Annotated in this window: 39 protein-coding genes, 1 pseudogene and 1 riboswitch (1 of these 41 only partly in view); of the genes and pseudogenes, 19 read left to right on the plus strand and 21 right to left on the minus strand. The window is 68.9% G+C overall.

The features are described from left to right. Window positions 1–1010: the 3' portion of a glycosyltransferase 87 family protein gene (locus tag P3H15_RS14070; protein WP_276137792.1), read on the plus strand. The gene continues 313 nt to the left of window position 1, outside the view; 1010 of the gene's 1323 nt are visible here — the last part of the coding sequence; its start codon lies off the left edge, out of view; the stop codon is at window positions 1008–1010. Between the two features lie 13 nt (window positions 1011–1023). Here the strand turns inward: P3H15_RS14070 and P3H15_RS14075 are convergent, their stop codons facing one another. From P3H15_RS14075 to P3H15_RS14100, 6 genes are all read right to left on the minus strand, one after another. Then, entirely contained in the window at window positions 1024–1794 is a 771-nt protein-coding gene (locus tag P3H15_RS14075; protein WP_276137827.1) for a 1-acyl-sn-glycerol-3-phosphate acyltransferase, read from the minus strand. 130 nt (window positions 1795–1924) lie between these two features. Next, entirely contained in the window at window positions 1925–2938 is a 1014-nt protein-coding gene (locus P3H15_RS14080; RefSeq protein WP_276137793.1) for an ROK family protein, read from the minus strand. 52 nt (window positions 2939–2990) lie between these two features. Continuing rightward, window positions 2991–3389 (minus strand): hypothetical protein, encoded by a 399-nt coding sequence (locus P3H15_RS14085; RefSeq protein ID WP_276137794.1) that lies wholly within the window; start codon window positions 3387–3389, stop codon window positions 2991–2993. Then, window positions 3386–4627, minus strand: a complete 1242-nt coding sequence (locus P3H15_RS14090; RefSeq protein ID WP_276137828.1) for an ArsA family ATPase — start codon at window positions 4625–4627, stop codon at window positions 3386–3388. Before P3H15_RS14090 ends, P3H15_RS14085 begins: the two co-directional genes overlap by 4 nt. Next, entirely contained in the window at window positions 4624–5061 is a 438-nt protein-coding gene (locus tag P3H15_RS14095) for an SRPBCC family protein (RefSeq protein WP_072945427.1), read from the minus strand. Before P3H15_RS14095 ends, P3H15_RS14090 begins: the two co-directional genes overlap by 4 nt. A gap of 151 nt (window positions 5062–5212) precedes the next feature. After that, on the minus strand, window positions 5213–5587 hold the full coding sequence (locus P3H15_RS14100) for a polyketide cyclase / dehydrase and lipid transport (protein WP_276137795.1): 375 nt from the start codon (window positions 5585–5587) through the stop codon (window positions 5213–5215). Window positions 5588–5747: 160 nt separating this feature from the next. On the opposite strand from P3H15_RS14100, the gene P3H15_RS14105 reads away from it, so the two are divergent. Next, window positions 5748–7559: a long-chain fatty acid--CoA ligase gene (locus tag P3H15_RS14105; RefSeq protein ID WP_276137796.1), complete on the plus strand. Its 1812-nt coding sequence runs from the start codon at window positions 5748–5750 to the stop codon at window positions 7557–7559. 63 nt (window positions 7560–7622) lie between these two features. On the opposite strand, the gene P3H15_RS14110 is transcribed toward P3H15_RS14105, so the two are convergent. From P3H15_RS14110 to P3H15_RS14125, 4 genes are all read right to left on the minus strand, one after another. Further along, window positions 7623–8750, minus strand: a complete 1128-nt coding sequence (locus tag P3H15_RS14110; protein ID WP_276137797.1) for a glycosyltransferase family 4 protein — start codon at window positions 8748–8750, stop codon at window positions 7623–7625. Window positions 8751–8793: 43 nt separating this feature from the next. Beyond that, window positions 8794–10161, minus strand: coding sequence for a DUF4157 domain-containing protein (locus P3H15_RS14115; protein ID WP_276137798.1), 1368 nt, complete (start codon window positions 10159–10161; stop codon window positions 8794–8796). 49 nt (window positions 10162–10210) lie between these two features. Then, window positions 10211–11263, minus strand: a complete 1053-nt coding sequence (locus P3H15_RS14120; RefSeq protein WP_276137799.1) for a C40 family peptidase — start codon at window positions 11261–11263, stop codon at window positions 10211–10213. 380 nt (window positions 11264–11643) lie between these two features. Beyond that, the gene (locus tag P3H15_RS14125) at window positions 11644–12189 is read right to left on the minus strand and encodes an NlpC/P60 family protein (RefSeq protein WP_276137800.1); all 546 of its coding nucleotides are present in this window, start codon (window positions 12187–12189) and stop codon (window positions 11644–11646) included. A 14-nt stretch (window positions 12190–12203) separates the two neighbouring features. Beyond that, window positions 12204–12368, minus strand: a riboswitch (cyclic di-AMP (ydaO/yuaA leader). Window positions 12369–12825: 457 nt separating this feature from the next. Between P3H15_RS14125 and P3H15_RS14130 the strand changes: the two genes are divergently transcribed. Both P3H15_RS14130 and P3H15_RS14135 read left to right on the plus strand, forming a co-directional pair. After that, window positions 12826–14592: a DEDD exonuclease domain-containing protein gene (locus P3H15_RS14130; protein ID WP_276137801.1), complete on the plus strand. Its 1767-nt coding sequence runs from the start codon at window positions 12826–12828 to the stop codon at window positions 14590–14592. Further along, window positions 14589–14864, plus strand: coding sequence for an Lrp/AsnC family transcriptional regulator (locus tag P3H15_RS14135; RefSeq protein WP_005247708.1), 276 nt, complete (start codon window positions 14589–14591; stop codon window positions 14862–14864). Before P3H15_RS14130 ends, P3H15_RS14135 begins: the two co-directional genes overlap by 4 nt. Before the next feature lie 9 nt (window positions 14865–14873). On the opposite strand, the gene trpD is transcribed toward P3H15_RS14135, so the two are convergent. Both trpD and P3H15_RS14145 read right to left on the minus strand, forming a co-directional pair. Then, window positions 14874–15962: an anthranilate phosphoribosyltransferase gene (gene trpD / locus P3H15_RS14140; RefSeq protein ID WP_276137802.1), complete on the minus strand. Its 1089-nt coding sequence runs from the start codon at window positions 15960–15962 to the stop codon at window positions 14874–14876. A gap of 44 nt (window positions 15963–16006) precedes the next feature. Continuing rightward, a complete protein-coding gene (locus P3H15_RS14145) occupies window positions 16007–16480 on the minus strand; it encodes a hypothetical protein (protein WP_276137803.1) in 474 nt (157 codons plus the stop codon). A 126-nt stretch (window positions 16481–16606) separates the two neighbouring features. Here P3H15_RS14145 and P3H15_RS14150 point away from each other — a divergent pair, with 126 nt between their 5' ends. From P3H15_RS14150 to P3H15_RS14170, 5 genes are all read left to right on the plus strand, one after another. Beyond that, window positions 16607–17218, plus strand: coding sequence for a heme-copper oxidase subunit III (locus P3H15_RS14150; RefSeq protein WP_276137804.1), 612 nt, complete (start codon window positions 16607–16609; stop codon window positions 17216–17218). 64 nt (window positions 17219–17282) lie between these two features. Beyond that, window positions 17283–18134 carry a cytochrome c gene (locus P3H15_RS14155; protein WP_083395828.1) on the plus strand — a complete coding sequence of 284 codons (852 nt, stop codon included), beginning with the start codon at window positions 17283–17285 and terminating at the stop codon, window positions 18132–18134. Then, on the plus strand, window positions 18131–19273 hold the full coding sequence (locus P3H15_RS14160) for a ubiquinol-cytochrome c reductase iron-sulfur subunit (protein WP_276137805.1): 1143 nt from the start codon (window positions 18131–18133) through the stop codon (window positions 19271–19273). Before P3H15_RS14155 ends, P3H15_RS14160 begins: the two co-directional genes overlap by 4 nt. Window positions 19274–19302: 29 nt before the next feature. Beyond that, entirely contained in the window at window positions 19303–20952 is a 1650-nt protein-coding gene (locus P3H15_RS14165) for a cytochrome bc complex cytochrome b subunit (RefSeq protein ID WP_276137829.1), read from the plus strand. A gap of 582 nt (window positions 20953–21534) precedes the next feature. Next, window positions 21535–21960, plus strand: a complete 426-nt coding sequence (locus P3H15_RS14170) for a TetR family transcriptional regulator (RefSeq protein ID WP_276137806.1) — start codon at window positions 21535–21537, stop codon at window positions 21958–21960. A gap of 67 nt (window positions 21961–22027) precedes the next feature. Here P3H15_RS14170 and P3H15_RS14175 read toward each other — a convergent pair whose 3' ends face one another. Further along, window positions 22028–22444, minus strand: a complete 417-nt coding sequence (locus tag P3H15_RS14175; protein WP_276137807.1) for a cytochrome c oxidase subunit 4 — start codon at window positions 22442–22444, stop codon at window positions 22028–22030. Between the two features lie 41 nt (window positions 22445–22485). Beyond that, window positions 22486–23553, minus strand: coding sequence for a cytochrome c oxidase subunit II (locus tag P3H15_RS14180; RefSeq protein ID WP_072945455.1), 1068 nt, complete (start codon window positions 23551–23553; stop codon window positions 22486–22488). A gap of 272 nt (window positions 23554–23825) precedes the next feature. Between P3H15_RS14180 and asnB the strand changes: the two genes are divergently transcribed. After that, window positions 23826–25751 (plus strand): asparagine synthase (glutamine-hydrolyzing), encoded by a 1926-nt coding sequence (gene asnB / locus P3H15_RS14185; RefSeq protein ID WP_276137808.1) that lies wholly within the window; start codon window positions 23826–23828, stop codon window positions 25749–25751. A gap of 69 nt (window positions 25752–25820) precedes the next feature. Here asnB and P3H15_RS14190 read toward each other — a convergent pair whose 3' ends face one another. From P3H15_RS14190 to P3H15_RS14200, 3 genes are all read right to left on the minus strand, one after another. Further along, a complete protein-coding gene (locus tag P3H15_RS14190) occupies window positions 25821–26795 on the minus strand; it encodes a carbohydrate kinase family protein (protein ID WP_276137809.1) in 975 nt (324 codons plus the stop codon). A 178-nt stretch (window positions 26796–26973) separates the two neighbouring features. After that, window positions 26974–27324 carry an iron-sulfur cluster assembly accessory protein gene (locus tag P3H15_RS14195; protein ID WP_005247725.1) on the minus strand — a complete coding sequence of 117 codons (351 nt, stop codon included), beginning with the start codon at window positions 27322–27324 and terminating at the stop codon, window positions 26974–26976. A gap of 138 nt (window positions 27325–27462) precedes the next feature. After that, window positions 27463–28539, minus strand: coding sequence for a glycerate kinase (locus P3H15_RS14200; protein WP_276137810.1), 1077 nt, complete (start codon window positions 28537–28539; stop codon window positions 27463–27465). An 88-nt stretch (window positions 28540–28627) separates the two neighbouring features. Between P3H15_RS14200 and P3H15_RS14205 the strand changes: the two genes are divergently transcribed. Beyond that, window positions 28628–29284, plus strand: a complete 657-nt coding sequence (locus P3H15_RS14205) for a DUF3043 domain-containing protein (protein ID WP_276137811.1) — start codon at window positions 28628–28630, stop codon at window positions 29282–29284. Window positions 29285–29287: 3 nt separating this feature from the next. Here P3H15_RS14205 and P3H15_RS14210 read toward each other — a convergent pair whose 3' ends face one another. Further along, window positions 29288–29503 carry a hypothetical protein gene (locus P3H15_RS14210; RefSeq protein ID WP_276137812.1) on the minus strand — a complete coding sequence of 72 codons (216 nt, stop codon included), beginning with the start codon at window positions 29501–29503 and terminating at the stop codon, window positions 29288–29290. Between the two features lie 100 nt (window positions 29504–29603). Between P3H15_RS14210 and cobU the strand changes: the two genes are divergently transcribed. Genes cobU through P3H15_RS14225 form a run of 3 tightly spaced genes read left to right on the plus strand, consistent with a single transcriptional unit; the run spans window position 29604 to window position 32124 of the window. Further along, window positions 29604–30248: a bifunctional adenosylcobinamide kinase/adenosylcobinamide-phosphate guanylyltransferase gene (gene cobU / locus P3H15_RS14215; protein WP_276137813.1), complete on the plus strand. Its 645-nt coding sequence runs from the start codon at window positions 29604–29606 to the stop codon at window positions 30246–30248. Continuing rightward, window positions 30245–31381: a nicotinate-nucleotide--dimethylbenzimidazole phosphoribosyltransferase gene (cobT, locus tag P3H15_RS14220; RefSeq protein ID WP_276137814.1), complete on the plus strand. Its 1137-nt coding sequence runs from the start codon at window positions 30245–30247 to the stop codon at window positions 31379–31381. The genes cobU and cobT overlap by 4 nt, the downstream gene beginning before the upstream one ends. A 2-nt stretch (window positions 31382–31383) precedes the next feature. Beyond that, complete coding sequence (locus tag P3H15_RS14225) at window positions 31384–32124, plus strand: adenosylcobinamide-GDP ribazoletransferase (protein WP_276137815.1); 741 nt, start codon at window positions 31384–31386, stop codon at window positions 32122–32124. Between the two features lie 43 nt (window positions 32125–32167). On the opposite strand, the gene P3H15_RS14230 is transcribed toward P3H15_RS14225, so the two are convergent. After that, the gene (locus P3H15_RS14230) at window positions 32168–33271 is read right to left on the minus strand and encodes a branched-chain amino acid aminotransferase (protein ID WP_276137816.1); all 1104 of its coding nucleotides are present in this window, start codon (window positions 33269–33271) and stop codon (window positions 32168–32170) included. 63 nt (window positions 33272–33334) lie between these two features. After that, window positions 33335–34435, minus strand: coding sequence for a glycine cleavage system aminomethyltransferase GcvT (gene gcvT / locus P3H15_RS14235; RefSeq protein WP_276137817.1), 1101 nt, complete (start codon window positions 34433–34435; stop codon window positions 33335–33337). Between the two features lie 126 nt (window positions 34436–34561). Here gcvT and P3H15_RS14240 point away from each other — a divergent pair, with 126 nt between their 5' ends. After that, on the plus strand, window positions 34562–36079 hold the full coding sequence (locus P3H15_RS14240; RefSeq protein ID WP_276137818.1) for a leucyl aminopeptidase: 1518 nt from the start codon (window positions 34562–34564) through the stop codon (window positions 36077–36079). A 68-nt stretch (window positions 36080–36147) separates the two neighbouring features. Here P3H15_RS14240 and P3H15_RS14245 read toward each other — a convergent pair whose 3' ends face one another. Next, complete coding sequence (locus P3H15_RS14245) at window positions 36148–36486, minus strand: oxidoreductase (RefSeq protein ID WP_276137819.1); 339 nt, start codon at window positions 36484–36486, stop codon at window positions 36148–36150. Between the two features lie 327 nt (window positions 36487–36813). On the opposite strand from P3H15_RS14245, the gene sucB reads away from it, so the two are divergent. The 4 genes and pseudogenes from sucB to P3H15_RS14265 form a co-directional block, all read left to right on the plus strand. Further along, window positions 36814–38553: a 2-oxoglutarate dehydrogenase, E2 component, dihydrolipoamide succinyltransferase gene (sucB, locus tag P3H15_RS14250; RefSeq protein ID WP_276137820.1), complete on the plus strand. Its 1740-nt coding sequence runs from the start codon at window positions 36814–36816 to the stop codon at window positions 38551–38553. Between the two features lie 92 nt (window positions 38554–38645). Next, a complete protein-coding gene (locus P3H15_RS14255) occupies window positions 38646–39536 on the plus strand; it encodes a TIGR01777 family oxidoreductase (protein WP_276137821.1) in 891 nt (296 codons plus the stop codon). 48 nt (window positions 39537–39584) lie between these two features. Next, a complete protein-coding gene (lipB, locus tag P3H15_RS14260) occupies window positions 39585–40361 on the plus strand; it encodes a lipoyl(octanoyl) transferase LipB (protein WP_276137822.1) in 777 nt (258 codons plus the stop codon). Beyond that, window positions 40345–40523, plus strand: a pseudogene (locus tag P3H15_RS14265) (lipoyl synthase); the annotation flags it as partial. The gene lipB and the pseudogene P3H15_RS14265, both read left to right, overlap by 17 nt.

The raw sequence follows: 40523 nt of genomic DNA on the forward strand, positions 1-40523 counted from the left end.
CGGTCGTGTTCAGTCCGCTTTCGACGGTGTCGCTGGCGACGGCCGGGACCGTGGTGACGGTGTTGTCGCTGATAGCCCTGTTCGGCGTCCTCGTCGTCACACTCGACTCGCTGGGCATCGCACCACGCCGCACGCTGGTGTGGACGGCGCTCGGAGCGCTCGCGGTGGCGATGGCCCTCGAACCGGTCTCGTCGACCCTGGACTACGGGCAGATCAACATTCTGCTGATGCTGCTGGTCGCGGCGGACTGCCTGCCGAAGAAGACGCCGTGGCCCCGCGGACTGCTGATCGGCCTCGCCGCGGCGGTGAAGCTGACACCGGCCGTGTTCATCCTGTATTTCCTGGTGCGCAAAGACTTTCGCTCCGCCGTCGTCACCGCGGTCAGTTTCCTTGCGTTCAGCGCGGTGGGCGCGATCGCGACGTGGAACGATTCCGTCACCTATTGGACGCAGACGCTCTTCGATTCCGATCGGATCGGCACACCGGCGTATCCCGCGAACCAGAGCATCACCGGCGTGCTGGCCCGGCTCGGTCTGAGCGACGGGATGCGCACCCCGATCTGGCTGCTGCTGAGCGTCGCGGTTCTCGCGCTGGTGATCGTCGCAATGGTGCGGGCGCTGCGGGCCGGTGAGACGGCGCTCGCGCTGGGACTCAACGCCGTCCTCGGGTTGCTCGTCTCCCCCGTGTCCTGGTCGCATCACTGGGTGTGGTCGGTGCCGGTCGTCCTCGTGCTCGGCGTCCTCGCCTACCGACGACAGAATGTCGCCCTGGCGGTCACGGCCGTGGTCGGCGTCGTCGTCGTCAAGCTCGCCGCGCACTGGAAGCTCGGAGTGGGACGCTGGAGCGGAACCCACTGGAATCTGTGGGATCAGTTCCTGGCGGCGTCGTACGTGTGGTGGGGGCTCGCCGTTGTGCTGGTCGCGATCGTCGCGTTCCGCACCCGGCCCACGCAGCCCGACGAGGACGATCGGTCGGAGAACTCCGACGATCTGACCGTCCCCGTCGGCTGAGAGGTCGGGGCGATCAGCTCGCCCGGGTATCCGGCAGTCGCGTGACGGTGCTCGCATCGTTCGCCGGTGCCACTCCGGCCACCGGAGCCGGTGCGGAACCGTCCGCGGCGGGGGCCTTCTTCTTCAGCGTGGCCGCGTAGATGTCGACGTATTCCTGACCCGACAGCTTCATCAGCTTGTACATGACCTCGTCGGTGACGGCCCGCTCGACGAACCGGTTGCCACCCATCCCCTCGAAACGCGAGAAGTCGATGGGCTCGCCGACGCGGATGGTGACCTTTGCGGGACGCCACACGCGGGAGCCGATCGGGTTGACCTTCTCCGTTCCGATCATCGCGACCGGGATGACCTTCACACCGGACTCGAGCGCCATGCGCGCCAGACCCGTCTTGCCCTTGTACAGCCGGCCGTCGGGCGACCGGGTGCCCTCCGGGTAGATGCCGAGCAGCTTGCCCTGCGCGAGGACGCGCAAGCCGGCGTTCAAAGCGTCCTGCGCGGCGTCGGCGCCCGTCCGGTCGATCGGCACCTGGCCGACCACCGAGAAGAACCAGCGCTGGAACGCGCCCTTGAGTCCCGTCCCGGTGAAATACTCGCTCTTGGCGAGAAAAGTGATCCTCCGCGGCACTCTCAGCGGCAGGAAGAACGAATCCAGCACGGCCTGATGGTTACTCGCCAGAATGGCACCGCCCTCCGCCGGAATGTTCTCCGTACCCTCCACGGTCGGTCTGCCCAACCCCCAGAGAACCGGCCCCAAAAACACGTACTTGAAGAGCCAGTACCACATGGCGTCCCTCCCGTTCACAACCCAAGCTTCGTTCGGCTCGACTCTACTTCGGGTGGGTGAGGGTCGCTACACACGGCCGGGGGGCCCGCACAACATCACACTCTGCGGGTTTACAGCGATCGGCCGGGCGTCAACCCACCCGATCGGGCAGGACCGCCCGCGCGAGTTCCGCCGCCCCGATCATGCCCGCCGCCTCCCCCAGCTGGGTCGGCCGGATCCGGGCCAGCGGCCGGTGCCCGGCGCCCGTCGTCAGCGCCGCATAGTGCTCGCGGGCCTCGTCGATGAACAGCGCCGACGAACTCGCGACTCCGCCGGCGATGACGACGAGATCCGGGTCGTACACGTCACCGATGAGAGCCAGGCCGACCCCGAGCCACCGGGCGAAGTCCCGCATCGTCTCCAGCGCGAGCGGATCGCCGTCCTGTGCGGCGCCGGCGATCCTCCTGCCCGTGAGCACCCCGGGATCGACCGCCACCTCCCGCGCGAGGACGGTCGACGTCGCCGGATCCGCGGCCAGAAGTTCGATCGCGGTGTCGACGAGGGCCGTCCCGCTGCAATACCGCTCCCAGCAGCCGTGTTTGCCGCACGCACACGGGCGACCGCCGGGAACGACCTGGATGTGCCCGAGTTCGGGTGCGACGCCGTGGCTGCCGCGGTACAGCCGGCCATCGGCGAGGAGCGCCGCGCCGATGCCCGTGCCGATCGCGAGCATCACCACGTTCCGGCCGCCCGCCGCCGCACCGAACCGGTGCTCGGCCCAGGCCGCGGCATTCACGTCGTGCTCGAGGATCACCGGCAGACCGAGGCGCTGCCCCAGGTCCCGGCCGACGGGCGCCCCGACCCACGGCAGATGCGGCGCGAACCGCACCGTGGTGTGGTCGGGGGTGATGAACCCGGCGACCGCCAGCCCCACCGCGGCGACGTCGTGCCGCGCGGACAGTTCCCGCACCGCCCGGTCCAGGCCGTTCTCCAGGGCCGTCGCCGACGCCGGGGTCGGCGACTGGAGCGAGTCGAGCACCTCGCCGGCCGAGTCGACCACCGACGCACGGATGCTCGTTCCACCCACGTCGATGCCGATGGTCAGCGCCGAGCCGGGGGTGCGATCGCTGCCCGTGCCTGTGCTCATGAAGATGATTGTGCCCATGCCGGATCGCCGACGTGCACGAGTCCGCCGATCCGGCCGGTGGCGGGCACCGTCAGCGCTTGACGGTGACGGTGATCGGTTCGAACGCGGGGCCGCCGTCCGGTTCGGGCGTTCCGCCGCCGTCGCCCGGACCCGGTTCCGGCGCGCCGGGGCCCGAGGGGTCGTGATCGGTGTGCTCGTCGAGGATCTGCCGCAGCACGGCGATCAGCACGGACGCCTGGCCGGCGAGCAGGGTCACGAGGTCGTGCTGCTCGCCGCGGATCAGGGCCGCGAGCGCGCACACCGGGCACCACGTGCATCCCGACCACTGACCGGTGCCGGGGTCTGTTCCCGCAGCGTCCGCCGCGGCGTGCGGCGCCGCCGCGCGCTGGAGGATCGGCTCGAGACGGTCCAGGGCGGTCTCGGCCAGCGCCCGCAGCTCCGCCAGCAGCTGCGCGTGGTCGTCGTTCATACCGGCCACACCTGGGGGTCGGGCGTGAAGCGCACGACCAGATCGCTTCCGTCGAGTTCTGCGCCCGCGACGACGCACCGGCGCAGGACCGAGGCGAGGCGCACCCGGCGGCGCACCCCTTCCGCTCCCACGACCAAGTCGTCCTCCACTCGACCCAACGTGAGGGTCGACGGGTTCACGAGCGGCAGATACATCCGCATCGTGTACACAGAATCCACACCGGCCCCCGATTCCAGCCCCACCCGCACCGCAGGCGGGTTCTTCCCCAACACCGCAACCGCGTCCGTGTCGTCGGCGTACAACTCCCTGGCGATACCGCCGAGATCGGCCCACCCTACCGGCTCCGTCACCGACCGGGTGACCGAGAGGATCACCGTGGTGCCCGCGGAGGCGGTGAGCTCGGCGAGCACCCGCTGCTGCAGGGCACGCCGCCTGATCAACCATGCCACACCGGGATCGTCATGTCCTGCCGGCGAATCGAAGTGCGGCAGAAGGTTGTTCACGAGGATCGCGTCGATGCGCAGGCCGGACAGCGCGGCCACCGCGACGGTGCGCCGGGTCTCCGTCAGCACCACCCGCTCCGGTGTCGTCACCAGTCGCACAGTGGTTTTCGCGCGGTTCGCGAGCAACTCCCGGACCTTGCCGACCGCGGACACGACCTGTTCGATCAGCGACACCAGCATGACGAGGCGGGGGTCCGAACCCAGCAGCGCGGCGATCCGGCGGTGCTGCGGCCACACCCGTTCGAGGTAGTCCAGAGTCATCGCGGGAGCGGCCAATGTCCGGAGGCAATCCGCCGTGGGCGGGCAGTCGACCACGACGGCGTCGTAGTCACCCTCGGTGGCGAACCGGACGATCTCGCCCAGCCCGAGTACGTCCTGCACGCCGGGAAGCCCGGTCAGCTCCTCCGGTTCGAGCGCGGACAACTGAGCGCCGTGGTCGTGCGTGCCTGCGGCCGCGAGAACCGCTGCCAGGCTGCGGAATCTGTTCTCGAGCAACGTGAGGGTGTCGAGTTCGAGGACATCGAGGGTGTCCGTCACGGACACGACGTCACGGGCGGCGGCGATCCCGACCACGTCAGCGAGGGAATGCGCCTGGTCGAGCGAGACGAGGAGCGTCCGGTTCCCGGACTCGGCCGCCGCCTGTGCCGTCGCGGCCGCGAGCGTCGTCTTACCGACGCCCCCCTTCCCCACGAAGAACTGGACCCGCGCAGGTCCGGCACGGCCCTCGCTGCTCAGCCTTCCACCCGCTTCTTGAGTTCCTTGAGCGCGGTGTCGGTGATCGCCTTCTCCGCCTTGCGCTTGAACAGGCCGATCATCGGAATGGTGAGGTCGACGGTGAGCTCGTACGTGACGGTGGTGCCGCCGTCCGGCTCGTCCTCGAGGACGTACGAACCGAACTGGGACTTCTGGATCTCACCGGACTCGAGTTCCCAGCTGACCGACTTGCCGTCGGGCGCCCAGTCGTAACGGAGAACGTACGTGTCCTTGACCATGCCCGCGTCGAGCACGAACCGCACCCGGTCGGCGCGGCCGTTCTTTCCGGGTTCCATGACCTCGACGGACTTCGCGGCTGCCACCCACGCGGGGTACGCGTCGAAGTCGGCGATCACATCCATCACCCGGGCGGGCGGCGCCTCGATACTGATCGACCTCTTGGTCCTCTCGGGCATGGAGTGAACGCTTCCTTTCGCCTGGCCGACCCGTCGTCGATCGCGGGGCCACGCCGTTACCGGTTCCGTATGTCTGTGTGGTGCCCGACTATCACACACGATTCCGGCGCCCGGACACAATGCCGACCCCGCCGTGACGGCCGGAACGGGCTCAGGACGGCGGTTCTCCCGCTGCGCGACCGGCCTCGAGTTCCTTCTTCACCTCGAAAGACATCACCTTGCCCTCGACCCGCCTGCGACGGTTCAGGGCGGCCAGATCCGGGGCGGGCTCGCTGCGCGCCGGTTCGGCGTGGAGGAAGTAGTGCACGATCGCTCCGTCCAGCACCGGCTCGAGCCATACTTCCATCGTCCCGGTGAGGGGTCCGGCCACGGTCCAGCGGATGCCCTTTTCGACGCGGTCCTCGCGGACGGCGAGGGTGAGGTCGGGCCACCACCGGCGCCAGCGGGCAGGCGGGGCGATCGCCGCCGCGACCTGCTGCGGTGGGGCCGCGATGAACGTCTGGTCTGCGACCTGAATGCTGCTCACGGCGACAAGCTTCACATATTGCCCTCGGCGCGGTTCCGCGGTGCCCCGCGAGCAGGCCTCTGACCACCCGTGTTCGGCCAGGAGGCGGAGCCTGCGGGGGAAGGTCTAAAGTTGGCGAAGACAATCCTACTCGCCAGTATTTTCAGTGTCGGAGGTTTTCGTGCCCGAGTTCAGCGCGCCACAGTCGTTCACGATCGCGGAGGACGCGTCCGCGGTCGACTCGGTGTTCGCCCATGCCGCGGCCGCCCCGACGCTGGTCGTGTACAAGCGCAAGATCGACGGACGGTGGACCGACGTCACGGCCGCCGAGTTCGCCGCGCAGGTCACCGCGGTCGCCAAGGGACTCATCGCCATCGGCGTCCAGCAGGGCGACCGGGTGGCCCTGATGTCGGCCACCCGGTACGAGTGGCCGCTGGTCGACTTCGCGATCTGGGCGGCAGGCGGTGTCACCGTCCCGATCTACGAGACGTCCTCCGCCGAGCAGGTCCGCTGGATTCTCGAGGACTCCGCCGCGATCGACCTCGTCGTCGAGAACGAGGCACACGCCGCCACGGTCAAGGCCGTGGCCGCCGAGGCGACCGCCCTCCGCGGCGTCTACCGGATCGAGGCGTCGGAAAGCGACCGCGGCGTCGTCGAGGAACTGACCGAACGCGGCGCCGACGTTCCCGACTCCGAGGTCCGGGCACGCGTCGCCGCACTGAAGTCCGGCGATCCGGCCACCCTCATCTACACGTCCGGTACCACGGGCAGGCCCAAGGGCTGCCAGCTCACCCACGCCAACCTCATCGCCGAGTCGAAGGGCATCCTCGATTCCAGCCTCGGCACCCTGCTGAAGACGCCCGGTGTCAGCACCCTCATGTTCCTGCCGATGGCGCACGTCCTGGCGCGCGCGGTCAGCATCGCGTCGTTCGACGCCGGCGCCGCGCTCGGCCACACCAGCGACATCCCGAACCTCGTCCCGACGTTCGGCGAGTTCCGCCCCGACTTCATCCTGTCCGTGCCGCGGGTGTTCGAGAAGGTGTACAACAGCGCCCGCGCCAAGGCCCACGGCGAGGGCAACGGCAAGATCTTCGACGCCGCCGCCGAGACGGCCATCGCGTGGAGCGAGGCCCAGGACAACGGCGGCCCGGGACTGGTCCTCAAGGCCAAGCACGCGCTGTTCGACAAGCTGGTGTTCTCGAAGCTGCGGGCCGCGCTCGGCGGCAGGTGCCAGCTGGCGATCTCCGGCGGCGCCCCGCTCGGTGCCCGCCTCGGCCACTTCTTCCGCGGCATCGGCATCACCATCTACGAGGGCTACGGCCTCACCGAGACGTCCGCGGCGTTCGCGGTCAACACGATCGGCGCGCAGAAGGTCGGGTCGGTCGGCAAGCCCCTCGCAGGCAATTCCGTTCGCATCGCCGACGACGGCGAGATCCTGCTGTCGGGGCCGGTCGTCTTCGGCGGCTACTGGCGCAACGAGAACGCGACCGCCGACGCGATCGAGAACGGCTGGTTCCACACCGGCGACCTCGGTTCGGTCGACGCGGACGGCTACATCACCATCACCGGACGCAAGAAGGAGATCATCGTCACAGCGGGCGGCAAGAACGTCTCCCCCGCCCAGCTCGAGGATCACCTGCGTGCCCACCCGCTGATCAGCCAGGCCATCGTCGTCGGCGATCAGCAGCCGTTCATCGGCGCGCTCATCACCATCGACGCCGACGCACTGCCGGCGTGGAACGAGCGCAACGGCAAGCCCGCGGGCACGACGGTCGCCGATCTGCTCGCCGACGCCGACCTCACGGCCGAGATCGACGAGGCCGTCGCGGAAGCCAACAAGCTCGTGTCGCACGCGGAGGCCATCAAGAAGTTCCGGGTCCTGCCCGTGGACTTCACGGAGGAGACCGGCGAGCTCACACCGACGATGAAGCTCAAGCGCAACGTGGTGCACGACAGCTTCGCCGACGACATCGCGGCCCTCTACGCCAGATAGTGCGCCTCCGGCGCTCGTGAGTACTTCTCAACCGCCCGCGGTTGAGAAGTACTCACGGGGCGGTCACGCCAGCAGGGACTGCAGCTTGGCGGCGAGCACGTCCCACCGCCACTGCGCCTTGACCCAGTCCCGGCCGGCGGCGCCCATCGCCGCCGCCCGGTCGCGATCGGACAGCACCGCGATCACCGATCTCGCCACCTCGGCCACCGACGTGCCGTCCACGACCATCCCGGTTTCGTTCTGCCGCACCGTTTCCGGGGCGCCGCCGGACTGTCCGGCGATGACAGGGACACCGGAGGCCGACGCCTCCAGGAACACGATGCCGAGGCCCTCGACGTCGAGTCCCGCACCCCGCGTGCGGCAGGGCATCGCGAACACGTCTGCGATCGTGTGGTGCGCCGCCAACTCCGCGGACGGCACTGTTCCCGTGAACACGACGTGGTCCTCGACGCCCGCCGAGCGGGCGAGGGAGCGCAGGCGGTCCTCGTAGGGTCCGCCGCCGACGATCATGAGGACGGCGCCGTCGATGTGTTCGCGGATGTTCGGGAGCGCCCTGATAAGGATGTCCTGGCCCTTGCGCGGCACGAGCCGGGACAGGCACAGGATCGTCGGCCGGTCGCCCAGCCCGTATCGGGCCCGCAGTTCGGACCGCGCCCCGCTGTCCGGGGTGAACAGGTCGGTGTCGACTCCGGGCGGCAGGTGCTCGAGTGCCGCACCGGCGCCGAATGCGGACGCGAATCGGCCGCGGGTGTAGCGGCTGACGTACGTGACGACGTCGGTGCCGTCGCCGATCCGGCCGAGGGCTTGGCGGGCGGCCGGGAGCATCGACCAGCCGACCTCGTGTCCGTGGGTACTCGCGACCACCCGTTCCGCTCCGGCGCGGCGCAGCGTCGAACTCAGCAGTGCGAGCGGGGCCGCTGCGCCGAACCAGACGCCGGTGCAGTCGTGTTCGGCGAGCAACCTGGTGGCGCGGCGCGCGACGAACGGTGTCGGCACCATCAGGGTGGTGGGGTGACGGACGACCTGAAACGGTTGCCGCGCATCGAACTTGATGTGCGAGTCACCGCGCCAGCGCGGGGCGTAGACGACAAGGTCCTCGGCGGGCAGGTGCTTGGCGAAGGTGTGCAGGTACGACTGAATTCCACCGGGTCGCGGCGGAAAATCGTTCGTCACCAACAGGGTTCGGCGCATGTGATCACCGTAGGCGGTCGATCGCGCGGACTCCGACGCAGGGTCACCCCAGGTGAGCGCCCACCCAGCTGGTCCAGCGGTCCCGGAACTGCTCGGCGTCGACGCCGAGGACGTCGGACAGTCGTGCGTCGACCGTGTCCGGATCGGCCTCCCCCACGGCCAGTGTCCGGTACAGCTCCGTCAGCTTCGTTTCGCCGTACTGCTCCGCGACGAAGGCGTTGATCGACCACGCGGTCTCGTAGGCGACCGAGCCGCGTTCGCCGGATGCGGAGAAGTCGGTGTTCTCGGGGAATCCGGTCGGCGGGCCCTCGGCGCCCACCTGCGCGGTCAGGGCCGGCGCGATCTGCCGCGCGGCCTCACCGGTACCCCGGTAGGCGGCGTATTCTGCGTAGCCCTCCAGCACCCACATCGGTGAGCGGTCCACCGTCTCGGCGCGCGCCGCCACGTGGGTGAGTTCGTGTCGCAGGATCGCCCGCCGGGTGACCTCGGTGAGCCGGTCCGCCGACGAGGGGCTGAACACGATCCGCTGCCCGGTGACCGCGTCGGCGTCGGGGTCGACGGCGTCCGAGATGGCGACCGCGGCGATGCCACGGCCGTCGTGATCGGAACCGACGAGAGCGGTGAACTCGTCCTGCGATCCGGCGACCCACACGAGTGCGCGGCCCGCCCAGTCCGAACCCCACAGCTGGGTGGCGTTGACGACGGCGGCGGGGAGTTCCTCCGCCAGCCGGTCCACCATCGCGGCGTTCTCGGGATGTCCGAGCACCACCGACGTCCGGCCGTCGCCGGTGTCGACGCGGCGCGATACGACCGTTCCGAAGTCCCACGGGCCGCGCCACGTCCGCCGCTCGCCGTTCACGGTGGCACTGTCGCTCACGAGCGCCCAGCTGTCACCACGCCGGGCGACGACGAGCGCGATCGGTTTGCGGGTGGGGCTCTCGTCCGCCCCCGCGATCGCGTAGCGGAGTTGCACGGCAGGCGCCCACACCTCGTCGGCCCCGAGCGCGTCGACGAGACTCGACGGCACCGCCGTCTCGGGGCTCTCGGTGATCTCGTAACCCCAGTCCGAGAATTCCACCCCGGCAACGTTGCTCGCGCGGCGCGTCTCGGCGGCCAGGAAGCCCGGCGACGCCGCCCGATCCATCAGACCCGACAGCCGGGCCGTGTCGTTCGTCCGCACGGCCGACGCCCACGTGTCGAGGAGCAACTGGACGGCCGCTGCCCGCGACTCCGTGTCGGCCTGCGCGGTGCCGACCGCCCCGTCGGCGCCCCGCTCGTCGCGAGAGAACCCGGTCAGCGCGAGTACGACGACGACGGCGAGGACCAGTCCGGCCAGCGCGGCGAGCTCCCACGGGCGCGCCTGACGGCGTGAGGTCGGATCCGTTGCGGAAGACGGGTCTGATGCGGGCACGCCGGTGAGTGTATGAGCACGCCTGCGCGCCGTCGCCGGACGGTGGCCGTCAGTAGCGGCGCGCCCCGTAGAAGGGGAACTTCGCCATCGACTCGATCTTGACCGGCACACCGAACGTCGAGGCGTGGAGAATGTTGCCGTTTCCTGCGTACAGGCCGACGTGGGACGCGTCGTTGTAGAAGAGGACGACGTCGCCGGGCTGGAGTTCGTCGCGGGACACCGGGGTGCCGCCGCTGGCCTGAGCCTGACTGGACCGCGGGAGCGTCTTGCCGATCTGCTTGTACGCCCAGACGACGAGCCCGGAGCAGTCGAACTGGTCGGGCCCGGTGGCGCCCCACACGTACGGGTCGCCGATGCGGGTCATGCCTGCCTGTAGTGCGCTCGTGCCCGAGCCGGGGGTGAGGTGCGCGAGGATCGTGTCGGGGTCGAAGCCGGGTGGGAAGGGCGTCCCCGCCAGCTGGTCGCGTTCGGCGCCGGTGAGATCTCCGAACGCCTTGATCACGTCGGCGATCTGCGCCTGCAGGTCGCTCTGCTTGCGCTGCAGGTCGTCGCTGACCACCTTGGCCTGCTCGGTCGCCGCCCGCGCGGAATCCGCGGACTGCTTCGACGCCGCGGCCGCCTTGGTGGCGTCCGAGGTGGCCGACTGGAATTGCGCGACCTGATTGCGGGTGTCGTTGGAGATGGCGTCCAGAGCGGACATCTGGTCCAGGAGTTGCTGCGGTGAGTCGCTCACCATCACGGCGAACAGGCGATTGGTCCGGGCGCCCTGGTAGTTGGCGGTGGCGAGTTTGTTCACCACGGGCTGGAAGACGGCGACGCGGGCGTTGGCCTCGTCGAGCACACCTTGGTCGGCCGCGAGCCGGGCGTCCGCGTCGCGTTGGGCCGACTGCTTGGCCTCGAGATCGATCTGCGCGTTGTGGAGAGCCTCCGACGTCTGCTCGGACTGCCGGGACAGGTCACCGAGCTTCGTCAGCGCCTCGGTCGGGTTGGTGGTGACCGGGTCCGCACCCGCCGGGATCGAGGGCAGCGACACGAGCGCCGCCGACAGCGCTCCGGCTGTCAGCACGCTGCCCAGGGAGCGCTTCATCTTGTGTGAGGCCACGGAAATGCGGTTCTCCGATCGTCGATCTCCACCCGCCGGGTCGGTTGTCCGATGCGCGGCTCAGGAATTTCCCCGGCCGATGCGACCGCGGAGTGCCGAAGAGGTGGTGACCCCGCGTTGCCGCCCGGTTGGCGCGGCAAGACTTCGCAAGGTCTCGGTTAGGTTACGGAATGACATACGTGTGTGTCCACCCATGTCACGACGGGGGTGGCGGGACCACCGGGCGGGTAAACGACACGCTGTCTGCCTGGGGCGCAACGACATCGAGGGTGGGTTCGAATCGTGATTCGAACCCACCCTCGGTGGTCGTGCGAGATCCTACGAAGCTACCCCGTGCATCCCCGCCCTCGACTCGGTGGATGCCTCGCCTCGTGTCGGGATCAGTAGCGGCGTGCCCCGTCGAAAGGCATGGACGCGATGGGCGCCAACTTGACGGGCTGGCCCTCGGTGGAGGCGTGGATCACGTTGCCGTTGCCGGCGTAGATGCCCGAGTGCGAGCCGCCGTAGAAGGAGATCACGTCGCCGGGGCGGAGATCGGACTGCGACACCGGGGTACCGGCGGCCGCCTGCGCGTAACTGGTGCGCGGCAGGTTCAGTCCGGCCTGCTTGAACGCCCACTGCACCAGGCCGGAGCAGTCGAACGAGTTGGGACCTGCGGCGCCGTAGACGTACGGCGCGCCGAGCTTGGTCTGAGCGGCCTGAACGGCCTTGTCACCTGCGGTGCTGCCCGGCACGGGGGGCGCGGGCAGGTTCGGGACACCGGGGATCTGCGGGATGACGACACCCGGGATCTCGAAGGTTCCGACACCGGGAATGGTGATGGGGTCTGCGGCCGCGGGGGCCGCGGTAGCGGTGAGCGCTCCGACTGCGAGCGCGCCGGCGACGACTGCCCGTCGCACATTCCGCTTGGAAACTTGTGACGCCACGAAAGGGGTACTCCGTTTCTTCCATTCATCCGCCGACCGAGTTAGCTGACGGGTTCGGGCTGGGAAGATCAGCCCTACCCACCGGTGCGTGAGGACGTCCCGGCGGGATTCACCCCAGTAGAAACTTGGGTTCCCGGTACGACCGCTCTCGCGAGTGGCCGATTAGGCGGTGACTAGCGATGCTGCCCCGGTGTTGGGGCTGCGAGACTCCGCTAGGTCTCAGGAAGGTTACGAAATGGAATACCCCGGTGTCGACCGGAACACGCGGAAAGTGTCCGTTTGCACCGTTTCGAGGCATGCGGGCGCGCGGTACCCACATTCGGTAACGACTCGATAACAAGCGGTATGTTTCCGTTCTCTTTTCGACAGCGGGAGTGGACATTTCGCGCAGCCCCGCAACCCTCCGGGCGTGTCAGGCTCCGCGTTCCCGCTGTTCAACGGGGGTGGCGCGGACGCTGCCCGACAACCGCACCGGACCCACCGCCCTCGGTCCCCGCACCCCCGGAACCCCCGTTCGGGGTCGCGCGCCCGACCGCCGCCCCACCCGCCGCCGCGGCCCGCAAACAGGCAGTGTGATCCTCGTCTCTCCGGGCTTCCCCGGCGGGTCTGTCGGTGCCCGTCCATACGCTCTGAGCCGTGAGTGTCCCCGGTGTACCCGAACAGCTGAGATTCGACGAGCTCGACACCCCGCTGCGGGACACCACGTTCGTGGTGGTCGACCTCGAGACCACCGGAGCGCGGCCGGGCGAGGACGCCATCACCGAGATCGGCGCCGTGAAGATCCGCGGCGGCGAGGTGATCGCCGAGATGGCCACCCTCGTCGACCCGGGACGGTCCATCCCGCCGCACATCGTCGAGATCACGGGCATCACCACCGCGATGGTGATCGACGCACCGCGCATCGAGCGCGTGCTGCCCGCGTTCCTCGAGTTCGCACGCGGAGCGGTGCTCGTCGCCCACAACGCCCCCTTCGACACCGGGTTTCTCAAGGCCGCCGCCGCGGCCACCGACACCCCCTGGCCCAAGTTCACCGTGCTCTGCACGGTCAAACTGGCCCGGCGGGTACTCACCCGCGACGAGGCGCCGTCCGTGAAGCTGTCGTCGCTGGCCCGGCTGTTCGACGTCGGGACCACCCCGACCCACCGGGCCCTCGACGACGCCCGCGCCACCGTCGACGTCCTGCACGCCCTCATCGCCCGGGTCGGCAACCAGGGGGTGCACAGTCTCACCGAGCTCGTCGACTACCTTCCCGACGTCTCCTCGCACCAGCGGGCCAAACGCACGCTCGCCAGTCATCTCCCCCGTTCTCCCGGCGTCTACCTGTTCCGCGGGCCGTCCGACGAGGTCCTCTACGTCGGCACGGCGACGGATCTGCGCCGCCGGGTGCGCAATTACTTCACCGGCTCCGAGACGCGCGGCCGGATGAAGGAGATGGTCGCGCTGACCACCCGGATCGACCACGTCGAATGCGCACACGCTCTCGAGGCGGGTGTGCGCGAGCTCCGGCTGCTCGCCGCCCACACCCCGCCGTACAACCGGCGGTCCAAGTACCCGAAGCGCGGCTGGTGGATCACGCTCACCGCGGAGGCCTTCCCCCGGCTGTCGGTCGTGCGGACCCCCGCCGCCGATTCACTCGGTCCGTTCCGGTCCCGCTCGACCGCCGCCGACGTCGCCGACATCCTCGCCGAGTACTGCATTCTCCGCACCTGCACGAGCCGGATCCCGAAGGGGCGGGCGCACGGTGCGCAGTGCCCGCCTCGCGAACTCGGGCGCTGCCCCGCGTCCGTCCACGGCCGCGACACGGAGGACGCCTACCGTCCCGGTCCGGAGCTGTTCCGGCTCTTCCTGCGCGGCGCCGACGACGCGCCGCTGCACCGGATGCGCGCACGGGTGGAGGAACTGGCCGCGGGCGAGTTGTTCGAGAACGCCGCACGGCTGCGGGATCGCACCGCCGAGGTCGTCCTCGCGCTGCGCAGAATGCAGCGCCTGGCGGCGCTCACCGCCCTCGATCAACTCGTGGCCGCTCGCCCCGCCGCGACCGGCGGATGGGAGTTCGCGGTGATCCGTTCCGGGCGCCTCGCGTCCGCGGGCTGCGCCCGGCGGGGAATCCATCCGATGCCGGTGGTCGACGCGCTCGTCCTCACCGCAGAAACCGTCGTTCCCGACACGACTCCGCTTCGCGGCGCGTCCCCCGAGGAGGCCGGACTGCTCGCGCGCTGGCTCGACCAGGACGACACCCGCATCGTCAGCGCGTCCTCGGGGTGGTGTGAGCCCGCACGGGGCGCCGGATCCTGGTCCGACTGGTGCGCGCTCGCCCGCGCCGGCAGCGCGTCGACACGGGACGCCGAGACCCGACCACCCGCACCGGGTTCCGCCGGCCACCGCTTAGGCTGGCGATCATGATCAACGCCATCGTCCTGATCCACGCCGAAGCCCACCGCATCCCGGAGACCGCTCAGGCCGTCGCCGACATCGAAGGCGTCGACAAGGTCTACTCCTGCGCGGGCGACGTCGACCTCATCGCGATCGTGCGGGTCCGGGACCACGCGAAGATCGCGGAGGTCGTCACCGAGGGAATCAACAAGGTGGACGGCGTCTCGCGGACGGCGACGCACATCGCGTTCCAGTCCTATTCCAGCGCCGACGTGGAAGCGGGCTTCTCGATCGGCGAATAGGTCCGCCGGCTATTTGCTGGTGGCCAGGCCCGACGTGAGATCGGCCCACCGCCCGAGCAGCGTCGCGGCCGCTCCACTGTCGATGGACTGCGCCGCCGTCGAGAGCCCGTCCGACAGTCCCTCCTCGAGGGTGCGGCCGCCGAGACCCCGGAACGCCGCGATCGCCGCCGCGGCGTTGAGCAGAACTGCGTCGCGGACGGGTCCGGTCTCGCCCGCGAGGAGTCGCCGCGCCACCGCGGCGTTCACGTCGGCGTCGCCGCCGCGCAGTTCGTCGAGCGACACCCGTGCGATGCCGATGTCGCGGGGGTCGAACCGACGGGTGGTCACCGATCCGTCGGCGACGATGTGCACGGTCGACGTGGTCGACGTCGTCAATTCGTCCAGACCGTCGTCGCCGCGCACCACCAGCGCCGAGTTGCCGCGCTGCGCGAGCACACCGGCCACCACCGAGATCAGGCCCGGGAAGGCGCAGCCGATGAGGCCGGCCCGTGGACGGGCCGGGTTGGTGAGCGGTCCGAGCACGTTGAAGACGGTCGGGATGCCGATCTCCTTGCGGGGCGCGCCCGCGAACCGCAGCGCGGGGTGGAACACCGGCGCGAAGCAGAAGCCGATGCCGACCTCCCGCACGCAGCGGGCCACCTCGTCGGGACCGAGATTGATCTTGACGCCGAGCGCCTCGAGAACGTCCGCCCCACCACTCTTGGAGGACGCCGCCCGGTTTCCGTGTTTGACGACGCGGATGCCGGACGCCGCGACCACCAGTGACGCCATCGTGGAGATGTTCACTGTGTTCGATCGGTCACCACCGGTTCCGACGATGTCGACGACGTCGTCGTCGACGGGAACCTTGCGTGCGTGCCCGAGCATCGAGTCGGCCAGGCCGCGCAACTCCTCCGGCGTCTCGCCCTTCATCTTCAGGGCGACGCCGAATGCCGCGATCTGCGCGGACGTGGCGTTGTCGGACATGATCTCGTCCATCGCCCATTTCGCGTCGTCCACCGCGAGGTCACGTCCGTCGGTGAGCGCACCGAGGACCGACGGCCAGGTGCGTGCAGGCAGCACACCGTCGTTGGTCCCCTGAGCATTCGGGCTCTGCATCGTCGTGTCCCCTTGTACTAGTGGCGGATCCGATCCCTGGCAGCCTAGTCACCGGGCGGATCGGACTCGCGCGCCGGTTGCGTCGCGTCCCATCCGTCGACCGAGCCCCCGAGCCGCTGGGCCAGCCCGGCCATCCTCGACCGTTCCTGGGAACAGTGCAGCGCATCGAGAACCTGGACCCGCTGCAGCACGAGTTCGACCGTCGCACCGTCCTCGGCCGGGGACGCCGCCTGTCTGTCCGGATCCAGCGGCCGGTAGCCGTCCTGGGCGGCGATCGACACGGCGTCGGCCACCGAGGCCGCGGGCAACCGCAAGTGGTGCCGCAGTACCGCTTCCGCGTCGGCCTCCCACCGCGGATCCTCGGCGGCGGCACGGTCGAGCGCGGTCGAGCACGCTTCCACGTCGTCGAAACTCGAGGCGACGACCACGAGGTCGGGCCGATCCTGATCGAGAGGGGCCTGCTTCCGACTTCCGAACAGTCGCCGCAGCCACCCCGTACTGTTGTCTCCAGAGCGCATGACTCCACCCTTTCACGGTCCGCGACCAGGCTGTCAGCAGGGAGAATCGGACAAGCGGGGCGCCTCGGCGCGCCGAGGGTGGACCCGGGTAGTCGTCTCTTACGACGAAGCGTCATACTTCTGTCTGTGACGAGCGCAGTAGGGACTTCAGGATCAGCAATCACCCAACGCGTGCACTCGCTGAACCGACCTAACATGGTCAGCGTTGGCACCATCGTGTGGTTGTCAAGTGAGCTCATGTTCTTCGCAGGGCTCTTCGCCATGTACTTCGTGGCGCGAGCACAGGCGAATGGGAACTGGCCGCCGGAGCCGACCGAGCTGAATCTGTTCCTCGCCGTGCCGGTGACGCTGGTGCTGATCGCCTCGTCGTTCACCTGCCAGATGGGTGTGTTCGCGGCCGAGCGCGGCGACGTCTTCGGCCTCCGCCGGTGGTACCTCCTGACGTTGGCGATGGGCACCTTCTTCGTCCTCGGACAGGGATACGAGTACATCCACCTCATCGAAGAGGGCACTTCCATCTCGAGCAGCGTGTACGGCTCGGTGTTCTACATGACCACCGGCTTCCACGGTATGCACGTGATCGGCGGCCTCATCGCGTTCGTGTTCCTGATCGCCCGCACCAAGGTCAGCAAGTTCACGCCCGCCCAGGCCACCGCCGCCATCGTCGTCTCGTACTACTGGCACTTCGTCGACATCGTGTGGATCGGCCTGTTTGCCACGATCTATTTCATCCGTTGATCAGCTGAACGCCCCAGGCAGCCCCCTGACGTCCAGTCCGTCCCGACATACCAAAGGGATACAGATGAGTTCATCCCCCCCTCCCGCATCCGACACCACGGCGTCTGCCGCCAAGGCACGCCGCCAGCGGAAGCTCCGCAGGCGCGCCACGGGCGCCCTGGTCCTGATGATGGGACTGGTCAGCGCCGGTTTCCTCGCGTCCGCGTTGACGCCAACCCCGCAGGTGGCCACCGCCACCGATGATCAGGCAGCACTGATCCGCGAGGGCAAGCAGCTGTACGACACCTCGTGCATCACGTGCCACGGCGCGAACCTGCAGGGTGTGCAGGACCGCGGCCCCAGCCTGATCGGTGTCGGCGAGGCCGCCGTGTACTTCCAGGTGTCGTCGGGACGTATGCCCGCTTCGCGCAACGAGGCCCAGGTCGAGCGCAAGCCCGTCAAGTTCGACGCCGAGCAGACGGACGCCATCGGCGCGTACGTCCAGGCCAACGGCGGCGGCCCCACGGTCATTCGTGACGAGAACGGCGAAGTCGCCCAGTCTTCGCTCCGCGGCGGCGACATCGGACGCGGCAGCGAGCTGTTCCGCCTCAACTGCGCGTCCTGCCACAACTTCACCGGGCGCGGCGGTGCGCTCTCGTCCGGTAAGTACGCGCCGGTCCTCGACCCGGCCAACGAGCAGCAGATCTACACCGCGATGGTCACCGGCCCGCAGAACATGCCCAAGTTCTCGGACCGTCAGCTGACCCTCGAGGAGAAGAAAGACATCATCGCCTACATCAAGTCGTCGGGCGAGACGAAGCAACCCGGTGGCTACGGACTCGGTGGCATCGGTCCCGCCTCCGAGGGCTTGGCCATGTGGGTGGTCGGAATCATCGCTGTCGTCGGTGCAGCACTGTGGATCGGAGCAAGGTCATGAGCGACGCTGGCCAGCCGGGCGGCGCCACGCCAAAGAAGTACACGGATGCAGAACTCGAGAACCTGAGCCGCGACGAACTGGTCGAGCTCGGCACCAACCTCGACCACGTCGATGTCGCGTTCCGCCGGAACCGCTGGGCGGTTCCGGGAACGAAGGCCGAGAAGCGCGCCGAGCGGTCGGTCGCGTTCTGGTTCGCTCTCTCCGGCATCTCCGCGATCGCATTCATCGCGATCTACCTCTTCTGGCCCTGGGAGTACGCGGGCTCCGGCGAGGAGCACTACTCGGCTTACAGCCTGTACACGCCGCTGATCGGCTTCACCATGGGTCTGGCCATCCTCGGCCTCGGTGTCGGCGCGGTGCAGTTCACCAAGAAGTTCATCCCCGAAGAGGTGTCCATCCAGGACCGCCACGACGGTGGATCGTCCGAGGTCGATCGCAAGACGATCGTCGCGGAACTCGGCGACTCGTTCGACACGTCGACGCTGGGACGCCGCAAGCTGCTCAAGCGGACCCTGATCTTCGGCGGCGGTGCCCTCGGCATCATGTCCGTCATGCCCCTCGGTGGTCTGATCAAGAACCCGTGGGCCAAGCGCGACGACTCTCCGCTGTGGGTGTCGGGATGGACCCCCCGCTACGAGGGCGAGACCATCTACCTGCGCCGCGACACCGGTCGTCCCGAGGACGTCGTCCTGGTTCGCCCGGAAGACCTGGACGCCGGCGCCATGGAAACGGTGTTCCCCTTCCGCGAGTCCGATCGCGGCGACCACGACGCGCTGCTCGAGGCGCTGCGCGGCATCCGCAACGCGACCATGCTCATCCGCCTCCGCACGGAGGACGCGGCAAACGTCACCAAGCGCAAGGGCCAGGAGAGCTTCAACTACGGCGACTACTTCGCCTTCTCGAAGATCTGCACCCACCTCGGCTGCCCCACCTCCCTGTACGAGCAGCAGACCAACCGAATCCTCTGCCCGTGCCACCAGTCGCAGTTCGATGCGCTGACCTACGGAAAGCCGATTTTCGGTCCGGCCGCTCGTGCACTTCCGCAGTTGCCTATTACAGTGAACGAAGAGGGTTTCCTAGTCACAACGGGTGACTACATCGAAGCTCTCGGCCCGGCATTTTGGGAGCGTCGACCGTGACCGACAACAAACCGTCCAAACTGAGCGCGATGGCCGCAGGCCAGGCGGAAGCGATGGACTCGCGCTACCACCTCGCAGCGGGAATGCGGCGGCAGATCAACAAGGTCTTCCCCACCCACTGGTCGTTCCTGCTCGGCGAGATCGCGCTGTACAGCTTCGTCATTCTGCTGATCTCGGGTGTCTACCTGACCCTGTTCTTCGATCCGTCGATGGCGCACGTCGTCTACAACGGTGCGTACGAGCCCCTGCGCGGCGTCACGATGTCCCGCGCGTACGAGACCACGCTGAACATTTCGTTCGAGGTCCGCGGCGGCCTGTTCGTCCGTCAGATCCACCACTGGGCTGCGCTGATGTTCGCGGCGTCGATCGTCGTGCACCTGCTGCGCATCTTCTTCACCGGCGCCTTCCGGCGTCCGCGTGAGGCGAACTGGGTCATCGGCTGCCTGCTGCTGATCCTCGCGATGTTCGAGGGCTTCTTCGGATACACGATCCCCGACGACCTGCTGTCCGGCACGGGCCTGCGCGCCGCGTTCTCCGGCATCACGCTGAGCATCCCGATCGCGGGCACCTGGATGCACTGGCTGATCTTCGGCGGCGACTTCCCCGGCGACCTGATCATCCCGCGCCTGTACGTCGCGCACGTCCTGCTGTTCCCGGGCATCATCCTCGCGCTGATCGCCGGTCACCTCGCGCTCGTCTGGTACCAGAAGCACACGCAGTTCCCCGGCCCCGGCCGCACGGAGACCAACGTCGTCGGTGTGCGCATCCTCCCGGTGTTCGCCGTCAAGTCGGGTGCGTTCTTCGCGATCACGTTCGGTGTTCTCGCCGTCATGGGTGGCGTGCTGCAGATCAACCCGGTCTGGACCATCGGCCCCTACAACCCGGCGCAGGTGTCGGCGGGTTCGCAGCCCGACATCTACATGATGTGGACGGACGGCCTGGCCCGTCTGTGGCCGGCGTGGGACGTCTACCTGTTCAACCGCTACACCATCCCGTCGGTGTTCGCCGTCGCGTTGATCATGGGTCTGGTGTTCACGGTCCTGATCGCCTACCCGTGGATCGAGAAGCGTCTGACCAAGGACGATGCCCACCACAACCTGCTGCAGCGTCCGCGCGACGTTCCGGTGCGTACCGCGATCGGTGCGATGGCAATCGCGTTCTACGCCGTCCTGACGATCTCCTGCATCAACGACATCATCGCGTACCACCTGAGCATCTCCCTGAACGCGATGACGTGGATCGGCCGTATCGGCATGGTGCTGCTGCCTCCGATCGCCTTCTTCGTCGCCTACCGGTTCTGCCTGGGTCTCCAGCGCAGCGACCGTGAGGTCCTCGAGCACGGCATCGAGACCGGCATCATCAAGCGGATGCCGAACGGTCAGTACATCGAGATCCACCAGCCGCTCGGCCCGGTCGACGACCACGGTCACCCGATCCCGCTCGAGTACCAGGGTGCGACCGTCCCGAAGAAGATGAACAAGCTCGGTTCCGCCGGCAAGCCCGGTTCCGGCAGCCTCGTCACGGCCGACCCGGTCGAGGAGAGCCTGGCCCTCGAGCACGCCCTGCACCACGGCGAGCACGAGCAGCTCGCGATGCTGCGGGAGTACCAGGACCGTGCCCACGGCAACGGTTCGCCGACCTCCGGCAACGGATCGTCCGGCAACGGCGAGGCGCACTAGCCTCACCTCCGCAACCGACCAGAGCCCCGAACCACTTCCGGTTCGGGGCTCTGGTCGTCTATCTGGACCGTGCGCGCTCCCCTCCCCCGCGGCTGCGCACGGAACACGAGTACGACCGCCCCCGAGGCCGACCAGAAGAACGCCGCGAGAGCGGTGAACCACGGCGCTGGTCACGCAGTACACCGTGAGGGCCAGCCGCCCCCACCACTGCCTCGCCGCGACGTTCTGACCGAGCAGTGGGCCTGCCAGCACGGCGACGACCAGGGGCTGGGTGCCGTCGACCAGTGCGGTGGTGCCGGTCGAGGCACCAAGTCCGATCGCCTGGTAGACGGTCAGCAGATACCCGGTCTGCGACAGCGCGCCCACCACCACCCCATGGCGGAGCGCACGGAATCCGATTCCCCGCCACCTCCGCGTCCCCGGCACCGAGTTTGGCCCCGATGAAACCGGAACTCCAGCACACGACGAACATCACGGCGAACAACACGTTCACGACGGACCACGACCCCAGTAAACAGATCGGTTTACTTCCTGGTCACGAAGAGGACGCTCTACGACCGTTTCGGCTCGAAGGAACAGATCGTGGTCGAGTACCTCGCCGACCGGGACGAGCGGTGGCGGGCATCTCTCGCCGGCCATCTCGACACCGTCGGCGACTCACCCGAACTGCGGCTGACGGCGATCTTCGACGCGTCCCGCGAATGGACCGCGGAGAACAGCGCGAAGGGATGCAGCATGGTCAACGCACACGCGGAGATCAGTGACCCGTCACATCCGGCCTACGCGATCATCATCGGCCAGAAGCGGTGGATGCTCGACCTGTTCACCGGTGTGTGCCGGGACGCGTCGGTGCGCGATCCGGAGACACTCGCGCGCACCGTCATGCTGCTCCACGAGGGCGCCCTGGTCGCATACGGGCTGCAGGTGTTCCCCGATGCGGTGCGACTCGCGTCCGAACAGGCCGCAGCCCTCCTCGCCGCGGCGGCCGCCCGGAACCGCGAAGCCTGACGACGAAAAGCGGAGGCGCCGAACCCCAGAGGGATTCGGCGCCTCCGCCGTCACACATGTGTGTGGACTAGTGCTTCTCGGGCCCGACGTAGTACTCGAAGACGAGACCCGCAGCGGCAGCCAGCACGGCAACCACGGCGACCACCAGCATCCACGGCTGGAAGAACGCCATCGAGACGGCGACGAACGCGGCCGCGGCGGCGAGCACGATCGGCCAGTAGCTACCCGGGCTGAAGAAGCCCAGGTCGCCTGCGCCGTCCGCGATCTCCGCGTCCTCGTAGTCCTCGGGACGGGTGTCGAGGCGACGGGCGACGAACCGGAAATACGTTCCGATGATCAGCGTCAGTCCCGCCGACAGGCAGATGCCCGTCAGACCCGCCCACTCGATACCGGTTCGTGAAACGGCGGTGAAGACGCCGTAGACGATCGCGACGAGAATGAAGAATACCGTCAGGATCTCGAAGAGCTTGGCTTCGATCTTCATATCAGCACTTGTCCTTGGTCAGTGAGGTATCAGCAGCAGGTTCAGTTACCTTCGACACCGCTCGCCTGCTTGTAGCCGCGATCGGTGGTGAAGGGAGACGTCGACGTCGCGACGGGGGACTCGCCGATGGCCTGCAGAGCCTCCGCCGTGGTCAGATCCCGTCCGCCCTCGCTCGCCGGCTTGCGCAACTCGATGTACTGCGCGAACTTGTCCGGGCTCACCGCACGAACCTCGAAGTTCATCATCGCGTGGAACGTGCCGCACATCTCGGCGCAGCGCCCGACGAAGGCACCTTCCTTCTCGATCTCACTGATCTGGAAGACGTTGTCGGAGTGGTTCTCCTTGGGGTTCGGGTTCACGTCACGCTTGAACAGGAACTCCGGCACCCAGAAGGCGTGGATGACATCGGCCGAGGCCAGTTCGAACTGGATCCGCTTGCCGGTCGGCAGGACGAGGATCGGAATCTCGTTGCTCGAACCGACCGTCTCGATCTTGTCGTAGTGCAGGTAGGACAGGTCCTGAGGCGTCTTGCCGTGGATCGGCCCGGGCAGGGCGTGCTCACCCTCGCCCTCCGCCTCGGGCGCCGATGCGGACTCGACGGCGGCCTGCGCCTCCTGGTCGACACCGTCGTACAGACCGCCACCTTCACCGAGATCGATGGAGCGGTAGCCGAACTTCCAGTTCCACTGGTACGCAGTGACATCCACCACCACGTTCGGGTTGTCCTCCTTCTCGAGGACATGGTTCTGCACGACCACCGTGAAGTAGAACAGCACAGCGATGATGACGAACGGAACCGCGGTGTACGCCAGCTCCAGCGGCACGTTGTATGCCGTCTGACGCGGGAACTCGGGTGAGTCCTTCTTCTTGCGGTGGAAGATCACCGCCCAGAAGGTGAGTCCCCACACCAGCACACCCATGACGAGGGCGGCGATAACCGACCAGGTCCACAGTTCACGCATGCGGTGCGCCTGCGGGGTTACGCCCGAAGGCCACCCGAAACGAAGCACCTCGTTGTCGATTGAACAACCCGACAGCAGCAAGGCAGCAATGCCCAAAGATACTGCCAACCCTGCCCGCCGAAGGATCCGACCTTGCGCCACGTTCACGCCTTCCTGATCGCCGCAAATTCCACTAGGGCACACCCGATGGGAAGGCCCAATTACTACGCAGCGTAGACCAAAGGTGGCGGCTCTCCATCCTCGGGTCGGGCGATGTGTCGCTGTCGTTGCCGCGGCGGTGCCGGTGTTCGGGCCGCGGCGGTGCCGACGACGGCCCGAACCGGACGCGTCGGCAATCTGCGGCATACTTTCCGGCAGAGATCCCTGACCCCTCCACCTCGTGGAGCCTTCCAAGATTCTGAATTGAGGTACCGGACGCTGTGTGCGGACTGCTCGGGCTACTGACCTCTGGAGAAACCAGCGACAACGCCGTCTCACAGGTCGACCAGGCGATGCACTGCCTGCGGCACCGTGGGCCGGACGAGCACGGGACCTGGCACGACGACCACCTGGTCTTCGGGTTCAATCGGCTGTCGATCATCGACATCGAACACTCCCACCAGCCACTGCGCTGGGGTCCGGCAGAGAATCCGGAACGCTACGCGCTGACGTTCAACGGCGAGATCTACAACTACCTCGAGGTGCGGGCCGAACTCGCGGAGCAGTTCGGTGCGCAGTTCGTCACCGAGGGCGACAGCGAGGCCATCGTCGCCGCGTTCCACTACTGGGGTGAAGACGCCGTCCGTCGCCTGCGCGGCATGTTCGCGTTCGCGATCTGGGACACCGAGACACGGGAGTTGTTCATCGCCCGCGATCCGTTCGGCATCAAACCGCTGTTCCTGGCGACGGGCACCGGCGGCACCGCATTCGGTAGCGAGAAGAAGAGCCTGCTGGAACTGGCGAGCCTGATCGGCATCGGCACCGAACTCGATCCGCGTGCGGTCGAGCACTACACCGTCCTCCAGTACGTGCCGGAGCCGGAAACCCTCCACAAGCAGATCCGCCGGCTCGAGTCCGGGTGCTTCGCGCGGGTGCGGCCGGGCGAAGCACCCGTGATCACCCGCTATTTCGCACCCACGTTCCCGGTGCGTCCGTTCGCCGCCGGCACCGAGCAGGCCCGGTACCGCGAGATCGCGGAGGCGCTCGAGGACTCGGTCGCCAAGCACATGCGCGCCGACGTGACCGTCGGCTCGTTCCTGTCGGGCGGCATCGATTCGACGGCCATCGCGGCGCTCGCGATGCGCCACAACCCGAACCTGATCACGTTCACCACCGGTTTCGAGCGTGAGGGCTACTCCGAGGTCGACGTCGCGGCCGAATCCGCCGAGGCGATCGGCGCACGGCACGTGGTGAAGGTGGTCAGCCCCGCCGAGTTCGCCGCCGCCATCCCCGAGATCGTGTGGTACCTCGACGACCCGGTCGCCGACCCCGCTCTGGTTCCGCTGTGGTTCGTGGCGAAGGAGGCACGCAAGCACGTCAAGGTCGTGCTGTCCGGTGAGGGCGCCGACGAACTGTTCGGCGGCTACACCATCTACCGCGAGCCGATTTCGCTGAAGCCGTTCGAGTACCTGCCCAAGGGCCTGCGCAGGGCCGCCGGGAAGCTGTCCGAACGCATCCCCGACGGCACCCGCGGCAAGAGCCTGCTCCATCGCGGTTCGCTGACCCTGGAGGAGCGGTACTACGGCAACGCGCGCAGCTTCAACGACGCGCAGTTGCGCGCCGTCCTGCGCGACTTCCGGCCCGAGTGGACGCACCGTGACGTCACCGACCCGATCTACGCGCAGTCGCAGGGGTGGGATCCGGTGGCCCGGATGCAGCACCTGGACCTGTTCACGTGGTTGCGCGGCGACATTCTGGTCAAGGCCGACAAGATGACGATGGCCAATTCGCTCGAACTGCGGGTGCCGTTCCTGGATCCGGAGGTCTTCGACGTGGCGTCGCGGGTGCCGCTGGATCAGAAGATCACCAAGAGCACTACCAAGTACGCGCTGCGTCAGGCGCTGGAGGGGATCGTCCCCGGCCACGTGCTGCATCGGGCGAAGCTGGGCTTCCCGGTGCCGTTGCGGCACTGGCTGCGCGGCACCGAACTGTTCGACTGGGCGCACGAGCAGATCGCGACCTCGGGCACCGATCACCTGCTCGACAAGGCCGCGATCACGAAGATGCTGAACGACCACCGGGACGGCGTGTCCGATCACAGCCGTCGACTGTGGACCGTGCTGATCTTCATGGTCTGGCACGGCATCTTCGTGGAGAACCGCATCGTCCCGGAGATCGCCGAGCCGGCGTACCCGGTCTCGATCTAGGCGCTTCGCGCCCGTGAGTGGTTGACGAGTCCAGGGACTCGTCAACCACTCACGGGCGGCGGAGCCGCCTTACGGCAGAATCGCGGCGATCTCGTCCGCGGCGGTGGAGCCGTAGGCATCCGCGAGGCGCTTGACAGCCTCGTCGCGGTCGAACGTCCATTCCTGGGTTCCGGTGGTCTCCAGTACCAGCACGGCCACCAGCGACCCCAGTTGCGCGGAGCGCTCGAAGCTCAGGCCTGCGCTGTGCGCGAGGAGGAATCCGGCACGGAATCCGTCACCGACACCGGTCGGGTCGACCTTGGCCTTCTCGGGGACGACGGCGACCCGTGTGCAGTCGCCTTCGGCGTCGACGATCTCGACGCCCTTCGAGCCGAGCGTCGTGACGCGGACACCGACCTGTGCGCGGATCTCCTCTTCGGACAGTCCGGTCTTCTGCTGCAGCAATCCCCACTCGTACTCGTTCGTGAACAGGTATTTCGCGCCAGAAATCAGCGCCGCCGCCTCCTCGCCGTTCAGGCGCGCGAGTTGCTGCGACGGGTCGGCGGCGAACGGGATGTCCTGTCGGCGGCATTCCTCGGTGTGGCGGATCATCGCCTCGGGGTCGTTGGCGCCGATCAGGACCAGCTCGAGCGTGTCGGCGTCCGGTGCGATGCCGGACAGCTGGATCTCGCGGGCCTCGCTCATCGCCCCGGGATAGAACGAGGCGATCTGCGCCATGTCCTCATCCGTGGTGCACACGAAACGCGCGGTGTGCGCGGTGGTCGAGATCCGGACGGCGGTGCAGTCGACACCGTTGCCCTCGAGCCACTGGCGGTAGTCGGCGAAGTCGGCTCCGACAGCCCCCACCAGCAGCGGGGAACCACCGAGGACGCCCATGGCGTAGGCGATGTTGCCGCCCACTCCCCCGCGCCGGACTACGAGGTCGTCGACCAGGAAGCTCAACGAGATGTGGCTGAGCTGATCGGCGAGCAGTTGCTCGGCGAACCGGCCCGGAAACCGCATCAGGTGGTCGGTGGCGATGGAACCGGTTACCGCAATTGTCACGGGCGGATGCCTTTCGATGAGTTCGGTCGGGATTTCTCACCGTACCCCGGCGTACCACCATGTTCGGTCGGCAGCACGACGACTCGGGACGGCGAGGTCGGGCACGAAAAAAGTCTGACGCGGCAGCCGGTCGGCGCCGCGTCAGACTTGTCGATTCAGTTGTACTTCGTCCCGGGACTCAGTTGAAGGAGTCGCCGCAGGCGCACGAACCGGTCGCGTTGGGGTTGTCGATGGTGAAACCCTGCTTCTCGATGGTGTCGACGAAGTCGATCGAGGCACCCTCGACGTACGGCGCACTCATCCGGTCCACCGCGAGGGCGACGCCACCGAAGTCCACGATCAGGTCGCCGTCCAGGTTCCGGTCGTCGAAGAAAAGCTGGTAACGCAGTCCTGCGCAGCCGCCGGGTTGCACGGCGATACGCAGTGCGAGGTCGTCACGACCTTCCTGATCGAGCAGCGCCTTCGCCTTGGCGGACGCGGCTTCGGTCATCTTGACGCCGTGGACGGCGGTCTCGTTCTGCACAGTCATGGGCTCTCCCTGTAGTTCGTAACAAACCCGTGAACGCTTCAACGGTACTCCGCGCCCGACTTATTCCCGGGTTCCCTTCACTGCGGCAGCGTCCGCAGATCGATCCACGTCCATGGTATCCGACGTCGGGGTTTCGGGTTACTGCCGTGCGGCGGCGCCGTCCCATCCGCGGGCTGCGGCGGCGGCGAGGTCTCTCAGCTGCGCGTATGCGTCCGACATCGCGAGTTCGACCGACCCGGCGTGGTCCACCAGGGACAGTGCGTCGTCGATGCCCGCGCGGTCCAGATCGTCCGCGTCGAGGAGCACCTGCCCCGCCAGGACGAGCGTCGCGATGGCCCGCCTGCGGGCTGCGGCGGCGAGCGCGATCACGAGTTTGCCGCGCAGCGACTGCTGGTCGAGGCGACCTTCGCCGGTGATCACGAGCTGCGCGGAGGCGAGTTGCCGGTCCTGCCGGGTGCGCTGGGCGACCACGTGGGCGCCGGATTCACGGGTCCCACCGAGCGCGAGCAGCGCGGCGCCGATACCACCCGCGGCTCCGGCGCCGGCCTCGGCCGCGACGTCCCGGGCGGTCGCCCGGTGCAGTTGCCCGGCCCACGCGGTGTTCCGGTCCTCGAGGAAGGCGACGGTGCCTGGGTCGGCACCCTTCTGCGGTCCGAACACGCGGGCGGCGCCGTGCTCGCCGAGCAGCGGGTGTTCGACGTCGGTCGCGGCCACCAGTTCCACCGCGCGCAGCCGGGCGACAGCGGCGTCCGCACTGCCGAATCCTTCCGCGAGGGATTCGACGAGGCCGCGGCCGCCGTCGGTGCAGCTGCTGCCGCCGAGACCGACGACGATTCTGCGGGCTCCGGCGTCGAGGGCCGCCACCACGAGCTGCCCGACGCCCCGACTGTGCGCGTCTCGGGCGGTGCGGGGCGTCGGCGGTCCGCCGAGCAGGCCGAGCCCACAGGCCTGGGCGGATTCCAGGTAGGCGTCGGTGCCGTCGAGGAGCCAGCGGGCGGGGACGCCGACGCCGAGTGGCCCTTCCACCACCGTGGTCCGGACGGTGCCACCTGCTGCGGCGACCACGTCCACGAAGCCGGGGCCGCCGTCGGACTGCGGGGCCTCGATCAGCTGGTCGTCCGGGCGCACGGCCGACCATCCCGCCGCGATGGCGGCGGCCGCCTCGACGGCGGTCAGCGTCTCACCGAAGGAGTCCGGTGCGATCAACACTCGCATCGGCGAAGTGTATGGCGACGGGCGCGACCCGGCATTTCGATGTGAGGGCAATTTTCCACTCGGTGGCGTCTTCCCATAGTCTGGAAGGGTGAAATTGCTACGCCGCGGTGATTCGGACGATTCGGACAAGCGGGACGTCGAGGTCGCCGAGTCGTCCACGGCCCAGGAAGCGGAGTCCGTCGAGCAGGCGGGCAAGGGCCGCCCGACCCCCAAGCGGCGTGACGCCGAGTCGAAGCGTCGCGGACCGGTTGCGCCCGCACCCCTGACCGCGAAAGAGGCCCGGGCCCGCAGGAAGGCGACCCGCGGCAGCAAGGAAGAGCGCAAGATTGCCGCGGCGGAGCGACGCGCCACCGCCGCCGAGCGACGCAACCGGATGCTCGCCGGCGAGGACAAGTACCTCCTCCCCCGCGACAAGGGCCCGGTCCGCGCGTACGTCCGGGACATCGTCGACGCCCGGCGCAACCTGGTCGGCCTGTTCATGCCGCTCGCGCTCGTGCTCATCATGGCGATGTTCGTCAGCCCGGCCCTACAGGCGATCGTGACGCTCGCCATGCTCATCATGATGATGTTCATGGCCATCGAGGGTGTCTGGCTGGGCCGCAAGATCAACAATCAGGTGCGGGAACGCTTCCCGGACACCCCCGACGGCGGTTTCAAGCTCGGCTGGTACGCGTTCGTGCGGGCGTCGCAGATCCGCAAGCTGCGGGCCCCCAAGCCGCGGGTGCGGCCCGGCGACGCCATCTGACGGTCAGTTGTGTGGCGCGCGGTGCGTCTCGGCGAGCAGCCGCCCCAGTTCGGCGTCGCGGTCGTGCGACAGGTCCGCCAGGGGATCGGCGGGCCGGAAGAAGTTGTCGCGGTAGCTGTTCCGCAGCCGCGGATGGAGTGGACCCAGGTGCCGACCGGCGTATGTCACGGCCGCTTGCAGCACGAGGAGAAGTGCAACGAGGACGAGGAATTCGGTCATGGCAGAAATTCTCCGCCCGTCCACTTCCCGCCAACAGTGGCGGAATTGACGTTCTTCGTCAAAATACTGCCACGTCGGCGGGTTGGTAGCGTTTCCCTCCGTGCCCACCGCCGATCCCCGGGACCACCCGGGTCACCCGAACCAGCCCTCGCGAACGCTGGTACTCGGTGGTGCACGGTCCGGTAAATCCGCCCATGCCGAGGAACTGACCCAGGCCCTGGCCGGGGCGGGCCGGGTGCGCTACGTCGCCACCAGCCACCGCGACCCCGACGACCAGGACTGGGAGCACCGGGTCGCCGAGCACCGCGATCGGCGCCCCGACAGCTGGGTCACCGTGGAAACCGCGCACCGTCGCGACCTCGCCGATCAACTGCGTGCCCGCACCGACGCCACGGCCACCCTCGTCGACGATCTCGGCACCTGGCTCACCGTCGAACTCGACGGCGCGGCAGCCTGGGATTCGCCGCGGGGCACCATCGGGCCCCGCACGGACGACCTCGTCGCGAGCGTCCGCGACTACCGCGGGGCACTCGTGCTGGTGACCCCCGAGGTGGGGCTCGGCGTCGTCCCGGAGACCCGGTCCGGTCGCCTGTTCCGCGACGAGATCGGCGCCCTCAACGCGCGGCTCGCGCAGGTCTGCGATCGCGTGGTCCTCGTCGTGGCCGGGCTGACCATGACCCTGAAAGACGATCCCCCACGTGCGTCGTGCGGGGCAGACTCCACTCGAGCGAGAGGCCAAGCGTGACCAGCGAGTCCGTGAGCACCGACCCCGGTCGGTTCGAACCCGTCACCCCACCCGACGAAGGGATTCGCGCGCAGGCCGAGGCCCGTCAGCTTCAGCTCACCAAACCGGCCGGATCACTCGGACGTCTGGAGACGCTGGCGTGCTGGGCCGCGGCCTGCCAGGGCGTCTGCCCACCCACCCCGTTCGCACGGGCACGGGTGGTGGTGTTCGCCGGCGACCACGGCGTGGCACGGACCGGCGTCTCGGCGTATCCGCCCGAGGTGACAGCGCAGATGGTCGCCAACTTCGTCGGCGGCGGGGCGGCCGTCAACGCTCTCGCGAACCGGGCGGGCGCCAGCGTGCGCGTCGTCGACCTGTCGGTCGACGGCGACACGGATCCGTCGGTGTCCGCGTTCAAGATTCGGCGCTCGTCGGGGACGATCGACCGCGAGGACGCGCTCACACACGAAGAGACCCTGAAGGCCATCGAGGCCGGCCGATCGATCGCCGACTCCGAAATCGATTCCGGCGCAGACCTGTTGATCGCCGGCGACATGGGAATCGGCAACACCACACCGGCCACCGTGCTCATCGCCGCGCTGACGGACACCGAACCGGTCGCGGCCGTCGGCCGGGGCACCGGCGTCGACGACGCCGGCTGGATCCGGAAGACGGCGGCGATCCGCGACGCGATGCGCCGCGCCCGGCCGGTGGTCCGGGACACGGTGGCGCTCCTGCGCACGGTGTCGGGCGCCGACCTCGCCGCGATGGCCGGGTTCCTCGCGCAGGCCTCCGCCCGCAGGACGCCGGTGATCCTCGACGGCGTCGTCGTGACCGCGGCCGCGATGGTTGCGGAGGAATTGGCGCCCGGCGCCCGCGCGTGGTGGCTGGCCGGCCACCGTTCCACCGAACCGGCCCACACGATCGCGCTGAAGCATCTGCAACTCGACCCTCTCCTCGAACTCGACATGCGACTCGGCGAGGGGTCCGGTGCCGTCACCGCATTGCCGATCCTGCAGGGCGCCGTCGCGACACTCGCGGAGATGGCGACGTTCGCGGAAGCCGGGGTCAGCACCCGCGACGCCGAAGACGGCTCCGAAACCGGGACCGACTCCGGCACCGGGACCGACTCCGCCGTCGATACCGCGGGCTAACCGTGACGGGCGTGCTGCTCGCCTTCTCCTGGCTGACCGTCCTCCCCCTGCGCGGACCGGACACCGTCGACCGCGCGGCGGGAGGCCGCGCGATCCGCGCGGCGCCGGTGACGGGGATCGCGCTGGGCGCCCTGGCCGCGGGACTGCTGTGGCTGCTCGTGTCCGCCGGTCTCGACCCCGCCCTCGCCGGCCTGGTGACGGTCGGGGCGCACGCCCTCGCCACCCGCGGCATGCACGTCGACGGACTGTCCGACACCGTCGACGGGCTCGGCTGTTACGGGCCGCCGGAGCGGGCGCGGGCCGTGATGCACAGCGGTGGTGCGGGACCGTTCGGGGTGTGCGCCCTGGTGATCTGCCTGGGCGCGCAGGGGCTGGCGTTCGGATCTCTCGCCGTCGCAGGACAGTTCGCGTGTGTGGCCGTCGCCGTGGCGGCCGGGCGGGTGGCGGTCGTGTTGGCCTGCCGCCGCGGAATCCCCGCGTCCTCCACGGAAGGGTTCGGCGCGCTGGTCGCCGAAACCCAGTCGCCGTGGACCGGACTCGCCTGGACCGTGCCGCTCCTCGCGGCGGCCGCGTGGTGCACGTCGCCGTGGTGGCAGGGACCGGTCGTCGTGGCGGTCGCGATGACACTCACCGCACTGCTGGTGGCCCACTGCGTCCGGCGATTCGCCGGCCTGAACGGTGACGTGCTCGGAGCCGCGCTCGAGATCACCGTCACCGTCTCGGCGATCGGTCTCGCTTCCTGACCGACCGCCGCAACGGCTCAGCGCAGTCGACCGCCGAAACGGCTCAGCGCAGTTTGGTCATCCAGCCGTGGGTGTCGGCAAACGTTCCCCGCTGAATGCCGGTCAGCGTGTCGCGCAGGGCCATGGTGACCTCGCCGGGCTCGCCGTCGGCGATCGTGAATTCACCTTCGGCGGACTTGACCCGGCCGACGGGCGTGATGACCGCCGCCGTTCCGCACGCGAACACCTCGGTGATCTCGCCGGACTTCGTCTTGGTGCGCCATTCGTCGGTGCTGATCCGCCGCTCCTCCACCGCGAAACCGGCGTCGATCGCGAGGGTCAGCAGCGAGTTGCGGGTGATCCCCGGGAGCAGCGAACCGGACAGGGACGGCGTCACGAGGCGGGCGTCGGATCCGGATCCGAACACGAAGAAGAGGTTCATACCACCCATCTCCTCCACGTACGACCGCTCGATCGCGTCGAGCCACACCACCTGGTCGCAACCCTCGTCGGCGGCCTGCGCCTGCGCGAGGAGCGACGCCGCGTAGTTGCCGGCGAACTTGGCGGCACCAGTGCCGCCGGGTGCGGCCCGGACGTACTCCGTCGACAGCCACACGCTGACGGGCTTCACCCCCCGCGGGAAGTACGCGCCCGCGGGCGAGGCGATCAGCAGGTAGCGGTACTCGTCGGCCGGACGCACACCGAGACCGGCCTCGGTGGAGAACATGAACGGGCGCAGGTACAGCGCGTCCTCACCGCCGGCCGCGGGCACCCACTCGTGATCCAGCTCGAGCAGTTCGGTGATCGACTTGACGAACAACTCCTGCGGCAGCTCGGGCATCGCGAGACGGCGAGCCGACGTCGCGAGCCGCTCGGCGTTCGCCTCGATACGGAACGTCGAGATGCCGCCGTCCGGCTGCCGGTACGCCTTCAGACCCTCGAAGATGGCCTGTCCGTAGTGCAGGACCATCGCGGCGGGGTCGAGCTGGAGCGGCCCGTACGGCTCCACCTTCGCGTCGTGCCAGCCGAGCTCCGTGGAGTAGGTGATCGACGCCATGTGGTCGGTGAAGTACCGGCCGAATCCGGGCGCCGCCAGTATCTCTCGCCGTACCTCGTCGGAGGTGGGGGCGGGATGCGGGACGCGAACGAACTCGGTGACACCTGTCATGCTCGTGATCTTATCGAACGCCTTCCGCCGCCCCACCGCCGACAGGTCGTCCGCGACAGGTGCTTACTTGGTGTTGATCTCCACGAACGGCGGAGACACCACCTCGGCGCGCAGCGAGCGCCCCCGGACGTCCACCGAGATCTCGTCTCCGGCCGACACCCCGGACCCGGAATCGAGCAGCGCCAGCGCGATCCCGACCTTGAGCGTGGGCGAGAACGTGCCCGACGTGGTCTCGCCGATCGACTCGCCGTCGCGGAGCACGGTCTGACCGGCGCGCAGGACCCCGCGGTCCAGCGCCTTGATGCCCCACAGCCTGCGGGCCGGGCCGGACGCCTTCTCGTCGGCGAGAGTCTCCCTGCCCCAGAACTTCGGCTTCTTCCAGCCGATCGCCCAGCCGCATCGCGCCTCGAGCGGGGAGATCTCGAGCGACAACTCGTGCCCGTGCAGCGGGTACCCCATCTCGGTGCGCAACGTGTCCCGGGCGCCGAGACCGGCGACCTGGCCGCCGTGAGCGCGAACCCGCTCGACCGCCGCCCGGAACAACTTCTCGCTGTCTTCCCAGCGTGGCAGCAGCTCGAACCCGATCTCGCCGGTGTACCCGCTGCGGCAGACACGGACCGGCACGCCGTCCCAGGTGGCGTCCGTGAAAGCCATGTAGTCGATGTCGGTCGGCAGGCCGAGCGCGGTGAGCACCTCCACCGACTTCGGCCCCTGCACGGCGATCACGCCGAAGTCCCGGTGCTGGTCCTGCACCGTGACCCCGTCGGGGGCCGCGGCGGCCAGCGCCGCGACCACGTCCGCGGTGTTGGCCGCGTTGGGGACGAGGAACACCTCGTCGGGGCCCACGTAGTAGGCGATCAGATCGTCGATCACTCCACCCGACGGCGTGCAGCACAGCGTGTACTGCGCCTTGCCGGGCCCGATCTTGTCGAGGTCGTTGGTCAGCGCCGAGTTCACGAACGCGGCGGCGCCGCTGCCCCGCACGAGGGCCTTGCCGAGGTGGCTGACGTCGAACACTCCCACCGATTCGCGGACCGCGGTGTGCTCGGCGACGGTGCCGGCATACGACACGGGCATCTCCCAGCCACCGAACGGAGCGAACGTGGCCCCGAGTTCGACGTGGACTGCGTGGACGGGCCCCTGCGACAACTGCTCCTCGGTCATGCGCCTCAACCTATCGGACCTCCGGGTAGACGCGCACCGGGTAGCCGACGACGGCGGAGCACTACCATCGGGACGGACGTCGGCCACCCGGCACCACTCATCCCCCACCGCTGCAGGAGAGACACCGTGAGCACTCGCACAGCCCGACCCCTCGGACCACAACTCGCACTGGCCGGCACCGTCGGCAAGCGCGTGGACGTGTTGGTGATCGGACTGACGTCGAGCCCGGACGGCCCCGAAATCGCGCTCGGAGACGGCATCGTCGACGAATCGGTGCTGACCGGCCTGCTCGACACGCTCGTCGCGGTGGGCGCCTCCGGCAAGGCCGAGGAGACCACCCGCATCCCGGCACCCGGCACGCTGCCGGTCGACAGCGTGCTCGCCGTCGGACTCGGTTCGGCCGAGAAACTCGACGCCGAGCAGATCCGCAAGTCCGCGGGCGCGGCGGCGCGGGCACTCAGCGGCGTCGGCACCGTCGCGACCACGCTCTCCGCGCTCGATCTCGGTGCGACAGCGGAAGGTTTCGCCCTCGGCGCGTACCGGTTCACCGAATTCAAGTCCGCGAAGTCCGCTCCCGGCCCGGACGCACAGCCCGTCTCCCGGGTGGAGCTGCTGGTGTCGTCCCCACGGGCGAAGGAGTCGAAGGACACCCTCGCACGCTCGTCGGCGATCGCCGAAGCCGTCGCCACCGCACGCGAATTCGTCAACACACCCCCGAGCCACCTCTTCCCCGCCGAATTCGCGGACCGCGCAAAGACACTCGGCACCGACGCCGGACTGAAGGTCGAGGTTCTGGACGAGAAGGCGCTCGAAAAGAACGGGTACGGCGGCATCCTCGGAGTGGGCAAGGGCTCGTCCCGGCTGCCGCGGCTGGTCCGCCTCAGCTACTCCGCCAAGAAGCGGAACGCCCCCAAGGTCGCGCTCGTCGGCAAGGGCATCACGTTCGACACCGGCGGCATCTCCATCAAGCCCGCCGCAGGCATGGAGAACATGACGTCCGACATGGGCGGCGCCGCAGCCGTTGTCGCGACCGTGGTCCTCGCCGCCAAACTCGGACTGCCTGTCGACGTCACCGCCACCGTGCCGATGGCCGAGAACATGCCGTCGTCCACCGCGCAGCGCCCCGGCGACGTCCTCACCCAGTACGGCGGAACCACGGTGGAGGTCATCAACACCGACGCGGAGGGACGCCTCGTCCTCGCCGACGCCATCGTCCGCGCCTGCGAGGACGAACCCGACTACCTGATCGACACGGCGACGCTCACCGGCGCGCAGATGGTGGCACTGGGCAACCGGACCCCCGGCGTCATGGGCACCGACGAGTTCCGCGACCGCGTCGCCGCCATCTCCCAGACGATCGGCGAGAACGCGTGGCCCATGCCGATGCCCGCCGAACTGCGCTCGGACCTCGACTCGAAGATCGCCGACCTCGCCAACGTCACGAATCACCGCTGGGGCGGCATGCTTGCGGCGGCCCTGTACCTGAAGGAGTTCGTCGCCGACGGCGTCCAGTGGGCGCACATCGACGTCGCCGGGCCGGCCTACAACTCGTCGGGACCGTGGGGTTACACCGGCCGCGGCGGCACCGGCGTGCCGGTGCGCACCATGATCTCGGTGATCGAGGACATCGCCGCCAACGGTTAGGCCCTCCGGGCTCGTGCGTGGTTGACGAGTCCGTGGACTCGTCAACCACGCACGGGCGGCGGAGCCGCCTACAGGTCGCGTTCGCGCTCCCGCTTCCGCTCGATGCGCCGCCGGGCGTCGTGGTCGCGCATCCGCTGCGGGTAGCCGGTCTTGCGGACGTCGTACACCGGGATGCGGAGATCCTCCCCGAGTTTGCGGGCGCCGCGTTCGCCGCCCACCCGGCGCCGGGTCCACTCGCCGTCCGCCGCGACGAGCACGACGGTGACTTCGGTCACTGTCGTCCGGGGTTCCACGTACGCCTCCACACCGAGATGCGTGCGAGTCCAGTTCGCGAGATGGGCGGCATCCTCCGGGGACGCCTGAGATCGGCCGGACCGAGGCCGCGCGAAACGGTCGAACAACCCCACGTCGAGCCTCCTCGGGTGCGTGCGCGGGACGGCGCCCGCGATGTCCTCCAAGTTTGCCAGCGAACGTCCGGTTTTCGCCGCGCACCAAAACTACCGGCCAGTAGGGATTACGTGGTGACACACCGGAGTCGTCGGGGGGTCCCCCTCGGCGGACGCGCCCGTCGGATCAATGGAAAGATGTGGAGCGCCGACACAGCGAGTGGGTGACGACGAATCGGAATTACCTGCAAGTAGACGCAAGACACGTGCATCTCGAGCACAATGGTTCACGACCACAAGTCGACAAAATTCAACAACCCGAACACAACTGTCGAGGAGTCAAAAGACATGGCCTTCTCCGTCCAGATGCCAGCGCTTGGTGAGAGTGTCACCGAGGGAACTGTCACGCGGTGGCTCAAGCAGGAAGGAGACACGGTCGAAGTTGACGAACCCTTGCTCGAAGTCTCCACGGACAAGGTGGACACGGAAATCCCGTCTCCCGTGGCCGGCGTTCTCAGCAAGATCGTTGCTCAGGAAGACGACACCGTCGAAATCGGTGGCGAACTTGCCGTGATCGGCGACGCCGGTGAGGCTCCCGCCTCCGACTCCGCTCCCGCACCCGCCGCCGCAGAGCCCGCCGCAGAGCCGGCTCCCGCCGCGGAGGCACCGGCCGCAGAGCCCGCGCCCGCAGCGTCCGGCGGCGGTTCCGCCGAGGGCACCGCGGTGAACATGCCCGAACTGGGTGAGTCCGTCACCGAGGGCACCGTCACCCGCTGGCTCAAGGCCGTCGGCGACGAGGTCGCCGTGGACGAGCCGCTCGTCGAGGTGTCCACCGACAAGGTCGACACGGAGATCCCGTCGCCCGTCGCCGGTACGCTTCTCGAGATCAGCGCCGAGGAAGACGACACCGTCTCCGTCGGCGGTCAGCTCGCCGTGATCGGTTCGGGTGCCCCCGCCGCCAAGCCGGCCGCGGCACCGAAGCCCGAGCCCACCCCCGAGCCCGCGAAGCCCGCTCCGGCCCCGGAACCGGCGAAGCCCGCACCCGCCCAGAGCGCTCCGGCTCCGGCCGCCGCACCGGCAGCATCCGCTCCGGCTCCCGCCGCCGCTGCACCCGCTCCCGCGGCGACGTCCGGCGACAGCACCCCGTACGTCACCCCGCTGGTACGTAAGCTCGCCGCGGACAACGGCGTCGACCTGTCCTCGGTCACGGGCACCGGAGTCGGTGGCCGCATCCGCAAGCAGGACGTTCTCGCTGCCGCCGAAGCCAAGAAGGCACCGGCCGCCGCTGCCGCGCCTGCTGCCGCACGGCCTGCCGCCGCTGCTCCGGCAGCCGCCTCCGCCGGGGTCCGCCCCGAGCTGGCCCACCTGCGCGGAACCACGCAGAAGGCCAACCGGATTCGCCAGATCACCGCCACGAAGACCCGGGAGTCGCTGCAGAGCACGGCGCAGCTCACCCAGACCTTCGAGGTCGACGTCACCAAGATCGCGGCCCTGCGCGCGCAGGCCAAGAACACCTTCCTCGAGCGCGAGGGCGTCAAGCTCACGTTCCTCCCGTTCTTCGCGAAGGCCGTCGTCGAGGCGCTGAAGTCGCACCCGAACGTCAACGCCAGCTACGACGAGGCGAACAAGCAGATCACCTACTACGACGCCGAGCACCTCGGCATCGCGGTCGACACCGACCAGGGCCTGCTGTCCCCCGTGATCCACAACGCCGGCGACCTGTCGCTGGCCGGACTGGCCCGCGCCATCGCGGACATCGCCAAGCGCGCGCGCTCCGGTGGACTCAAGCCGGACGAGCTGTCCGGTGGCACGTTCACGATCACGAACATCGGCAGCCAGGGTGCCCTGTTCGACACCCCGATCCTCGTGCCCCCGCAGGCCGCGATGCTCGGAACCGGTGCGATCGTCAAGCGTCCCGTGGTCGTGACCGACGAGTCCGGCAGTGAGAGCATCGGCGTCCGCTCGATGTGCTACCTGCCGCTGACCTACGATCACCGTCTGGTCGACGGTGCCGACGCCGGCCGCTTCCTGACCACGATCAAGCAGCGTCTGGAGCAGGGCGCGTTCGAGGCCGATCTCGGCCTCTGATCCGTCACCGGACTTCGAGCCGAACGTAGTTTCGCAGGGGCACCATTTCCAGCAGGGATGGTGCCCCTGCGCTGTGAAGGAGGCTGTTGCACATGCGCGTGGTCATCGCCGGATCCTCCGGGCTGATTGGCACCGCTCTCGTCTCGTCCCTCCGCGGCGACGGTCACGACGTCGTCCGCCTGGTCCGCCGGTCGTCGGCGGGTCCCGACGAGTCCCGCTGGGATCCGCAGAAGGACCGGCTCGACACCGGGATCCTCACGGACGCCGACGCGGTCGTGAATCTGTGCGGCGTCGGGATCGGCGACAAACGCTGGACCGGCGCATACAAGCAACTGATCCGGGACAGCCGGATCGCCGCCACCGACGTCCTGGCCGAGGCCGTCGCCGAGGCCGGGGTTCCCGTGTTCGTGAATGCGAGCGCCGTCGGCTACTACGGCGACACCGGCGACCGCGTCGTCGACGAGACCTCGCCGTCCGGGACGGGTTTCCTCGCGGACACCTGCCGCGACTGGGAGGCCGCGACGGCCCCCGCCGACGACTCGAAGACCCGGACGGTGCGGCTGCGCAGCGGCATCGTCCTGTCCCCCCACGGCGGCCTGCTCGGCCGGCTGAAGACGCTGTACTCGTTCGGGCTCGGCGGCCGGCTCGGCAACGGCCGCCAGTACCTGTCGTGGATCTCGTTGGAGGACGAGGTCGATGCGATCAAGTTCGTGCTCTCCCGCGACGACGTGGCCGGTCCCGTGAACGTCACCGGCCCGGCCCCCGTCACCAACGCGCAGTTCAACGGCGCGGTCGCGCGGACGATGCACCGCCCCGCCCCGTGGATCGTGCCCGGGTTCGCGCTCAGCGCGCTGGTGGGCGAGTTCGCGCAGGAAGGCATTCTGGCCGGGCAGCGCGCGATCCCGACGGTTCTCGAGAATGCGGGATTCCGGTTCCGGCACAACACCATCGGGGAAGCACTCGACGCCGCCCTCGTGCGGTGAACCCGGCTCGTGGCGGTGCGGCGATCGCCCCGGCGTAACCTCTAGCGCATGAGCAGCGCGACACAATCCGCCCGTTTCAGCCCCTCCCCGATCTCCGTCGAGCACCTCGGCACGATCGGGTACGTCGACGCCTGGGACCGACAGCGCGAGCTGGCGGCGCAGCGCGCCGAGAACGTGGGCACCGACACGCTGCTCCTCCTCGAACACCCCGCCGTCTACACCGCGGGACGCCGGACCGAACCGGCGGACCGTCCCACCGACGGCACGCCCGTCATCGACGTCGACCGCGGCGGGAAGATCACCTGGCACGGCCCGGGACAGCTGGTGGGCTACCCGATCGTCAAGCTCGCCGAACCGGTCGACGTCGTGCGGTACGTCCGCAGGCTCGAGCAGGCGCTGATCTCCGTGTGCACCGATTTCGGCATCGTCTGCGGCCGGGTGGACGGCCGCTCCGGCGTGTGGCTGCCGGCGTCCCTCGACAACGGGCAGTGGCTGCCCGAGCGGAAGGTCGCCGCGATCGGAGTGCGGGTGCAGCGCGGTGTCGCTCTGCACGGCTTCGCGCTCAACTGCAACTCCGTTCTGACGGGCTTCGACGCGATCATCCCGTGCGGCATCCGCGACGCCGGGGTGACGTCGCTGTCGCGGGAACTGGGCCGCGACGTCACGGTCGAGGAGGTCACGCCGGCCGTGACCTCCGCTGTCGTGGCCGCGCTGGACGGCGCTCTCCCGGTGACCGACCACGACATCGAGCGGGTCACGTTCGACTCCGCCGCGGCCGAGAAGACGTCCGCCACGCCCACCTTCACTACTGTTCAGTACGGTTGACGACCGCTCCCCGGCCCGTCGTGCGCGTCGGGCCGGGCGTAGCATCGCTGTCGTGACTGTGGCCCCAGAAGGACGCAAATTGCTCCGCCTCGAGATCCGAAACGCGGAGACTCCGATCGAACGCAAACCGAACTGGATCAAGACGAGAGCAAAGATGGGCCC

The sequence above is a fragment of the Rhodococcus sp. T2V genome, assembly GCF_029269925.1.
In the GTDB taxonomy this organism is placed as follows: Bacteria; Actinomycetota; Actinomycetes; order Mycobacteriales; family Mycobacteriaceae; genus Rhodococcus_F; species Rhodococcus_F koreensis.

Excerpts from the sequence above, each read along its gene's own strand:
- P3H15_RS14075 (WP_276137827.1), bottom strand. The coding sequence starts at position 1,794 with ATGTGGTACTGGCTCTTCAAGTACGTGTTTTTGGGGCCGGTTCTCTGG.
- P3H15_RS14080 (WP_276137793.1), bottom strand. The coding sequence starts at position 2,938 with ATGGGCACAATCATCTTCATGAGCACAGGCACGGGCAGCGATCGCACC.
- P3H15_RS14085 (WP_276137794.1), bottom strand. The coding sequence starts at position 3,389 with ATGAACGACGACCACGCGCAGCTGCTGGCGGAGCTGCGGGCGCTGGCC.
- P3H15_RS14095 (WP_072945427.1), bottom strand. The coding sequence starts at position 5,061 with ATGCCCGAGAGGACCAAGAGGTCGATCAGTATCGAGGCGCCGCCCGCC.
- P3H15_RS14110 (WP_276137797.1), bottom strand. The coding sequence starts at position 8,750 with ATGCGCCGAACCCTGTTGGTGACGAACGATTTTCCGCCGCGACCCGGT.
- P3H15_RS14135 (WP_005247708.1), top strand. The coding sequence starts at position 14,589 with ATGATCAACGCCATCGTCCTGATCCACGCCGAAGCCCACCGCATCCCG.
- trpD (WP_276137802.1), bottom strand. The coding sequence starts at position 15,962 with ATGCAGAGCCCGAATGCTCAGGGGACCAACGACGGTGTGCTGCCTGCA.
- P3H15_RS14145 (WP_276137803.1), bottom strand. The coding sequence starts at position 16,480 with ATGCGCTCTGGAGACAACAGTACGGGGTGGCTGCGGCGACTGTTCGGA.
- P3H15_RS14155 (WP_083395828.1), top strand. The coding sequence starts at position 17,283 with ATGAGTTCATCCCCCCCTCCCGCATCCGACACCACGGCGTCTGCCGCC.
- P3H15_RS14160 (WP_276137805.1), top strand. The coding sequence starts at position 18,131 with ATGAGCGACGCTGGCCAGCCGGGCGGCGCCACGCCAAAGAAGTACACG.
- P3H15_RS14165 (WP_276137829.1), top strand. The coding sequence starts at position 19,303 with ATGGCCGCAGGCCAGGCGGAAGCGATGGACTCGCGCTACCACCTCGCA.
- P3H15_RS14175 (WP_276137807.1), bottom strand. The coding sequence starts at position 22,444 with ATGAAGATCGAAGCCAAGCTCTTCGAGATCCTGACGGTATTCTTCATT.
- P3H15_RS14195 (WP_005247725.1), bottom strand. The coding sequence starts at position 27,324 with ATGACTGTGCAGAACGAGACCGCCGTCCACGGCGTCAAGATGACCGAA.
- P3H15_RS14200 (WP_276137810.1), bottom strand. The coding sequence starts at position 28,539 with ATGCGAGTGTTGATCGCACCGGACTCCTTCGGTGAGACGCTGACCGCC.
- P3H15_RS14210 (WP_276137812.1), bottom strand. The coding sequence starts at position 29,503 with ATGACCGAATTCCTCGTCCTCGTTGCACTTCTCCTCGTGCTGCAAGCG.
- P3H15_RS14230 (WP_276137816.1), bottom strand. The coding sequence starts at position 33,271 with ATGACAGGTGTCACCGAGTTCGTTCGCGTCCCGCATCCCGCCCCCACC.
- gcvT (WP_276137817.1), bottom strand. The coding sequence starts at position 34,435 with ATGACCGAGGAGCAGTTGTCGCAGGGGCCCGTCCACGCAGTCCACGTC.
- sucB (WP_276137820.1), top strand. The coding sequence starts at position 36,814 with ATGGCCTTCTCCGTCCAGATGCCAGCGCTTGGTGAGAGTGTCACCGAG.
- P3H15_RS14255 (WP_276137821.1), top strand. The coding sequence starts at position 38,646 with ATGCGCGTGGTCATCGCCGGATCCTCCGGGCTGATTGGCACCGCTCTC.
- lipB (WP_276137822.1), top strand. The coding sequence starts at position 39,585 with ATGAGCAGCGCGACACAATCCGCCCGTTTCAGCCCCTCCCCGATCTCC.